Source organism: Flavobacterium sp. (assembly GCF_041392085.1).
GTDB lineage: Bacteria > Bacteroidota > Bacteroidia > Flavobacteriales > Flavobacteriaceae > Flavobacterium.
On record NZ_JAWKMW010000007.1, the window covers coordinates 230,685 to 288,355 of the forward strand.

At 35.3% G+C, this 57,671-nt stretch carries 55 protein-coding genes, 4 tRNA genes and 1 pseudogene (2 of these 60 cut by a window edge); 10 read left to right on the forward strand and 50 right to left on the reverse strand.

What is annotated here, in order from left to right; genetic code table 11:
• The 15 genes from rpoB to rpsU form a co-directional block, all read right to left on the reverse strand.
• Positions 1–2,027 carry the 5' portion of a DNA-directed RNA polymerase subunit beta gene (rpoB, locus tag R2782_RS07365; protein WP_371267522.1) on the reverse strand. 1,786 nt of this gene lie to the left of the window's left edge, so the window shows 2,027 of its 3,813 coding nt (coding positions 1–2,027); its start codon is at positions 2,025–2,027; its stop codon lies beyond the left edge, outside the window.
• Between the two features lie 267 nt (positions 2,028–2,294).
• Positions 2,295–2,675, reverse strand: coding sequence for a 50S ribosomal protein L7/L12 (gene rplL / locus R2782_RS07370; protein WP_371267524.1), 381 nt, complete (start codon positions 2,673–2,675; stop codon positions 2,295–2,297).
• A gap of 62 nt (positions 2,676–2,737) precedes the next feature.
• Entirely contained in the window at positions 2,738–3,253 is a 516-nt protein-coding gene (rplJ, locus tag R2782_RS07375) for a 50S ribosomal protein L10 (RefSeq protein ID WP_371267526.1), read from the reverse strand.
• 22 nt (positions 3,254–3,275) lie between these two features.
• On the reverse strand, positions 3,276–3,965 hold the full coding sequence (rplA, locus tag R2782_RS07380; protein ID WP_371267528.1) for a 50S ribosomal protein L1: 690 nt from the start codon (positions 3,963–3,965) through the stop codon (positions 3,276–3,278).
• A gap of 13 nt (positions 3,966–3,978) precedes the next feature.
• The gene (rplK, locus tag R2782_RS07385) at positions 3,979–4,416 is read right to left on the reverse strand and encodes a 50S ribosomal protein L11 (protein WP_129463946.1); all 438 of its coding nucleotides are present in this window, start codon (positions 4,414–4,416) and stop codon (positions 3,979–3,981) included.
• A 65-nt stretch (positions 4,417–4,481) separates the two neighbouring features.
• Positions 4,482–5,033 carry a transcription termination/antitermination protein NusG gene (gene nusG, locus R2782_RS07390; protein WP_371267530.1) on the reverse strand — a complete coding sequence of 184 codons (552 nt, stop codon included), beginning with the start codon at positions 5,031–5,033 and terminating at the stop codon, positions 4,482–4,484.
• An 8-nt stretch (positions 5,034–5,041) separates the two neighbouring features.
• Positions 5,042–5,239, reverse strand: a complete 198-nt coding sequence (gene secE, locus R2782_RS07395; protein WP_371267532.1) for a preprotein translocase subunit SecE — start codon at positions 5,237–5,239, stop codon at positions 5,042–5,044.
• A 15-nt stretch (positions 5,240–5,254) separates the two neighbouring features.
• Positions 5,255–5,325, reverse strand: a tRNA-Trp gene (locus R2782_RS07400).
• 58 nt (positions 5,326–5,383) lie between these two features.
• Positions 5,384–6,571 (reverse strand): elongation factor Tu, encoded by a 1,188-nt coding sequence (tuf, locus tag R2782_RS07405; RefSeq protein ID WP_371267534.1) that lies wholly within the window; start codon positions 6,569–6,571, stop codon positions 5,384–5,386.
• A 54-nt stretch (positions 6,572–6,625) separates the two neighbouring features.
• Positions 6,626–6,697: transfer RNA gene (locus R2782_RS07410), tRNA-Thr, on the reverse strand.
• A gap of 31 nt (positions 6,698–6,728) precedes the next feature.
• Positions 6,729–6,809: transfer RNA gene (locus R2782_RS07415), tRNA-Tyr, on the reverse strand.
• 82 nt (positions 6,810–6,891) lie between these two features.
• Positions 6,892–6,965, reverse strand: a tRNA-Thr gene (locus R2782_RS07420).
• 91 nt (positions 6,966–7,056) lie between these two features.
• Positions 7,057–7,359, reverse strand: a complete 303-nt coding sequence (gene hpf, locus R2782_RS07425) for a ribosome hibernation-promoting factor, HPF/YfiA family (protein WP_371267536.1) — start codon at positions 7,357–7,359, stop codon at positions 7,057–7,059.
• Positions 7,360–7,393: 34 nt separating this feature from the next.
• The gene (locus tag R2782_RS07430; RefSeq protein WP_371267538.1) at positions 7,394–8,290 is read right to left on the reverse strand and encodes a tyrosine-type recombinase/integrase; all 897 of its coding nucleotides are present in this window, start codon (positions 8,288–8,290) and stop codon (positions 7,394–7,396) included.
• A 68-nt stretch (positions 8,291–8,358) separates the two neighbouring features.
• A complete protein-coding gene (rpsU, locus tag R2782_RS07435; RefSeq protein ID WP_371267539.1) occupies positions 8,359–8,553 on the reverse strand; it encodes a 30S ribosomal protein S21 in 195 nt (64 codons plus the stop codon).
• Positions 8,554–8,702: 149 nt separating this feature from the next.
• Here rpsU and R2782_RS07440 point away from each other — a divergent pair, with 149 nt between their 5' ends.
• Positions 8,703–9,770 carry an endonuclease/exonuclease/phosphatase family protein gene (locus R2782_RS07440; protein ID WP_371267541.1) on the forward strand — a complete coding sequence of 356 codons (1,068 nt, stop codon included), beginning with the start codon at positions 8,703–8,705 and terminating at the stop codon, positions 9,768–9,770.
• Positions 9,771–9,799: 29 nt separating this feature from the next.
• On the opposite strand, the gene R2782_RS07445 is transcribed toward R2782_RS07440, so the two are convergent.
• The 21 genes and pseudogenes from R2782_RS07445 to R2782_RS07545 form a co-directional block, all read right to left on the reverse strand.
• Complete coding sequence (locus tag R2782_RS07445; RefSeq protein WP_371267543.1) at positions 9,800–10,969, reverse strand: acyl-CoA dehydrogenase family protein; 1,170 nt, start codon at positions 10,967–10,969, stop codon at positions 9,800–9,802.
• A gap of 35 nt (positions 10,970–11,004) precedes the next feature.
• Positions 11,005–11,874: a ComEA family DNA-binding protein gene (locus tag R2782_RS07450; RefSeq protein ID WP_371267545.1), complete on the reverse strand. Its 870-nt coding sequence runs from the start codon at positions 11,872–11,874 to the stop codon at positions 11,005–11,007.
• A 13-nt stretch (positions 11,875–11,887) separates the two neighbouring features.
• Positions 11,888–13,384, reverse strand: a complete 1,497-nt coding sequence (locus tag R2782_RS07455; RefSeq protein WP_371267547.1) for an alanine/glycine:cation symporter family protein — start codon at positions 13,382–13,384, stop codon at positions 11,888–11,890.
• A gap of 89 nt (positions 13,385–13,473) precedes the next feature.
• Positions 13,474–13,701 (reverse strand): PspC domain-containing protein, encoded by a 228-nt coding sequence (locus R2782_RS07460; RefSeq protein ID WP_371267549.1) that lies wholly within the window; start codon positions 13,699–13,701, stop codon positions 13,474–13,476.
• Positions 13,702–13,708: 7 nt separating this feature from the next.
• Positions 13,709–14,116 carry a 6-phosphogluconate dehydrogenase gene (locus R2782_RS07465; protein WP_371267551.1) on the reverse strand — a complete coding sequence of 136 codons (408 nt, stop codon included), beginning with the start codon at positions 14,114–14,116 and terminating at the stop codon, positions 13,709–13,711.
• A gap of 11 nt (positions 14,117–14,127) precedes the next feature.
• Complete coding sequence (locus R2782_RS07470; protein ID WP_371267553.1) at positions 14,128–15,402, reverse strand: DUF2851 family protein; 1,275 nt, start codon at positions 15,400–15,402, stop codon at positions 14,128–14,130.
• Positions 15,403–15,499: 97 nt separating this feature from the next.
• Positions 15,500–16,861, reverse strand: coding sequence for a pyridoxal-phosphate dependent enzyme (locus R2782_RS07475; RefSeq protein WP_371267555.1), 1,362 nt, complete (start codon positions 16,859–16,861; stop codon positions 15,500–15,502).
• A 195-nt stretch (positions 16,862–17,056) separates the two neighbouring features.
• Positions 17,057–19,024, reverse strand: coding sequence for a putative porin (locus R2782_RS07480; RefSeq protein WP_371267557.1), 1,968 nt, complete (start codon positions 19,022–19,024; stop codon positions 17,057–17,059).
• Positions 19,025–19,181: 157 nt separating this feature from the next.
• Entirely contained in the window at positions 19,182–19,316 is a 135-nt protein-coding gene (locus R2782_RS07485) for a T9SS type A sorting domain-containing protein (RefSeq protein ID WP_371267652.1), read from the reverse strand.
• A 90-nt stretch (positions 19,317–19,406) separates the two neighbouring features.
• Complete coding sequence (locus tag R2782_RS07490) at positions 19,407–19,562, reverse strand: hypothetical protein (RefSeq protein ID WP_371267559.1); 156 nt, start codon at positions 19,560–19,562, stop codon at positions 19,407–19,409.
• A gap of 304 nt (positions 19,563–19,866) precedes the next feature.
• A complete protein-coding gene (locus tag R2782_RS07495; RefSeq protein WP_371267561.1) occupies positions 19,867–20,130 on the reverse strand; it encodes a S8 family serine peptidase in 264 nt (87 codons plus the stop codon).
• Complete coding sequence (locus R2782_RS07500; protein ID WP_371267563.1) at positions 20,102–20,305, reverse strand: hypothetical protein; 204 nt, start codon at positions 20,303–20,305, stop codon at positions 20,102–20,104. The genes R2782_RS07495 and R2782_RS07500 overlap by 29 nt, the downstream gene beginning before the upstream one ends.
• A gap of 7 nt (positions 20,306–20,312) precedes the next feature.
• The gene (locus tag R2782_RS07505) at positions 20,313–20,582 is read right to left on the reverse strand and encodes a S8 family serine peptidase (RefSeq protein WP_371267565.1); all 270 of its coding nucleotides are present in this window, start codon (positions 20,580–20,582) and stop codon (positions 20,313–20,315) included.
• A gap of 471 nt (positions 20,583–21,053) precedes the next feature.
• Positions 21,054–21,236 (reverse strand): hypothetical protein, encoded by a 183-nt coding sequence (locus R2782_RS07510; RefSeq protein WP_371267567.1) that lies wholly within the window; start codon positions 21,234–21,236, stop codon positions 21,054–21,056.
• 782 nt (positions 21,237–22,018) lie between these two features.
• A complete protein-coding gene (locus R2782_RS07515; protein WP_371267569.1) occupies positions 22,019–22,210 on the reverse strand; it encodes a hypothetical protein in 192 nt (63 codons plus the stop codon).
• On the reverse strand, positions 22,201–22,338 hold the full coding sequence (locus R2782_RS07520; RefSeq protein WP_371267571.1) for a hypothetical protein: 138 nt from the start codon (positions 22,336–22,338) through the stop codon (positions 22,201–22,203). Before R2782_RS07520 ends, R2782_RS07515 begins: the two co-directional genes overlap by 10 nt.
• Positions 22,339–23,640: 1,302 nt before the next feature.
• On the reverse strand, positions 23,641–23,979 hold the full coding sequence (locus tag R2782_RS07525; protein WP_371267573.1) for a hypothetical protein: 339 nt from the start codon (positions 23,977–23,979) through the stop codon (positions 23,641–23,643).
• Between the two features lie 142 nt (positions 23,980–24,121).
• Positions 24,122–24,463, reverse strand: a pseudogene (locus R2782_RS07530) (SusC/RagA family TonB-linked outer membrane protein); the annotation flags it as partial.
• Positions 24,464–24,483: 20 nt separating this feature from the next.
• The gene (locus R2782_RS07535) at positions 24,484–24,702 is read right to left on the reverse strand and encodes a hypothetical protein (protein WP_371267575.1); all 219 of its coding nucleotides are present in this window, start codon (positions 24,700–24,702) and stop codon (positions 24,484–24,486) included.
• Between the two features lie 250 nt (positions 24,703–24,952).
• Complete coding sequence (locus R2782_RS07540) at positions 24,953–25,210, reverse strand: hypothetical protein (protein ID WP_371267577.1); 258 nt, start codon at positions 25,208–25,210, stop codon at positions 24,953–24,955.
• 246 nt (positions 25,211–25,456) lie between these two features.
• Positions 25,457–26,410, reverse strand: a complete 954-nt coding sequence (locus R2782_RS07545; protein WP_371267579.1) for a TonB-dependent receptor plug domain-containing protein — start codon at positions 26,408–26,410, stop codon at positions 25,457–25,459.
• 194 nt (positions 26,411–26,604) lie between these two features.
• On the opposite strand from R2782_RS07545, the gene R2782_RS07550 reads away from it, so the two are divergent.
• A complete protein-coding gene (locus tag R2782_RS07550; protein ID WP_371267654.1) occupies positions 26,605–27,204 on the forward strand; it encodes a ribonuclease HII in 600 nt (199 codons plus the stop codon).
• Here R2782_RS07550 and lipB read toward each other — a convergent pair.
• Positions 27,201–27,935 (reverse strand): lipoyl(octanoyl) transferase LipB, encoded by a 735-nt coding sequence (gene lipB, locus R2782_RS07555; protein WP_371267581.1) that lies wholly within the window; start codon positions 27,933–27,935, stop codon positions 27,201–27,203. The genes R2782_RS07550 and lipB overlap by 4 nt on opposite strands.
• 291 nt (positions 27,936–28,226) lie before the next feature.
• Here lipB and lysS point away from each other — a divergent pair, with 291 nt between their 5' ends.
• Positions 28,227–29,918: a lysine--tRNA ligase gene (gene lysS, locus R2782_RS07560; protein ID WP_371267583.1), complete on the forward strand. Its 1,692-nt coding sequence runs from the start codon at positions 28,227–28,229 to the stop codon at positions 29,916–29,918.
• Positions 29,919–29,976: 58 nt separating this feature from the next.
• On the opposite strand, the gene R2782_RS07565 is transcribed toward lysS, so the two are convergent.
• Positions 29,977–30,237: a hypothetical protein gene (locus tag R2782_RS07565; RefSeq protein WP_371267585.1), complete on the reverse strand. Its 261-nt coding sequence runs from the start codon at positions 30,235–30,237 to the stop codon at positions 29,977–29,979.
• A 138-nt stretch (positions 30,238–30,375) separates the two neighbouring features.
• On the opposite strand from R2782_RS07565, the gene R2782_RS07570 reads away from it, so the two are divergent.
• Positions 30,376–30,843: a hypothetical protein gene (locus R2782_RS07570; RefSeq protein ID WP_371267587.1), complete on the forward strand. Its 468-nt coding sequence runs from the start codon at positions 30,376–30,378 to the stop codon at positions 30,841–30,843.
• Between the two features lie 77 nt (positions 30,844–30,920).
• Positions 30,921–31,292 (forward strand): hypothetical protein, encoded by a 372-nt coding sequence (locus tag R2782_RS07575; protein WP_371267589.1) that lies wholly within the window; start codon positions 30,921–30,923, stop codon positions 31,290–31,292.
• Between the two features lie 31 nt (positions 31,293–31,323).
• Here R2782_RS07575 and hemL read toward each other — a convergent pair whose 3' ends face one another.
• The 4 genes from hemL to R2782_RS07595 form a co-directional block, all read right to left on the reverse strand.
• The gene (gene hemL, locus R2782_RS07580; protein WP_371267591.1) at positions 31,324–32,610 is read right to left on the reverse strand and encodes a glutamate-1-semialdehyde 2,1-aminomutase; all 1,287 of its coding nucleotides are present in this window, start codon (positions 32,608–32,610) and stop codon (positions 31,324–31,326) included.
• 15 nt (positions 32,611–32,625) lie between these two features.
• Positions 32,626–33,474, reverse strand: a complete 849-nt coding sequence (locus R2782_RS07585) for a glucosaminidase domain-containing protein (RefSeq protein ID WP_371267593.1) — start codon at positions 33,472–33,474, stop codon at positions 32,626–32,628.
• 4 nt (positions 33,475–33,478) lie between these two features.
• Complete coding sequence (locus tag R2782_RS07590) at positions 33,479–34,387, reverse strand: 1-aminocyclopropane-1-carboxylate deaminase/D-cysteine desulfhydrase (RefSeq protein ID WP_371267595.1); 909 nt, start codon at positions 34,385–34,387, stop codon at positions 33,479–33,481.
• An 83-nt stretch (positions 34,388–34,470) separates the two neighbouring features.
• Positions 34,471–36,396, reverse strand: coding sequence for a secretion protein (locus R2782_RS07595; protein ID WP_371267597.1), 1,926 nt, complete (start codon positions 36,394–36,396; stop codon positions 34,471–34,473).
• Positions 36,397–36,663: 267 nt separating this feature from the next.
• On the opposite strand from R2782_RS07595, the gene R2782_RS07600 reads away from it, so the two are divergent.
• Positions 36,664–40,803, forward strand: a complete 4,140-nt coding sequence (locus R2782_RS07600; RefSeq protein ID WP_371267599.1) for a hypothetical protein — start codon at positions 36,664–36,666, stop codon at positions 40,801–40,803.
• A gap of 265 nt (positions 40,804–41,068) precedes the next feature.
• Positions 41,069–45,355, forward strand: coding sequence for a hypothetical protein (locus R2782_RS07605; protein ID WP_371267601.1), 4,287 nt, complete (start codon positions 41,069–41,071; stop codon positions 45,353–45,355).
• Here R2782_RS07605 and R2782_RS07610 read toward each other — a convergent pair.
• Positions 45,352–45,678 (reverse strand): hypothetical protein, encoded by a 327-nt coding sequence (locus R2782_RS07610; RefSeq protein ID WP_371267603.1) that lies wholly within the window; start codon positions 45,676–45,678, stop codon positions 45,352–45,354. The two genes, R2782_RS07605 and R2782_RS07610, sit on opposite strands and share 4 nt — an antisense overlap.
• A gap of 28 nt (positions 45,679–45,706) precedes the next feature.
• On the opposite strand from R2782_RS07610, the gene R2782_RS07615 reads away from it, so the two are divergent.
• The 3 genes from R2782_RS07615 (at position 45,707) to R2782_RS07625 (ending at position 48,526) form a co-directional block, all read left to right on the forward strand.
• Positions 45,707–45,889: a DUF5522 domain-containing protein gene (locus R2782_RS07615; protein WP_371267605.1), complete on the forward strand. Its 183-nt coding sequence runs from the start codon at positions 45,707–45,709 to the stop codon at positions 45,887–45,889.
• 2 nt (positions 45,890–45,891) lie between these two features.
• Positions 45,892–47,895 carry a urocanate hydratase gene (locus R2782_RS07620; RefSeq protein WP_371267607.1) on the forward strand — a complete coding sequence of 668 codons (2,004 nt, stop codon included), beginning with the start codon at positions 45,892–45,894 and terminating at the stop codon, positions 47,893–47,895.
• Positions 47,896–47,989: 94 nt separating this feature from the next.
• Positions 47,990–48,526: a DUF4136 domain-containing protein gene (locus R2782_RS07625; RefSeq protein ID WP_371267609.1), complete on the forward strand. Its 537-nt coding sequence runs from the start codon at positions 47,990–47,992 to the stop codon at positions 48,524–48,526.
• Positions 48,527–48,641: 115 nt separating this feature from the next.
• Here R2782_RS07625 and R2782_RS07630 read toward each other — a convergent pair whose 3' ends face one another.
• From R2782_RS07630 to pcaF, 7 genes are all read right to left on the reverse strand, one after another.
• Entirely contained in the window at positions 48,642–50,687 is a 2,046-nt protein-coding gene (locus R2782_RS07630; protein WP_371267611.1) for a thiamine pyrophosphate-dependent enzyme, read from the reverse strand.
• 53 nt (positions 50,688–50,740) lie between these two features.
• Positions 50,741–51,805 (reverse strand): branched-chain amino acid aminotransferase, encoded by a 1,065-nt coding sequence (locus R2782_RS07635; protein WP_371267613.1) that lies wholly within the window; start codon positions 51,803–51,805, stop codon positions 50,741–50,743.
• Positions 51,806–51,848: 43 nt separating this feature from the next.
• On the reverse strand, positions 51,849–53,126 hold the full coding sequence (locus tag R2782_RS07640; protein ID WP_371267615.1) for a dihydrolipoamide acetyltransferase family protein: 1,278 nt from the start codon (positions 53,124–53,126) through the stop codon (positions 51,849–51,851).
• A gap of 66 nt (positions 53,127–53,192) precedes the next feature.
• Positions 53,193–53,789 carry a transferase hexapeptide repeat family protein gene (locus R2782_RS07645; protein ID WP_371267617.1) on the reverse strand — a complete coding sequence of 199 codons (597 nt, stop codon included), beginning with the start codon at positions 53,787–53,789 and terminating at the stop codon, positions 53,193–53,195.
• 65 nt (positions 53,790–53,854) lie between these two features.
• Positions 53,855–54,610 (reverse strand): enoyl-CoA hydratase/isomerase family protein, encoded by a 756-nt coding sequence (locus tag R2782_RS07650; RefSeq protein ID WP_371267619.1) that lies wholly within the window; start codon positions 54,608–54,610, stop codon positions 53,855–53,857.
• A gap of 64 nt (positions 54,611–54,674) precedes the next feature.
• The gene (gene paaZ / locus R2782_RS07655) at positions 54,675–57,170 is read right to left on the reverse strand and encodes a phenylacetic acid degradation bifunctional protein PaaZ (RefSeq protein ID WP_371267621.1); all 2,496 of its coding nucleotides are present in this window, start codon (positions 57,168–57,170) and stop codon (positions 54,675–54,677) included.
• A gap of 60 nt (positions 57,171–57,230) precedes the next feature.
• A protein-coding gene (gene pcaF / locus R2782_RS07660) for a 3-oxoadipyl-CoA thiolase (RefSeq protein WP_371267623.1) crosses the window boundary here: on the reverse strand, positions 57,231–57,671 show its 3' portion. Its footprint extends 762 nt past the window's final position; 441 of the gene's 1,203 nt are visible here — the last part of the coding sequence; its start codon lies off the right edge, out of view; the stop codon is at positions 57,231–57,233.

Sequence of the window (57,671 nt, forward strand, 5' to 3'; positions counted from 1 at the left end):
ACTCTCGAATCAGAAGCTACTTGTCTTTCTAGACCGGTTCCTACAATTGGTGACTCAGGGCGTAATAATGGAACAGCCTGACGCATCATGTTTGAACCCATCAATGCACGGTTCGCATCGTCATGTTCCAAGAAAGGAATTAACGATGCAGAAATCGATGCAATTTGATTTGGAGCAACGTCTGTGTAATGAACAACATTTGGTTCAACAACAGGGAAATCACCTTCTTCACGAGCAATAACTTTGTCGGAAGTAATCTTTCCATTGTTATCCATTTCAATGTTTGCTTGAGCAATCATTTTGCCTTCTTCTTCTTCTGCACTTAAATAAATTGGTTCAGATGCTAAATCAACAACACCATTTGTTACTTTTCGGTAAGGAGTTTCAATGAAACCCATTCCGTTTACTTTCGCATAAACACCGAGCGAAGAAATCAAACCAATGTTTGGTCCTTCAGGTGTTTCAATTGGACAAAGACGGCCATAATGTGTATAGTGGACGTCACGCACCTCGAATCCGGCTCTTTCTCTTGAAAGACCACCAGGTCCTAAGGCAGACAATCTTCTTTTGTGAGTAATCTCAGCCAATGGATTTGTTTGATCCATAAATTGAGATAACTGATTGGTTCCAAAGAAAGAGTTGATTACTGATGATAATGTTTTGGCATTAATCAAATCAATTGGTGTAAACACCTCGTTATCTCTAACGTTCATTCTTTCGCGGATAGTTCTGGCCATACGAGCCAAACCTACACCAAATTGAGCAGAAAGTTGTTCTCCAACAGTTCTAACACGTCGGTTTGATAAGTGATCGATATCATCAATTTCTGCTTTAGAGTTGATTAATTCGATCAAATATTTAACAATAGTAATAATATCCTCTTTGGTCAACACTTGTTTTTCCATTGGGATATCCAAACCTAATTTTTTGTTCATTCTATAACGTCCTACTTCACCTAAGTTGTAACGTTGGTCTGAGAAGAACAATTTATCGATAATGCCACGAGCGGTTTCTTCATCAGGCGGTTCTGCATTACGCAACTGACGATAAATGTGCTCTACGGCTTCTTTTTCTGAGTTGGTTGGATCTTTTTGTAACGTGTTGTGGATAATGGCATAATCTGCCTGATTATTATCCTCTTTATGCAACAAAATAGATTTTACATTAGAATCGATGATTTCTTCCACATTATCTTTATCGATAATGGTATCACGATCTAAGATGATTTCGTTTCTTTCAATAGAAACAACTTCTCCTGTATCTTCATCAACGAAATCTTCGTGCCAAGTGTTTAACACACGGGCAGCCAATTTACGTCCGATATATTTTTTTAATCCTGTTTTAGATACTTTAATTTCCTCTGCAAGGTCAAAAATTTCAAGAATATCTTTATCTCTTTCAAAACCGATTGCACGGAATAAAGTAGTAACAGGTAATTTTTTCTTTCTATCGATATACGCATACATTACGTTATTGATATCGGTAGCAAATTCAATCCATGAACCTTTGAAAGGGATAACACGGGCAGAATATAATTTGGTTCCATTTGCATGGAAAGACTGTCCAAAGAAAACACCAGGAGAACGGTGTAACTGCGATACTACAACTCTTTCAGCACCATTTATAACGAAAGTACCACTAGGTGTCATATAGGGAATAGTACCTAAATAGACATCTTGTACTATTGTTTCAAAATCTTCATGTTCAGGATCTGTACAGTATAGCTTTAGTCTCGCTTTTAATGGCACACTATACGTTAAACCTCTTTCGATACATTCTGAGATAGAATAGCGAGGAGGGTCTACAAAATAGTCTAAAAATTCAAGTACGAAATTGTTTCTTGTATCGGTGATTGGAAAATTTTCCATGAAGGTGTTGTATAGACCTTCGTTGCCTCTTTCGTCAGATTTCGTTTCCAATTGGAAGAAATCTTTAAAAGATTTTACCTGAATATCAAGGAAATCCGGATATTGAGGTATGTTTTTGGTTGAGGCAAAATTCAATCTTTCAGTCTGATTTGTTATCATCAATGGACAAAATTTTGATTAAAAAAAAGTAATTTTTTGTGTAATTACACTGTTTAATTTATACTTTCTTTTTTAAAATCAATACATCTCTAAAGGCAAAACAGTATAATTAATTTCGCTTTTTTTCTTCGTATCGATCAAAAATTTTTTCGTATATTAAACTAATTATTATAATAAAACTTGTTTTTATTTTATTATACGAAAAATGGTTTAGGTCTTTGGAGGTTAATCCAAGACCTAAACCTAGTTCTTAAAACCTAAGTAAGCCTATTTAAGCTCAACTGAAGCTCCAGCTTCTTCTAAAGATTTTTTAAGCCCTTCAGCCTCATCTTTAGAAACACCTTCTTTAACATTTGATGGTGCAGCATCAACTAAATCTTTTGCTTCTTTAAGACCTAAACCTGTTAATTCTTTAACAGCTTTTACTACAGCTAATTTAGAAGCTCCAGCGTCTTTTAATACTACTGTGAATTCTGTTTGCTCTTCAGCCGCTCCAGCATCACCACCACCAGCAACTGGACCAGCAACAGCAACAGCTGCAGCAGCAGGCTCAATACCGTACTCTTCTTTTAAAATTGTTGCTAATTCGTTAACTTCTTTTACTGTTAAGTTAACTAATTGTTCTGCGAATTGTTTCAAATCTGCCATTTTTTCTATCGATTTAAATAGTTTGTAAAATATAATTTATTAAGTGCGTTCTCGCTAGTTTCTTATCTTTCGGATAAGGTTTTAACAATTCCTGCAATTTTACCTCCACCAGATTTAAGAGCGGAAACAACGTTTTTAGCAGGAGATTGAAGAAGTCCAATAATTTCTCCAATAACTTCTTCTTTAGATTTAAGAGCAATCAGAGCGTCTAATTGGTTATCGCCAATAAATACTGCCTGATGGATATAAGCTCCTTTTAAAATAGGTTTATCAGATTTTTTACGGAATTCTTTGATGATTTTAGCAGGAGCGTTTCCGTTCTCTGCTATCATTATTGAAGTATTTCCTTTTAATATTGAAGGTAAATCTCCGTAATCATTATCAGAAGCTTCCATAGCTTTTTCCAACAAAGTGTTTTTAACGACATTCAATTGGATTCCAGCTTTAAAACAAGCTCTTCTAAGATTTGAAGTTGTTTCAGCATTAAGATTAGAAATATCTGCAATGTAGACAACATTACTATCCGCCAACTGTGCAGTTAAATCTTCAATAACTCTTGATTTTTCTTCTCTAGTCATACTATAATTTTTTAACTACCAATTATACTGCTTTAGGATCTAAAGCAATTGCAGGGCTCATAGTACTAGACAAGTGGATAGACTTGATATAAGTACCTTTTGCTGCAGTTGGTTTCATTTTGATTAATGTTTGAATAATTTCGTGTGCATTATCTACAATTTTGTCAGCATCGAAAGAAACTCTTCCGATTCCGGCGTGAACGATTCCGGTTTTATCCACTTTAAAGTCGATTTTACCAGCTTTCACTTCTTGAACAGCTTTAGCAACATCCATTGTTACGGTACCTGTTTTAGGATTAGGCATTAAACCTCTAGGTCCTAAAACACGACCTAATGGACCTAATTTACCCATTACAGCAGGCATAGTGATGATTACATCAACATCTGTCCAACCATCTTTAATTTTTTGTAAATAATCATCTAAACCTACGTGGTCTGCACCAGCAGCTTTAGCTTCCGCTTCTTTATCTGGAGTAACAAGTGCTAAAACTCTAACATCTTTACCAGTTCCATGTGGTAGTGCAACCACACCTCTTACCATTTGATTCGCTTTTCTAGGATCAACTCCTAATTTTACAGCGATATCAACAGACTCATCAAATTTTGCAGAAGCAACTTCCTTTAACAATGCAGAAGCATCTTTTAAAGAATATAGTTTACTTTTTTCAATTTTTGCTGCAGCCTCTTTTTGCTTTTTTGTCAATTTTGCCATGTCTTTCTTTTAATTAAAAAGGAGCAACTCCTGATACTGTTATACCCATAGAACGAGCTGTTCCTGCTATCATACTCATAGCAGACTCGATAGTAAATGCATTTAAATCTACCATTTTGTCTTCAGCAATTGTTCTAATTTGATCCCAAGTAACGCTAGCTACTTTTTTACGATTTGGTTGACCTGAACCTGACTTTAGCTTCGTTGCATCCAATAACTGGATGGCAGCGGGTGGAGTTTTTACAACAAAATCAAACGATTTGTCTTTGTACACTGTAATCTGTACTGGTAAAACTTTGCCGGGTTTATCTTGAGTTCTAGCATTAAATTGCTTACAGAACTCCATGATGTTAACTCCAGCAGCTCCCAAAGCAGGTCCGACCGGTGGCGAAGGATTCGCGGCACCTCCCTTTACTTGTAGTTTAACTACTTTACTAACTTCTTTAGCCATTGTGTTTTAAAAAATTTAGCACATCTCAGTTGGAAGCAAGATGCGGTTTATAATAATGTAACAAATTATACTTTTTCTACTTGCATAAACCCTAATTCTAATGGTGTTTTTCTTCCGAAAATTTTCACCATTACTTCTAGTTTACGCTTATCTTCGTTTATTTTTTCAACTGTTCCGTTAAAACCATTAAATGGTCCATCGATAACTTTAATTGTCTCTCCGATATTAAATGGAATGTTTTGTGTATCAGCTGTTATTGCTAACTCATCTACTTTACCCAACATCCTATTAACTTCAGACAGGCGTAAGGGCACAGGATCACCTCCTTTTACTTCACCCAAAAAACCAATTACACCAGTAATAGATTTTATGATATGTGGAATTTCACCAATTAAGTTAGCTTCAATCATTACGTACCCCGGAAAATAAACTTTGTCTTTAGCTATTTTTTTTCCATCTCGCACTTGAACCACTTTTTCTGTAGGAACTAAAACTTGTGCAATATAATCAGCTAATTGAAGACGGTTAATTTCATTTTCAATATATGTCTTAACCTTATTTTCTTGGCCACTTACAGCTCTAACTACATACCACTTTTTTAAACTACTATCAGCCATAACAGAAACTATCCTTTTATCAAATTAAAAAACCCTGATATTGCTTTTCTAAAAACTTCATCAACACCCCAAGTAGCTAACGAAAATAAAATTGTAAAAACCGCAACAATAATAGTTAAACGCTGTACTTCAGACCAAGGTAACCAAGTTACATTTGTTTTAAGTTCTTGAAAAGCTTCTGTTATGTAGTTAACAACTTTTGTCATTATAATTATTTTTTGCACGGATGGAGAGATTCGAACTCCCATCAACGGTTTTGGAGACCGCTATTCTACCCTTGAACTACACCCGTTAGTTAAAAGCCAGTCATACCCAAAAGAATATGAACTGGCTTTATATAAATTTATGAATTAGTCAACGATTTCAGTAACCTGACCAGCTCCAACAGTTCTACCACCCTCACGGATAGCGAAACGCAATCCAATATTAAGAGCGATTGGGCTTAATAAAGTTACATCGATAGTTAAGTTATCACCTGGCATTACCATTTCAACTCCAGCTGGTAAAGAAATTGTACCAGTAACGTCTGTAGTTCTTACATAGAACTGTGGACGGTAGTTGTTGTGGAAAGGCGTGTGACGACCACCTTCTTCTTTTTTCAAAATATAAACCTCAGCTTTGAATTTAGCGTGTGGTTTTACAGAACCTGGCTTACAAATTACCATACCTCTACGGATATCAGCCTTGTCAATACCTCTCAATAAAAGACCTACGTTATCTCCAGCCTCACCTCTATCAAGGATTTTACGGAACATCTCAACTCCGGTAATTGTTGAAGTCAACTTGTCAGCACCCATACCAATGATTTCAACCGGATCTCCAGTATTAGCAACTCCTGTTTCAATACGACCTGTAGCAACAGTTCCACGACCAGTAATTGTAAATACATCCTCAACAGGCATCAAGAATGGTTTTGCATTATCACGCACCGGCTCTTCAATCCAAGCATCAACTGCTTCCATTAATTCCATGATTTTTTCAACCCATTTAGCATCTCCATTCAATCCTCCTAAAGCAGAACCTTGAATAACCGGACCGTTATCTCCATCATACTCATAGAATGATAACAAATCTCTGATTTCCATTTCAACAAGCTCCAAAAGCTCAGCGTCATCAACCATATCCACTTTGTTCATGAAAACAACAATTCTTGGAATACCTACTTGACGACCTAAAAGGATGTGCTCACGAGTTTGTGGCATTGGACCATCTGTTGCAGCAACAACAAGAATAGCACCATCCATTTGAGCAGCACCTGTAACCATGTTTTTTACGTAATCCGCGTGACCTGGACAGTCAACGTGAGCATAATGACGATTAGCAGTTTCGTACTCTACGTGCGAAGTGTTAATAGTAATACCTCTTTCTTTCTCCTCAGGAGCATTATCAATTTGATCAAACGATTTTGCTTGACAGAAACCTTTTTCAGACAATACTTTAGTAATTGCCGCAGTTAATGTAGTTTTACCGTGATCTACGTGTCCAATTGTACCAATATTTAAATGGGGTTTGGAACGATTAAAACTTTCTTTTGCCATTTTACTTAATTTTTAATCTTAGTTATATAATAGTGTTTAAATCTTACAATTTTGAGCCAATGACGGGATTTGAACCCGTGACCTCTTCCTTACCAAGGAAGCACTCTACCCCTGAGCTACACCGGCAAGAAATCAATCTTTTTTAAGTTGAAAATTGTGGGGAGAGCAGGATTCGAACCTGCGAAGGTTTCCCAACGGATTTACAGTCCGTCCTCGTTGGCCGCTTGAGTATCTCCCCTCAAATCTTTTCAAACTTTAAATGATCATAAATGTTTTGAAATTAAAATCTTACAAAACATTTTATTGCTATCTTTCAATTGAGCCGATAGAGGGACTCGAACCCACGACCTGCTGATTACAAATCAGCTGCTCTAGCCAGCTGAGCTACACCGGCAATACTCAATAAAAAAAGTCCGCTATTTCTAACGGACTGCAAATGTATAGATTTTATTTGTCAATCAAAACATTTTTTTAAAAAATTTCAATTATATATGTGTTCTGATTTTTTCTTTCCTTTTCAAAAGCAAACGTTCCAATGCTTCGGCAACTGAATCAACAGATTCTTCGAATGTTTTACATTGTTTTTTTACTATAAAATCATCACCGGGTACATGAATTTTAATTTCAACAATCTTGTTTTCTTTCTCACTGGTTGATTCAACTTTCAGAAAGACATCGGCCACAATCACTTTGTCATAATACTTTTCCAACTTATTCATTCGTAATTGAATGAAATCCACTAATTTTCGATCAATATTAAAATTTACAGCATTAACATTTACCTTCATAATTTAATTTTTAAGGTTAAACAAACTTAACGAATTATTTTTGGTTTCTTGGATGTGCATTCCCATATACTTTTTTTAACTCTGTAAGACTATTGTGAGTGTACACTTGTGTTGATGCCAAACTTGAATGCCCTAATAATTCTTTAACTGAATTCAAATCTGCTCCGTTATTTAAGAGGTGCGTAGCAAACGTGTGACGCAAAATATGTGGACTTTTTTTTACCTTTTCGGAGACATTACTAAAGTACATATTAATTAATCGATAAACAAGTGTATCATTCAATTTAACACCTTTTTGTGTCAAAAATAAAATATCATGATCTCTTATTTCTTTTAGTTGGTTGCGTTGAACCAAATAACTATTTAATTGATTAATAATAATAGGTAATAAAGGAATTATTCGCTCTTTATTTCTTTTTCCCAAAACTTTTAGGGTAGCATTTGAAAAGTTTACTCCATTTACACTTAAATTAATAAGTTCAGCCCTCCTTATTCCGGTAGTATAAAACAAATCAATCATTAATTTATCTCTAACTCCCTCAAAACCATCCGGATAAACAAGCTGATTCAATACCAAATCTAATTCTCTTTCAGAAAAAGGAATTTGAATTTTTTTCGGAGTTTTGAGAGCTTTGTGTTTTAATAATGGACTTTGCTCAATTTGTTTAATTTTTAATAAAAATCTATAGTAACTTTTTAGAGAAGATATTTTTCTGTTTATTGAAACAGTGGAAAGGTTCGCTTCAACCAACTTCACTATCCAACTTCTAATTTGTGCATAAGCAACATTATCTATTGAATCTTGATTGTAATGAACATTATTAAATCTTTCAAATTCACTTAAATCATTGATGTAAGCCTTTACGGTATGCAAAGAGTAGTGCTTTTGCATATGAAGATAGTCCTGAAATGCTTGTTGATTGGATTGCATAAAAAAACCGTTAGCTCAAAGTTACAAAACTTCTTTAACTAACGGTTAAATTTTATTAAAAATTACAATTACATTTCTACATTGTCTTTCAATGTTTGAATGTATTGAGCTTTTTGAATTTGTGCTCTTCTAACAACAGATGGTTTAATAAAAGCCTGACGTGCTCTCAATTGACGAACCGTTCCTGTTTTATCAAATTTTCTTTTATAGCGTTTTAACGCTCTGTCGATATTCTCTCCGTCTTTAATTGGTATAATTAACATAATCTAGACACCTCCTCTCATTTAGTGGGTGCAAATGTAATAATTATTTTTGAAATTGAAATATAATGCTCATTTATTTTACAGGCAATGATAACTAAGAATTATTTTAAAAGAGTTAATTCATAAATTTTGATTAATTTTATTTAAAAATGCTTTTTTACATTTTCTCAATTTTAATAATCGTATCGAGTTTAATTCCATTGGTTCAAAATTCACATTGGTTTTTTAGAGTATTTGAATTTGGGAAGGTTCAATTGTTTGTACTTTTAGTTTTAACTAGCTTATTAGGATTAATTTTAACAAAAAACAAAGAGACGCTTTTTTTTGTTGTATTAGGATTGAATTTGCTTACAATTATTTTTCATGCGAAAGATTTATTTCCTTATACTAAATTACATGCAAGTCCTAATAAGAAAAAAACCATTTACTGCTCGGAAACTATAAGTATTATTTCTGCAAACATCTATCAAGATAATACTAGTTACAACAAATTTATTAACTTAATTGAAAAACATAATCCCGATATTTTTTTTACCATGGAATCTAATCAAAATTGGGAAAATGCACTTTCACATTTTGACATATCATATCCCTTTCATGTAAAAGTTGCTTTAGAAAACACATATGGTATTCACTTCTATTCAAGATTAAAAATTATTTCACACCAAGTCCATTACTTTGTGGCAGATGACATTCCAAGTATCGATGCAAAAATCGAATCAAAAGATGGATTTATATTTAACTTTTTTGGTGTCCATCCGCCTCCCCCTAGCCCAACAGAAGAAGAAAACGCAAAAGAAAGAGACGGTGAATTATTGAGTGTTGCCAAAGTTGTTAAAACCAAACAAGATCCATGTTTGGTAGTAGGTGATTTTAATAATGTAGCTTGGGCAAAATCGTCATTACTCTTTAGAAAAACCAGTGAATTAATTGACGCCAGAATTGGCAGAGGATTGTTTTCAACTTTTCATGCCAACTATTGGTTTTTTCGATTTCCGATAGACTTGCTTTTTCACTCAACTGATGTTTTCATAGAGGAGCTAAGAACATTATCCTATTTTGGTTCAGATCATTTTCCAATTTACACTTCGTTCCATATCAACAAACAAAACAGTTCGCAAGAAGAATTGATTGACACATTAGAACAACATGAGAAAAAAGAGATTAGTCAAATGATTGAAGAGGGAATAAACGAAGAAAGCGAAAACCGTGAATGATTTCCGCTTATATTAACACAATCAAAAAACTATTTTACAGCCGGTTTGTAGCTTTGATTGTCTATAATCATTTTAGATAAAATTTCTTTTAAGATTTCAGAAGTCCCCCCTCCAATTGGACCTAATCGACTATCTCTTAACAATCTAGCCAATGGATATTCCTCCATATAACCATATCCTCCTAACATTTGTAAACAACTATAGATGGTTTCATCAGCTACTTTTGTTGATTTTAATTTAGCCATTGTCGCTTCTTTCACAACATATTCACCTTTAATTAAACGATTCACCGCGGCATAATTGAAAATCTTACAATGCTCAACTTCAGTAGCATGCTCTACCATAGTGTGGCGAAGTGCCTGAAATTTATTGATGGTACTTCCGAATGCCTCACGTTGAGACATATACTCTACAGTATAATCAATCGCATATTCTGCACGTGCATGAGCATTCACTGCCATCACTAAACGCTCCAAAGCAAAATGTTGCATAATATACGCAAAACCTTTTCCTTCTTCTCCCATTAAGTTATTTGAAGGAATTTGAACGTTATCAAATGAAATCTCAGCAGTATCGGATGCTCTCCAACCTAATTTATCAAGTTTTGTTGCCGTTATTCCTTCTGTAGTGGTATCAACTAAAAATATACTGATACCTTTGTTTCCTAATTCAGGTTGCGTTTTTGCAGCGACAACATAGTAATCTGCATAAACACCATTAGTAATGAATGTTTTAGACCCGTTTATTACGTATTTGTCTCCTTTTTTTACTGCGGTAGTTCGCATGCCGGCTACATCACTTCCGCCAAAAGGTTCAGTAATACATAAAGCTCCTATTTTGTCTCCTGAAATACTAGGTGCCAAATAATTTTGTTTAATTCGTTCGTCACCCTCTGCATTCAAATGAGTCATAGCTAAATAGGAATGAGCCCACATAGCCGCAGCAAATCCCGCAGATTTTATTTTTTGTAGTTCTTCTAAAAATATAACTGTATAGAATAAATCTAAATTCATCCCCCCGTATGCTTCCGGATAAGTTAAACCGAAAAAACCCATGTCGCCAAACTTTTTCCAAATAAATCGTTCAATAGTTCCAGTTTGTTCCCATTTTTCAATGTGAGGAACAACTTCTTTTTGTAAAAAATCCCGTAAAGTTGCTCTGAATAATTGGTGTTCTTCCGTAAAGTATACTGAATTCATAAAATAAAATTAGTTTGCTAAAATGTCTATTTTTTTTAGAATTCCAAATATAAGGCAATAATTTTTAATTTTTCAACAGGAAAACCTTTTATTTTTGTTAAATCCTCAATGCCTTTTATTTCGCCATTCATACTTCGATGCGTTACAATCTCTTTGGCGATTGAGTAATTAAAGTATGGAAATTTAGCTAGTTCTTTAACCGAAGCATTGTTAATATCAACTTTTTTTATTTTTGGTTCAGAAGATATTACAAAATGCTCGTTTAACTTTTCTATAACTTCCGGACTTAAACCCCAAATAAAATTCATTTGTTCCATTGATACAAAGCTTCCAAGACTTTCTTTTTGCTTTAATATTCGTTCAGATAAAGCCTGACCAATTCCGTAAACCTTTATTAAATCTTCTTGTGTTGCCTGATTAATATCAATTTTCTCAATTGTTTTTTTATTCTCAAACTTATTATTTGAATAAGAGACATATTGCTTTTTAGGTTGATTTACCCAATCCGGAAATTTAAAATAAGGGGAAATTACACTTAGCAAACTATCTGAAACTCCGGTAACAGCTTGAAATTCCTCAGCAGAGTTTACAAATTTATTTTGTTTACGAAAGGCAAAAAGTTTATCTAACTCATCAGCAGACAAACCCATTTTGTATCCTTTAAAATCGGTAATAAAATTTGGATTAAACGGATAAATTGTTTGTTTTATATTATTCTCAGAATTCTTCAAACTATCAATAACCAACTGCATAGCTAACCACTCCTTGTTCGCGTTTTCTGCTTTGCCAGTTTGCTTTGTTATCCAAAAAAAATAAACTAATTGAGTAATAATAATTAGTAATAACAACAAAAATATCCCATCTCTTTGTTGTTTAGACAATCGGAAATAGGATTTGAATTGCATACCTAATGTTCAATTAATTGTATTTCTTAATTTCTCCAGATTTTAGTCTCTTGAAATAATCCTTTAAATCATTTCTCACTTCAGCAGACAGAAAATATAATCCAAGGATATTTGGAAATGCCATTCCTAAAATCATCATATCGGAAAAATCGATAACCGCACCTAAACTAGCCGAAGCTCCCAATACAACAAATATTAAAAAAAGAATTTTGTAAAGATTTTCCATTTTCTTTGTATTGCCGAATAAGTATGTCCATGATTTCATTCCATAATATGACCACGAAATCATAGTTGAAAAAGCAAACAGAATGATGGCAACTAACAATACATATTTGAACCATGGCAAAACGCTGCTAAAGGCAGCCGATGTTAACGCAGAACCTGTCAAACCTTGAGTGTCATGGGCATATCCGGAAAAAATAAGTACTAAAGCAGTCATCGTGCACACCACAATTGTGTCTACAAATGGTTCTAATAAAGCAACTATCCCTTCACTTACAGGTTCATCTGTTTTAACAGCTGAGTGAGCAATAGCTGCAGACCCTACACCGGCTTCATTAGAAAAAGCAGCTCGTTGAAAACCAACTACCAAAACACCTATTACACCACCGGTTATTCCATCTGCCGTGAAAGCACCTGCAAATATCTCCCTAAAGGCATCACCAAGATGAGCAATATTAACAAAGATAATTATAAGAGAAGTTAGAACATAAATCCCAACCATAAAGGGTACTATTTTGTCTGTAACACTTGCAATTTTTTTAATTCCTCCAATAATCACAATTCCAACAAAAAAAGCCACGACTAAACCATACAAAAAACCTTTGCCTTCAAAAACAGGAAATACATTAGCTAATTGAGCAAATGATTGATTAGCTTGAAACATATTCCCGCCTCCGAATGAACCTCCTACTGCTAAGACAGCAAAAATAATCGCCAAAATCTTACCCAAACCAACATATCCTTTTCTTCGTAATCCTTCAGAAAGATAGTACATCGGCCCACCTGAAACTTCTCCCAAATCATTCAATCTCCTGTATTTTACCCCAAGAGTACATTCTACAAATTTTGAAGACATTCCTAAAAAACCTGCTAAAATCATCCAAAAAGTAGCTCCTGCTCCACCCAATGAAATGGCTACCGCTACACCTGCTATATTTCCTAAACCAACAGTACCAGAAAGTGCCGTTACCAACGCTTGAAAGTGAGAAACTTCTCCTTCATCTTCCGGTTTATCATAATCACCTCTAATCAGTTGGTAAGCGTGTTTAATTCCTTTGAGGTTAATGAACCCCATATAGATTGTAAAAAAAGTAGCTCCAACTACCAACCATAGTACAACCAAAGGCATATCAAAACCAAAAGCTTCTAGTGGTTTATAAAAAAAAACATTTGACATTGCATCAACAGCCGGCTTGATAATGTCATTTATTTTTTCGTCTAAGCCTTTTTCCTGACTAAATGTTATAATTGGCAGTAATAATGTAAAAATTGAGAGCAACTTTTTCATAAAGTTAATTTTGATTAAAATTTTAGTTAAGCAAGATGCAAAAAAAAAGGTTTTAAAAAAAGAATCCATCTTCTTTTTTTGAAATTTCATTACAAATCAAAAACAGAACTACGTTTAGTGTGAATCATATCTTTTAATTTTAACCAAAAGGCCAACGTAATGTAAACTCCAAACCACAACCCAACGGTTACGAATGAAATATAAATAAAAAACAATCGAACATTTGTAGCACGCATCCCTAATCTATCCGCTAAACGAGATGAAACATGAAATCCGTGTTTTTCAAAAAAAAGTCTAATAGATACTATCCAATGCATCATTAATTTATTTTGGACTCACAAAGGGTGACTCTTCTTCTTCAATAGCATCAATAAAATAAGGTGTATCACCCCACCAAAAAAAAGCTTTATATCTTTCTTCATAGCTTAATTTTACATACCTTCCTTGAAGATTTTCCATTGTTTTTATAATTTCCTTGTTTTTATTTGCTACAGTAAATTTAAAAATTTGTGCCCCGGAAATTCCCTGACTCATTTCACCTTCCCAAGTTTTGAACACAACTCCTTTTTTGCTAAATTTTATTAACTCTCCTGAACGCACTCCCTCTGAATAGGGGACATAATAGATAAATGCAAAATAGCCAAAGAAAAGAACAAAAAGTAAAACAATTAATCTAAAAAAGTACTTTTTTACTTTTTGTCCAATAGAAAGTTTGACATCATTATTTTTCATAATAATAATTTTTAAGAAGTAAAGTTAATCAACTTTTGTCCAATTGCACAATGCAAACATTTATTTATGTTACAATATTCTTTTTTTAATTGAAGCATTGCCTGTGATTGATAACTATTAGTTGAAGCCAAACCAACACTTTTAAACTTATCAATAATTGTATTTTTTTCTGAAACAATTTCAGAAGCTAAGGCAACAATATTCTCTTCTATACTATTTCCGTTGATGTGAGCAAAAGCAAATTTTATGGGTAGAATGCAATTTAAAACGAGTAAATCAATAAAGCTTTTTGTTATTTTTTTATTTCTTCTTGAATGTGGTTTATCAAAAACATAATGTGATTGCCAATATTCAGTAACATTACAATCAAAGTAGTGATAAATTTGATGAATTGAATTAGTATTAATTAAGTTTTGAAAAAGATGATGCTGTTTTGCAATTATCTGAGCCAGTTGAGCCAAACGAATTGTAGGAAAATTATCAGGACGTAGCTTAAAAAATTGCACAGAATCATAATAATTTACATTCAATCTGTACTTATATTTAAGATAATTCCACCTTTTTTTTAAATCATCAAAATAATTATCTTCGTTTTCATCTTCTAAAAGTCCGGTTGCTCCAAAAAAAAGGGCTTCCAAAGATTTGACTTCAAACCCTTCTTTTTTAACAACGGAGTAAGGTATTGACTCAGCCATTTTTAAAAAAGCCTCGCCATTAGTATTAAGTCCAAAGCTTTTAGCTAGTAACTGAAAAAAAGTAGCTTCCCAATCGAATGTGTTTTTTTGAAGAAGCGTTTCAACTTCGTTTGCTTTTTTCTCCAAACGTTCAAAAAACAAACGTTCTATCCAATTGGAAATTGTAAAACTATCTATTGTCGCTAATTGATTTTCACAGTTAATCCATGTTTTTTGAGCAAATAAATTTTTATAGTGTTGCAAAACCTCATGAGAAACGTGTTGTTTTAATTCAAATACAGGAATGACAGTATTATTTTTTCTAAAGACGTCTGTATCGTGTTCCCAAACAACATGCAGAATAACATTATCATAATTTGCATCGGTTTGATGATGATGCACATACCAATCGGAAGATTTTGAGTGAATTTCAATGTTTCCAGCCCATTTTTGATTGTCGATGATAATCTGTGCGTTAAAAAAGTCGGGCCCGGCTTGCTGCACGTAATAACCGGAATGAATTATGGTTAACTCTTGTCCGGAAAAAGTTTTAAGATTTGTTAAGGCAAACTTCTTGTACTGCCAAACGTAATGGAGGAAATCTTCTTTCATGGCGTATATTCTTAATTTAGGCTAAAATAAAACACTAAAGTAATAAAAAAATCCAATCGAAAACCGATTGGATTTAGAAACTTTTGATTTGAGCAGTTTACTTTATCGAGCTAATAATATCGTGCTTCGTAATGATATGGTATTTTCCGTTTTCCAACTGAACTAAAACCGCTTGATTGTCTTTGTTGATAAGTTTGGATACTTCTTCAACCGGGGTATTTTCTTGTACAATTGGATAAGGATTCCCCATGATTTCACGAATAGGTTTTTCTGCAATATTTTTATCTGAAAAATAACTTTTAAACAAGTCTGATTCGTCAATAGAACCTACAAATCCAGAAGTATCAATTACCGGTATTTGCGAAATATTGAATTTTTTTAAACGATCGATAGCATGAGATACTAATTCTTCTGTCCGAACAACTACCAACGATTTATCTCTATGGTTTTTAATCAGATCAGCTGCTGTAGTAATTTCTTCATCCAAGAATCCGCGTTCACGCATCCAATCATCGTTAAACATTTTACCTACATAGCGACTACCCGAATCATGGAACAGAACAACAACTACATCTTCGGGTTTAAAATGCTCCTTTAGTTGTAAAACCCCTTTAATTGCAGAGCCTGCTGAATTACCCACAAAAATTCCTTCTTCCAAGGCTAATCGTCTTGTAAAAACAGCCGCATCTTTATCCGTTACCTTTGTAAATCCGTCGATGAGTGAAAAATCTACGTTTTTAGGCAAAATATCTTCGCCAATCCCTTCAGTGATATAAGAATAAATCTCATTTTCGTCGAAAATACCGGTCTCGTGGTATTTTTTAAACACAGAACCATAGGTGTCTACACCCCAAATTTTTACGTTAGGGTTCTGCTCTTTTAAATATTTAGCTACGCCAGAAATGGTTCCTCCTGTCCCTACTCCCACCACAAAATGGGTAACTTTTCCTTGCGTTTGTTCCCAAATTTCCGGACCTGTTTGTTCGTAATGAGCAATGGCATTAGATGGATTGTCATATTGGTTAACATACCAAGAATTTGGAATCTCCGTGCCCAATCGTTTGGAAACAGAATAATAGGAACGTGAATCATCGGGCTCAACATCGGTTGGGCAAACAATTACTTTGGCTCCTACAGCTCGTAGAATATCCATTTTTTCTTTGGATTGTTTGTCTGTAATTACACAGATTAGCTTATAGCCTTTAACGATTGCTCCCAATGCCAAGCCCATCCCTGTATTTCCGGAAGTCCCTTCTATGATTGTTCCACCCGGTTTAAGCCGACCATCTGCCTCAGCATCTTCGATCATCTTGATAGCCATCCTGTCTTTTACAGAGTTACCGGGATTAAATGTTTCTACTTTGGCAAGCACTAAACAATCTAATTCTTGGGTAATTTTATTGATTTTAACAAGCGGTGTATTTCCGATTGTTTCTAATATATTTTTTGCGAATTTCATTTTGTTTGTTTTTCGGCGGCAAAGATAGGCATTTTTGGATTATTCAATTATTGATTTATTGAACGGTTCTATTTTTAAAATTAGTTTTATTCTTAACTTTTCTAGCCCTAGTAGTAGCGATATCTTTTTGCAAAGTAAAAGACATAGCGAATGACGCGAACAAAATTGCTGAAAAAGCCTAAGTCGTTCTGCTTTTTACAAAAAGAAATTCCATTCTAGTCCGAAACGAACAATAAAATCTCGGTAGGGGTAGTTGGGAGCAGAATAGTAGTTGAATCCGGTCATTGCTGCGTTAAAATGTTCAGCTTTTAAATATATTCTTGCTGTCTTTACTTTGGCATTGATAAAGAAATCAACCATGGGGAAATTGCCAATTTTTTGAGTGTTTTGTACATAAAAATCGGCTATCACCGGATTATAGTCATTGGCATAATACTTACTAAAGTAATTTACCGTTACACCGGTCTGCAAAAAAAGTGCTTTTTTAAAAAAATGACCTGAAAAATATAATGTACTTCGAAGTGTTAGTTCAGGTACGTTTAAAATGTTTTCTTCCTGATCTACTTTTTGGTAAAGAATAGTATTATCGAAGGCTAATTTCCAAAATATTAATTCCTTTCCGGCTTTTATGCTTAAGTAATTTATGGTTTTATCGTATTGCTTTGGTGCAACCAAAAGTTGATTTTCCGGTGCCGTGTTCTGACCAAAATATAGAAAATCGTTGAGTGTTGTGAATTGAAATGCTGCATCTATCCATTTTGTTTTGGCAGTTAATTCGATGTTATTTATTTTTTCATTTTTAAAATCATTTAACCAATTGTAATTGACATAGCTACTTTGGAAAAGCGAAAAAGTATGATTGGGTAATCGATTTAGATTTTGAAAGCGTAAATCAAGGCTGTTTTTAGCATTGTATTGAAAAAGCAACTTCCCGTCAAGACTTGAAAGACTATGGTTTGTAATAGAGGTAGAATAAGCTATTTTTCCATTCCATTTGTTTTTTTGGTAAGTGTATTTACCTCCAATGCATTGAATTTCGTCACTCAGATTACTAGGAATTAATTCATCACCCTGTACAATTGCTCTGTTGTAAAAATAATTGAAACGAAAATCTTCAAGAAAAAACTGAAACTCTCCTAGCAATTTGTTTTCGTACATGGTCCCAATTTTATTATACATTCTATTGTATCGGGTTTCATCATTAATATTACTTAGCACATAAGAATCGCCAAAACGATTCACAACCCTATTCCCCTCATCAGAAATAATTGTAGTAGCAACGGTGGACTGATTATAATTAAAAAACTTATGCTCATAATTAAATTGATGGTGTAGATAAACATTATTTTGGGAATCATTTTTATTGATTCGGAAATAATGATCGTAAAAATAGCGGTTCCCTTTTAACAACGTTTCAGCATCATTTAAATACACTTGCACTCGAGCTCGATTCCTAAAATCTTCCTCACCACCTTCGAAATTCTCTAAATTTATAATTCCACCATTTTCACCATTCAAAATATCTTGGGCTGTAAAATGAGCTTTTAATTGATAGCGGTTGTTTTTTGTTTGATAACTTGTTGTAAAACGGAAATTTCCGGTACTAGAAAGTTGGTTGATATACTTGCCAAGTGAACGAAGTCCTTTATAAGCTATTGAAAAATTAAGCCTTTCGGAAGTGTTTAAAGTAATAAAGGCATCAAGATTTTGACCTTGTTCCATTACGGTTTTAAAATACAATTCTGTTAAAGGTGTTGGCACGTGATAATAATGAATATCGTTTGCTTTGAGAAAATTAAAATGTTTCCCGTTCATTCCTATCTCTGGATACGGATTGAATTGATTCATTCCAAAGTCAAGAGTATTGTATGTTTGCCCTTCATTTGCAAAAGGCAATAAACCAAATATATCTTTACGCAAATAATTGTATTTATATTCTTTCTCAAGAGTTAAAGAGGTGTCATAATGGGTGGTATCTCTCTCGATAGATATGATTTTATAATTATTAATAGATTGTACAAACTCATCTTTTAAACTCTTTGCTTTTGCTCTTCTTATAGTGTCTTTAACAAGTTTTTTGGCTCCATCATTATTTTGCAGATTTCTCACTTGAGAAAAAGGACTGAAGAAAAAACAAAAAAGTATATAAAAAAAATTTCTCATTACATATTGGTTAAGGCAAATGTAATGAGAAATTAAGATAAAAAAATTCTGTTTAAGTAGAAAAAACTACTTTTTAATTACTTTTCAGTTACAGTTCCGTATTCAGAAATTAAATTTAATATGTATATACCTTGATTTAATGAAGCCATATTAATTTTCAAAAATTATTTTGTTCAAGTAAACTATTGTTTTGAACCAACCTCCCTTGCATATCAAACAATTCATATTTTGTAATACTATGCAAACTACTTTTATTTCCTTCTAAAATATCATTAACTGGATTTGGACCAATACGAAATCAAATTTTTTATCGAACTCCTTATTAGAAAGTAAAAGTGAATCAAAACCAGTAACAATTACACTATATCTTGCGAATCATTTATTAAAGTGCATATTTATGTGAAACTTGTATGGTATAAGTACCGGAGGCATTATCAACTTCAACCTTTTCAATATTATCAACAATATTATCACCTTTTATGGCAGCAGCAGGAAACATTTGAAAGTTGCAATTTACAAGGAAAATTAACTTCTTCATTTTTAATAATTCTCAAATCAGATCATTAACTAAAGCTGGAGTTGGCAATTTAATTGGTTGTTTTTGGCAGTTCCCGGCACATCTGTCCCAGAAATTGTAGCTTTAAGTTTTTGAGGTGCTACCACATCAAAAGGTAAACTTGTCTTGGCTTAAAGTTAACTCGTGTTAACAACTGAAATAGGAGTAACTTGACTAGCACCCGTTAGAGTAATTGCAGATTGTTTTGCATCTAACAGTCCCCACCCAAAACGTGGATCCAGGTCAACAGAACCAGCATCAAAGGCATTGTGGCAAACTAAACCTTTTAAAGCATATAAACACCATGCAATTCATTATAATATTCTTGTAGAAGTAATAAACTTCCAGCAACATTTGGGCTAGCCATCGAAGTTCCTGATAAAGTTGCATACTGAGTATCATTTTCATTGTATGTTGAGAACACATTAGTTCCATCACCGGCAATATCAGGCTTAACTCTACCGTCATCACTTGGACCTTGACTACTTGAACTATTAATAACAACATTTATTAAAGCTCCATTAACTGGACTTATAAAAGGGATTTGCATTTGCTACAACAAGATTATTTTGGCATTTTTCCATCGTTAATTTATCAAAGCCATCCATCAATCCTCCTGAATAAGAATCTCCACCTGAATTTCCAGCTGACGTTACCATTAAGTAATAAGGTGCATTATATGCAAGCTGATCCCATTCTACTGCTTCAGAATTATAGCATCCCATTGCAAGTTTACTGCAATGTTAATTCGCCTTCATCGTTCAAAACAGGTACACCATAGGAATGATTTGAAAGTAACAATCCGGTTGAATTAATTTCATTTGTTACTTCAGTAAGGTCGTTATTCCAATTATAAGAAGCTATTGATGATTCAGGAGCCATTCCTTTAGCTGAAGCTGATACACCAGATGCACCAATTGTTCCAACAACATGGGTGGCATGACCGATAGTAGATGGATTTGGCAAAAGTACTGTCTGGAGTTGTAATTCTAGAACTTCCATTCATAAAATTCAACATGTGTTTTTAAAAGCACTGCCACCATCCCAAACTCCAATACGCATATCATTTCCCATTTAAATTGAGTCCTAAATCACCACCTGTCTGAGAATTATCGTCTGGCTTTAGCTGCGTTAAGTTATCAGTTGCTCTATAAATAGGCTTCCCATCAATTATCGAATATATTTAAGTAACTTTTCTACAGAATATCTCTTTCTCCAAAAACATATTACTTTTTAAAATTCTGCTATCCTTACTGAGTCAACCAAATATTTTATTAGAAAATTTATCTTGTAACTGAGCTAATTCAAATAAGTTAGATTCTGACTTTATAGGTTAATACCTTGCTTGTCTTGTCCAAAAAAACTTGAACAAAAAAACAAACAAAGTAAAATATTTAAATTTTTCATATGATTAATTTAGAAGAAAAAGACTAATTATTTCTAACAGTCTTTTTCTTTATATAAGAAAATTTATTAAGGTATAGAAAAAGTATGAGTTTGAATAGTTTCAAAATTTCCAACAACGTCAATCAAAACTGAACCGCAATCTTTACTCAACTTATAAAAACCTGTAACAGATGCTGAAGTTACCATACCATCCCCATAAGAGTCATTAATAGTAAAAGTATAGGTTCCATCAGGTAAATCAAATGTCATTGGAGCCAATGGCTGAAGGACATTGCTTGCAGCATCTGAATAAGGCCGCCAGATTGAACAACTACCCCTGAACTATTTTTATATCCCAAGTAGTTTCAGATCCCCAACGATCCAAAGTCGATTCAAATACAACAATTATTAGAAAGCATAAACAATTAGCAAGTTACCTTGCTTTATTTTTTGTTTGTTTACAAAATAACCATCAGGAGAATCTATTTGGAAAGTTACATATCTAGATACAGTAACGTCTAACTCAGAATCAAAAACTACATCAAAACTTCCATACAACTCCCCAGCAGGAATTGTAACAGATGAAGTCGAAACAGTATAATCACCATCTACAGCAGTTGAATTTGGTTGGCCATTTCATCCCTCCCCTTCTAAAAGTTGTGTAATTGTAATAACTCTATCAACATCAGACTTCTGAGTAGCATAAACTTTTAAAAGTTTTAACATTGAACAATAACTAAAACCAAACTGTTCACTTGATTTTCAAAACCAAGAGAGGCTGGAGCTTCAACCTTACAGGGTCATGTTCATCGCAACCAATTAAGGAAGCAAAAAGTATCATTGTATCAATGAAAATATTTTTTTCATATTGTAAAATTTAAGAATTAAATAGTTAAAACGGATTTTGAGCACCAAGATCAGCATTAGTATTAATTTCACTCAAAAGGAATTTGGAAATTAAATTTGACTGAACCCGAAGGATAATCAAAAAAGCCAAATGCTATATATGATTTGAACCAAGTATAGTTCATTTAATCCAGTATTCCATCTTTTCATATCAAAGAATGCAAAACCTTCTCCCCAAGTTCATTTTCTGTAAGTCTAATCTCTTCAATTAAATTTTGTCCCGAATTCGTAGATAAAGTATATGAAGCATCTCTTGTAGAAATCAATTGAAATAAAGCTTGTCTAGCTCCAGCTTCATTACCCGCCAATGCTTTTGCTTCAGCCTCAATTAAATACATTTCAGCAGCACACGCATAAACACATAATCTCCCTCAAAATCAGTATCATCTACAAACTTAACATTAGCATACTGAGGCAATCCAAAAGGATTTCCTGCCGCAGCAAACCAACCTTTTCTAACAATCATAGTAGCAGATATTCACATCAATATTCTTTTATCTTTCTTTGTATGGGTTGTAACAACCTGCTATAGGTTAAATTACCAATATGAGAAAAATAAGATGCATAATAAGTTGAAGTAACAGTATTAATATCTGCACCCACATCCACTCTTCGTTAGTAATTTTATTAAAACCATCTTGCAATCCAGAAATCCATAAGAGTGATAACCTGACCTTGCAGCTTCAGCATAAGTAGCAGCTTGTGCATAATTACCATATTCTAAATGAAATCTTGCAAGAAAACCTGCTACAACTTTTTTGTCAACACTTGTTTTACTTGAACCACTGTAACCATCAAGCAGTTCTTCGCCTCTTCCATAATCGCTAGAATTAATGCTTCAAATCTTCAACTGGTTGTCACAATATAACATCTTTCTGTTACAAGAGGCACACCTAAACCATCATTATTACCATATACTCCAACTCAGTTAAATAGCTCCAAAACCTCTCATTGCTAACAATCTCCCTCCCTAATAAATTTTAATTCAGGAGCAGCTTCTTCTTTCAAAGCTAAACACGTTCTCTGTTGCTAAACTATTCAATCATCAAATTGCCAAACATGCGTCTGTTCTTAAACCTAGCCTCATTTCAACAGTATGATGGATATCTCAAACCAATGTGAAAACGTTTGAATATCTATTACTCATCGAATCAAACCCTAAATTATACCCCATGTGACCAAACTCATCATGAAAATTACCATGTCAACCGTACTGAAATATTTGAAAAAGCAGTTTCCACCTTCATTACCGGTAGCTAATGTTAACACAGCCTCTGGATTTGAACTAGCCAACTCGGCCAACTGTTGATCTGAATATCATCTCTAATCTTTTTCAAGAAAATCTTCCGAACATGCAGACATTACCACAGCAAATAATGCAAGCAAATAAATTTTTGTTTTTCATAATTTTTTTTAAAATTCTAAATTTATACCAAATGAAATTGTTCTCAATATAGAATAAGAATTACCTGATGCACCAGTTACACCACTTTGACGTGGGTCGTAACCTTGACGCTTAAAGACCATAAATGAACATTATCTGCTAAACCAAATTCTAAGTTTACTAAGACCAAATCTCTCAGAAACACTAGGATTAAACGTATAGCCCGCGCCAACGTTTGAATACTTAAGTAATCCGATTTAATAAGTGACAAAGTACTATTGCTATAATATTGTCTTGGATCATCAATATCAACTCGTGGTAAAGCATTAACATTATCAGGTGTCAAAGTTTTACTAAAATCACTATGTAAACCACCTCCTGGAGCTAACGACATTCCAGACAACCACTCTCCATCAGTTGCATAACCACCCATTTGATAGGCAAAATCAACACTAGCAATAAATCAACTTCATCTACTTCAAATCTCCGTACATCGGGAGGAAACCGTTGCAATTCTATACAAATCAGCTTCAGCGTAGTTTTCCGTAAGTTGTCTACCTGCGGCAGGATCGCTTCATCAATATCCATCCAAAAAAGTGCAGCTCCAGTTGCCGGATTAACTCCTGCAAATTCTCTCATATAGTAGTCATAAGCACCTCCACCTTCTTCTCTGATGAAATTACCTGACACTATAAAATTATTATCTAAACCATTTTCAGGCAACAATGTGATTGTATTTTTATAACTTGTTGCATTAAGGTCATGAGACAGTCAAATTATCAGTCTTAACTACATCAGCATTCAAAGTAGTTCCAAAACCTTACAACTATCGCCAATATTTTCAGGTCTTACGAGAAAAAACAGATTAAAGAAACAGGGATTGGTCTATTAAATAACATATCTGAAATTTCTTTTTGAAATACTCAACTTCTATACTAACTCTATCAAACAATCTTGCATCAAATCCTGCATTTAAATTAGTAGAAGTTTCCCATTTGATATTTCTATTTCTAGGTAACCTCCTGCAGAATAAGAGATGAGCCGAGGTATCTGTAGTTGGATTAATCACCTGAGGTGTTAAGTAAGGTAGGTTATACCCTATCTCATCATTACCTTGCTGACCAAAACTTCCTTTTAATTTAAACTCATTAATCCACGTCACATTTTTCATGAAAGATTCTTCAGAAACTCTCCACGACACACCTGCACCAAAGAAGTTACCCCATCTTACATCAGGAGCAAATCTAGAAGAACCATCTCTTCTAGCACTAGATTAATAAAATATTTATTATTATAATCATAAGCTATTCTTCCCAAAAAGCCTTCCAAAGAATAATCTTCACCACCTCCATAGTTACCTTGAATAACTGAAGCCTGATCAACATAAGGACTATCAAATAGCAACTTAGATCTATCTGCCCCAACATAATCATATCTTCGATCCAAGTTTCATGACCCAATAATACATCTAGCCCATGATTACCAAATCTCTTATACTTTAACAACTGCTGTTGAGTAAAAAGAAAACTGTCTAAAAGACTCGTTATTTACTCTACCTCCAGCACCAATAACATCTCCGTATAATTGTGTATCCATACTCCAATTTTGACCTGCCGTCAACTCCCCTGTTAAAGAATAAGTAAAAACCAAACCATCAACAATTGTATAATCAGCAAGGCTGCAAACAAGTTATCTCTCATTCTTCTTTTACTATAATCATTAATTGCTGTGCATATGGATGCTGCAACGAACCAAAAGGTCTTACAGGAGAAAGTCCTCCAGCACCTGTTCCGTCATCAAACATTTGTTGTCCTAGAGCATTATTAATTGGATTACCATCAAAATCATATGCCAAAACAGGATATATCGGAGCTACAGCTCTTAACCAATAAAAAGGGCTACTGTAAGTAGTACCACCCGTGTATATCAAGATAATCTTGAACAGTATGCCCATAACTAATGTTTGCTCCAACTTTAAAAATAATCATTAATTTTAGAGTCTAGTCTTAATCTTGACGTAATTTTCTCCAAATCCTGAATTCACTACATAACCATCACATTTTTTTCGTAACCCAAAGAAAAATAATGACTAGTGTTTTCACTACCCCCAGAAATACCTAAATTAGTTTGAGTAAAAAACCCATTTCCAAACAAATAATCAGCCCAATCTTCATTGTATTTTAGAGCTCCATTAACAGCTCTACCAGTTGCAGGTCAACAACTTGATTATCTGCAACACCAACGCATACACATTATATTGTAATCCTTGATCTCCAGTAATCAAATTATTAGCAGCATTTTGAGCAGCAGTAACAGGGTCTTGACCTACGTTATAAATATAGGTATTCTTTAAACCTTGAAAGTAAGCCTCATAATATTTGCCTTCATCTTGAATAAAATCATAATCTTTAACAGCACGTGCAGCAAAACCCGAACGAGAATCTATAGTAACTGTACTCTTCTTGTTTTTTCCTTTTTTCGTTGTAATAATTACAACACCACTAGCACCTCTACTTCCATAAAGAGCAGCTGCCGAAGCATCTTTCAAGATAGTCATACTAGCAATATCTTGGTTATTGATGGAATTAATATTTCCATAAAAAGGAACACCATCAACAACATACAATGGAGGAGTTCCAACAGACAAAGATCCTATACCACGAATTCTAATAGTCGCTCCATCTCCAGGCATACCAGTTCCATTTGTAACCTGAACACCGGCAACTTTACCTACAAGACCTTGAGTTACATTACTAGCAGCAATTTTAGCAACCTCTTCTACTTTAATTTCAGCTACTGAACCTGTTAAAGATTCTTTCTTCTGCGTACCATAAGCCACCACTACCACCTCTTCTAAAGTAGTATCACTAACTAAAGCTACATCAATAGTATTAGATGCACCGACTGTCATAGATTGCGTCTTCATACCAACATATGAAAACTCTAAAACTTCACCTACTTTTGACTTGATTGAATACTTACCATCAAAATCCGTTGAAGTACCCCTTGAAGTTCCCTTAACAAGAACTGTAGCTCCAGGAAGAGGCAAACCACTTTCAGTCACTGTACCCGTGATAGTTTTCTCCTGAGCATAAGAAAACTGAATAAAAAACGCCACTAAAAGCGTAAAAATCCATTTAAATTTCGATCTCATATTAAATTTATTTGAGTTAGTTATTCCGCAAACTTCTTAATAATTTCTTAAATAAACAAATATTACTTCGGAATAATATTTTTTATTTTTGTTAAAAATTCAATTAGATTGAAGAAATTGCTCAAAAACTAATAGTTAGATGCATTGTAACAAAAATGGTTGCGTCCATTTTAACATTTTATGTAAATTATTTTATGTTGAATTTAAGTTTCTCAAAACTTTGCTTAGAATCCGGTACAGACGAAGCCGGACGTGGTTGCCTTGCCGGTCCCGTCACCGCTGCTGCAGTTATACTACCTGAAGACTTTTCGCTTCCATTACTCAATGATTCTAAACAACTTTCCGAAAAAGTTAGAGAACAACTTAGGCCTATCATTGAAGAACAGGTCGTTTCTTTCAGCTATACTCACCTTGAACCAACTATCATTGACAAAATAAATATTCTTAATGCATCCATACAAGCCATGCAAGAAAGTATTTTGAAGTTATCGCCTACTCCGGAATATATCATCGTTGACGGAAATCGTTTTAAACCACTCAACAACATTCCATATAGTTGTATTATAAAAGGAGACAGTAAATACATGAGCATTGCAGCCGCATCAATTTTAGCCAAAACCTACCGTGATGATTATATGAATAAAATTCATGAGGAATTCCCCATGTATAATTGGAAGAAAAACAAAGGCTACCCTACTAAAGAACACAGAGAAGCCATCGCAAAATATGGGATAACCAAATACCACCGGTTAAGTTTTCGACTTTTACCTGAGCAATATAAATTAGATTTTTAGCACTGTAGATTGCTTGTTTTATTCAAAACAGTTGCTCTGACTTCACATGCAAACAACTGCTCAAAATGCTTTAATATTTTTGCCTTTACTTCATCTTCTTCAACTTTTTCAACACCTAATTCTACCTGCAAAGAAGTCACAGCTTTACCACGAATTCCGCACGGAATAATATTATCAAAGTAACCTAAATCTGCATTTACATTCAGAGCAAATCCATGCATCGTTACCCATCGCGAAGCACGAACACCCATAGCACATATTTTTCTGGCAAATGGCGTTCCAACATCCAACCAAACTCCGGTTTCGCCTTGACTTCGTTCTGCTTTCAAACCATATTCTGCTAAAGTTAGTATAATCGTTTCTTCTAACAACCGTAAATATTTGTGTATATCCGTAAAAAAATTTTCTAAATCCAAAATTGGATAACCCACAATCTGACCCGGACCATGATACGTAATATCACCGCCGCGATTTATTTTATAAAAAGTCGCCCCCTTTTCTGCGAGTTGTTTTTCGTTCAAAAGTAAATTATTAAAATCCCCACTTTTGCCCAACGTGTAAACATGAGGGTGTTCTACCAATAAAAAATAATTTGGTGTAGACAAGTTAGTCTCTTCTCTTCTGTTCCGGATTTTTAATTCTACAATTTCCTTGAACAAATTCTCCTGTAAATCCCAAGTCAATTTATAATCCATTAAACCCAAATCATCTATCCAAACAACTTTATTCATAATGATTTTATTAGAACACAAAAATACAATTTTATACCTTAATATATATACTTGCTTTTTGAAGCGAATGGATTAGGCTTTTCAGTAAATCATTTTCCCGCCATCCGCTCTATCTTTTGCTTTGCAAAAGGATGCCACTACTGTCGGGGCTAAAAAGTAATCCTTGTAAAAAAACACTTCAAAATAAATTCACACTAAAAACTAACTCATCAATACATTGACACATCGACACATTAAAGCATTGACACATTCCTAAATATTCCTATCTTTGCACGCTTAAAAAACGTCACTATGCAACTTTCGGAACAAGAAATTATCAGAAGAGAAAAACTTAACGGACTGCGTCAATTAGGAATCAACCCCTACCCTGCCGATTTATTTCCTGTAGACCATACTACCAAAAAAGTAAAAGAGAACTTTGAAGAAGGAAAAAAGGTTATCATTTCCGGAAGAATCATGAGTATTCGCGACCAAGGAAAGGCTTGTTTTGCGGAATTGCAGGATAGTACAGGACGTATTCAACTGTATGTGAACCGAGATATGCTTTGCCCCGGCGAAGACAAGACCTTATACAACCAAGTTTTTAAAAAGCTAACCGATTTAGGTGATTTTGTAGGTGTCGAAGGTGAATTGTTTACCACAAAAGTGGGTGCGCAGTGCGTTCGTGTGGATCACTTTACTTTTTTAAGCAAAACATTACGTCCATTACCTTTACCAAAAACAGACGAAAACGGAAAGGTATACGATGCATTTAACGATGCTGAATTACGTTACCGCATGCGATATGTCGATTTAGTTGTAAATCCGCACGTGAAAGAAGTCTTTGTGAAAAGAACAAAACTTTTTAATGCTATGCGAACGTTTTTTAACGATAGAGGTTACTTTGAAGTAGAAACACCCATTTTACAATCTATCCCGGGTGGAGCCGCGGCTCGTCCGTTTATCACTCACCACAATAGTTTAGACATTCCATTATACATGCGAATTGCAAACGAGTTATACCTCAAAAGACTTATCGTTGGTGGATTTGACGGTGTTTATGAATTCTCTAAAAACTTCCGTAACGAAGGAATGGACAGAACGCACAACCCGGAATTCACTGCCATGGAGATTTATGTAGCCTACAAAGACTACAATTGGATGATGGAATTTACCGAAAACCTATTGGAATACTGTGCTTTACAAGTGAACGGAACAACTGATGCAACGTTTGGCGAATATCAAGTTAATTTCAAAGCACCTTATGCTCGTTTAACTATGACCGATGCCATCATTCAATTTACAGGTTTTGATATTTCCGGAAAATCGGAAGATGAGATTAGAAAAGCTGCTTTAGAAATGGGAATCCAAGTGGATGATACAATGGGTAAAGGAAAATTGATTGATGAAATTTTTGGAGCTAAATGCGAAGGAAATTTTATTCAACCCACTTTCATCACCGATTATCCAAAAGAAATGAGTCCGCTCTGCAAAGAACATCGTTCAAATCCTGAACTTACGGAACGATTTGAATTAATGGTTTGTGGAAAAGAAATTGCGAATGCTTATTCAGAATTAAACGATCCAATAGACCAACGCGAACGTTTTGAAGCCCAACTCAAACTTGCAGATCGTGGAGATGATGAAGCTATGTTTATTGATAATGATTTCTTGAGAGCTTTAGAATACGGAATGCCGCCAACATCCGGTTTAGGAATTGGTATGGATCGATTAATCATGTTTTTAACCAATAATCAATCCATTCAAGAAGTTTTATTCTTCCCGCAAATGCGACCTGAGAAAAAGCAAGTTGAATTGACAGAAGATGAAAAAACAATTATCGAAATATTAAAAACTTCAAATAACATTGCCTTAACAGAACTAAAAGAGAAAACTGCTTTAAGCGGTAAAAAATGGGACGCAGCCATGAAAGGTTTGGCTAAACATGCATTAGTCAAAGTAAATGTCGACGGAGAATTAAAAACTGTTGAGTTAAAAAGTTAACTAGAATAGATATACAAAACTTAATCCCAACTCATAAAAAAGTCGGGATTTTTAATTTCTAATAGTTTTGTGAACTTGCTAAAGCAGAGGCAAAAATTGCCCCAAAAAGAATAAAAAACAACAAAACCAATCCGATAACAATAGCCATTACAATTAATTGAGCTTTTGCCCAATTTTTTCTGTTTACGTTTTCACTGTCGCTAAATGCATATACAAAAAGCATAATAAATCCAACTAACGGGATAGCCATGATTAATAAGGTAATTAGCCAATCTTTTACAGACATTGGCTTTTGATTTGAATTTTCTAACTCAGTCATAATTTTTATGTTTTTATGTTTAAGAATTGGCAAGATAGAAAAATAAACTGACTCATATGAAGTGTTAATAAAAACACAAAAATTAAACCTTTTCTTCTTGAACTTGTCTTAGTCGTATAATCATTAAAATCAAAGAAAATGAAAAAATTAGTTATTATCACAGTATCGTTGTTAGTAGGGTTCCTAACTTTTGCTCAAGAAAAAGAAGTCCAAAAAGCTGAGAGAAAAGCCCGTATGGAAAATCGTGAAAGTCTTTCTGCTGAACAACAAGCAGAATTACAAGTAAAAAGAATGACTTTAGATTTGGATCTAAACTCAAAACAACAGGGAGAAATCAAAAAAATTGTGTTAGAACAAGCTAAAAAAAGAGAAGCTAAAAAAGAAGAATGGAAAGCCAATAAAGAAAATCAAAAATCGATAAGCAAAGATGAAAAATTCGCTATGAAAAATCAGGCTTTAGATGAACAAATAGCAATAAAAGCGGAGATGAAAAAAATTCTTACAGCAGAGCAGTTTGTAAAATGGGAAGCTAAACAAGCGGAAAGAAAAGATAAAATGGAGAAAAGAAAAAACGCTAAAGGCAAAAAACAAAGAGAACGTAAATAAATTTAAAGATATTATTTTGTTAATTAGGCTTTTTGATTTATATTCGCCTATTAACTAATCAAATAATTAACTGTATCATGAAAAAAATTGTTTCTATAGTTGTATTAATAATGGCTTTTGGTTTTTCTGCCAACGCTCAATCTACTGTAAAATTAGAAGCTGATTCAAAATCAAAAGAACAAAATGTTAAAGAAATGGCGTATAACCAATTGAGGGAATTATCATCTGTTGTTCAATTATCTCCTGAATTAAAAGATGATTTTCTTAATTTGTTTATGATGAGAAATGAAGCTGTGAACAACACAAAATCCTATGAAGAAAAAGCTGCCATTTATGAACGATTTGGCCAAAAGATGTTAAGTGGTTTGAGTGAAGAGCAGGTAAAAAAATTAGCTGAAAACAAAGAGTTATATAATAAGTTAACGAACTTAAAATACAGCATGAAATAAAAAAAATCCCGGTTTAATACCGGGATTTTTTTTAGATTGTTTTTGAAACTTTTTCAATCTTTTTTATTGTAATATCTAAATCTTCATACGATAAAGCATCGGTAATAAACCAAGTTTCGTAAGCTGAGGGAGCAATGTAAATTCCTTCTTTTAATAATCCATGGAAGAATCTTTTAAATAAGATATTATCCCCACCCTTTGCCGTATCAAAATCAATTACGGAATTTTCATTAAAATGAACAGAAATCATTGAGCCAACACGGTTAATTGTGTGAACAACATTACTTTTAGATAACACTTGTTGTATTCCACTTTCTAAATAGGCTGTCTTTTCATCCAATCGCTGATAAATATTATTATCAGTATTTAATTCTGTCAACATCGCCAAGCCTGCTACCATAGCTAATGGATTTCCGGATAAAGTACCGGCTTGATAAACCGGTCCCAATGGAGACAGAAAGTTCATTATTTCATTTCTTGCGGCAAAAGCTCCAACAGGTAAACCGCCACCAATTACTTTTCCAAAACATACAATGTCTGCATTTATTTTGTATAATTCTTGAGCTCCACCCTTTGCAAGTCTAAACCCTGTCATGACTTCATCAAAAATAAGCAAAGAAGCATTTTCATCACATAGATTTCGCAAACCTTCTAAAAAGCCATCTAAGGGAGGAACACAGCCCATATTACCGGCAACAGGTTCAATAATTATCGCCGCAATTTCATTTTTATTGCTTTCAAATAATTCCCGAACATTGTCTAAATTATTGAATCGAGCCAATAAAGTATCTTTTGCAGTTCCTTGCGTTACACCTGGACTATTTGGAATACCAAAGGTACTGGCTCCACTTCCTGCTTGAATTAAAAACGAATCCGAATGCCCGTGATAGCATCCGGCAAATTTGATAATTTTATCTCTTTTGGTATACCCACGAGCAAGACGAATAGCACTCATACAAGCCTCCGTTCCTGAATTTACAAATCTTATCTTACCGACATTGGGTACCATTGATAGAGCTAGTTCTGCAATTTGTGTTTCCAATTCGGTTGGCATACCAAAAGAAGTTCCGAGTTTGGCCCTTTCTGTTATGGCCCTGATAACGGGTTCATATGCATGTCCTAAAATCATCGGTCCCCAAGAATTAATATAATCGATGAGTTTGTTTCCATCTTCATCATATAAATAAGCTCCCTTGGCTCTTTTAACAAAAATTGGAGTTCCACCAACCCCTTTAAATGCTCTAACAGGAGAATTTACTCCGCCTGGAATTACTTTTTCAGCATTCGCAAACAAGTTGCTGCTTCTTTGGTATTGCATGGTATTTTTTTGGATTTATTTTAGATAAATAACCTGACCAACAGAAAGTGAATCTGTTTTCATGTTATTATTTTGTTTTATTTCATCTATTGAAATATTGAATTTTTTTGATAGTGAATACAAAGTATCTCCTTTAACAACAATATATTCTAGATTGTTTTTATTGTTGGGTAATTCTATTTTTTTTGAAATAGTGGATGAATTTCGCAACACCTCATCGTCATACTGATTCAATTGATAGCGTTCTATCAAACTAATGAGTTTGTCAGGATATTTTGTGTCGGTTGCATATCCTGCTGCTCGAAGTCCTTTTGCCCATGCTTTGTAGTCGTCTTTCGGTAAGGAAAAAAGCGAAGCATAACGACTTCTGGAAGTCAAAAAGAGAGAATGATCGCGGTAGGAATCAGCAGGATCTGAGTATTTTCTGAAGCACTCCTGGGCGGCATCATCATCATGTCTTACGCTAGGTCCGTTCCATTCTTTATGACATTTTATTCCAAAATGATTATTTGCTCGTTTGCTTAATGAACCTTGACCAACACCGGATTCTAAAATCCCTTGAGCTAAGGTTATACTTGCCGGAATTCCGTGTTGACGCATATTTTCTTTCGCTATTTCTTTAAAATCATCAATGTATTTGAGTACTACTTCTGTGGTAACTTTTACACTTGAAGTAGCTTCCAAAACCTCAGTGACAGGTTTAGAAGAATCGCGAGATGATTTTTGATTTGATTTATTAGTTGTTGTTTTAGCAACTGGTTTCTTGGTTGTTCGGGCAGTAGGTGTACTTTTTTTAGTGGTTCTCACAACCGGTTTAGAACTTGAACAAGAGACCATTACCAATAACCCGAAAATGAATAGCATTTTTTTAACCATCGAACTTTATTATTTGTAAATTTTTGTTTTTTAATTTCACATTCATTCCTTTAATCCCTTGTAATCCGCCAGTATGTATGGCTAAAACTTTAGATCCCTTCGGAAAAAAATTTTTATTTATTAAATCTTCAATTCCGAACATCATTTTACCTGTATAAACGGGGTCTAAAGGAATTTTAGTATTGTTATAAAATCTATTTAAGTATTCTATTAATTTATCTGATGTTTTCGCATAGCCCCCAAAGGTATACTCTTTTATTAATTCCCAATTATCTTTCTTTGCTATTCGACTAATATCATTTTCTAAGAAATCGCCAAACAAAGCAGGAAACCCAATAATTTTTTGATGAGTTGCACTAGTATTGATTAATCCTGCAATTGTTCCTCCGGTTCCAACTGAACAGCAAATATAATCAAACATATCGTCTTCTTCAGTCAAAATCTCTTCACATCCTCTTATTGCCAAACTATTTGTACCTCCCTCAGGTATAAGATAAAAATCACCAAACAAATCTTTCAAGTTATTGATGTATAACTTTTCTTCCTTATTTCTATACTCATTTCTAGTTTCAAAATAGAATTCCATTCCGTTATCTTGGGCAAAAGAAAGCGTTGCATTATCATTTATTTTAGAGGAAAGTTCCTCTCCTCGAATAACGCCAATGGTTTTAAAACCGTATTCTTTTCCTGCAAATGCCACAGCAGCTATATGATTTGAAAAAGCTCCACCAAAAGTTAATAAGGCTTTTTGCCCTTCTTCTTGTGCTTGAATGAGGTTATATTTGAGTTTTCGATATTTATTGCCGGATATAAAAGGATGAATCAAATCTTCTCTTTTTATATAAAGCGAAACTTGATTATTAAACTCCTTTATTTCTTGATTAAAAACATCAAAAATCATAGTGGGACAAAGGTATTGAAATGCTATTAAATAAAAAAGACAGCTCGTTTGAACTGTCTTTCTTACTTATTTGATAACCATTGTTATTTCATCTTAAAAACAGAAATCTTTTTATTAATCTCCTGATTGTCTGCTGTTACTAATTTTACAATGTAAATACTTTCACTTAGTCCTATTGTTGGAAACGAATAAACTGCTTCTGCTCCCAACTTTTCTTTAGTGAAAATTAACTTTCCTGTTATGTCAAACAAAGTAGCTGATTTCAGGTCAACCAAATTAGGATTACTAATGGAGAGTAATTCATTTTCATTATTTTGAACAATCATAAATTGTTCGCTTTTAATGGTTTCATTTCCTAATGTTTCATCTAAGAAAGTAACTTCAAATCTATCTAAGGTTGTGCCTCCGGCAGGAAGAGTTATGTCAACAAAACTATTTTTTATATCATGGTAGATATTTGTTTCGCTGTCAAAAAGGAAAATATTTTCTGCATCATCAAAATTAATAATCTCGCCAACATATACTCTAAAAGTCGATTGGTTATTCGCTTTTAATGCAAATGGTATTCTTTTATTAATATCAAAAGGCAATGTAGAAATCGCAAATTGATTATTATCTGTAATTGGGAAATAAACATCCGTGGGTAAATTTAAACCTTGCATTGGTGCATCAAACGCACTATCAAGACCATCCGTTGCATTAGGGTTGAAAGCTAAAACAACTTCTCTTGTGAATTGATTATTTAGAATAGTTTGAATTCTAATTTGCGGCACTTGTAATTTGGAAAATTGAGTATAATCAGTACCCGTTAAATTAGGAATTTCAGGCCAATTAGTATCTAATTCTGAAGTTGTTGTATTGTTCGAAGCATTTCTTTCAAACTGAGAATTCTCAGCAACACCTTCTTTGTTAAAAACACGGTAGATATTTTTCATTTCCACATTACCTGTGGCTACTGAACCTTTTATAATAAAACCTTGGCCTATTGGAGAGAACATTCTTCGGTAATTTGTACCTGCAGACCCCCCTGTTGTGTTTGGTGACCCATCACCATTATAGGTATTCCAAGTTGCACTTGTGTATGTTCCTGGAGAAAAAGCGTTAACATTATTTGGTACATAAACACCATAACCTCCAACATAGTCAGACAATGTATGTGAGGTACCAGGTTTTTGATGCTCCCAAAAATAAGCGTTCCCGTTTATAATTGGTGAACCGGATGAAGTGACAGCTCCGGTTCCATAATCTACAACGTAACCACTATGTTCTAATAAAAATAAATTTAAATTAATCGCGGATGGATATGGGTTTCCTGTCAACGTGCTCTCTGTGTATCCTGTACCACCGTCAACTGAATTACCTACTGGAATGGTGATTGTTCCATCATTAGGCTTACCTCTAAAATCATAACGTTGGTTGTTTCCCGGATTATTTTGAACTCCAAGTACAGTTGTGTTATCAGATCCACTCACACCTTTCATTGTAAATCCTTGTCCGGCTCCAATTGAAGTTGCACCGGCAATGTAATTCCAATTTGAATATTGATTGGTTGTGGTTAGGGTATAAATCCAACGACTTGAAATATTTAAAGCTGTATTGGTAGAAGAACCATTTAAACTTGTTGTAATTGCTTCACCTCCAAAAGTAGTTAAACCGGTTGGTCGTTTAAGTAATGAAATACCAAAATTGGAATTACCAACCGAAGCAGATGGTTCACCTACAGGAGAACACCAATAATTATATCCAAAATTATTTGATGTACCTTCTTGAAATGCAGAAAGCATACCTAATCCCGTATTTGCGGAACTTCCTGTTGTTTTTTGAAGCAATTGACTTTCATTTCGCAAATAAATATTCCCGTTATTGGCCAAATTTACATCTTGTGTTACTGTAACATATTGGTCATTGACATAAACAAAACTACCTGAACTGACAAATAACTGGGCTTGTGATTGAAATCCGGCGAATCCAATTCCAACTACTATAAAAATATTTAATAATCTTCTCATAATTAAAAACTTAAAAGTCAAATTTACTTAAATATTTTATTAAATCACTTTTTGGGTCTTATTTTTTTTTAACGAAATGAAAGTTTAATCAAATAAAATAAATAATTCAATCCAGAAAACAAATAAATATTTAACATTTAGTAAGTCTTTTTCTTACTTTTAAATCCATTTTATGCATTTCATCGATTTTTTTATACACTTTATCGGTTTTATTATACATTTGTTCAGTCAAAAATTAAGAAAGTAAATCCTTTTAAATTAATAGTCATGAAAAATTATTCTACACTTATTAATAAAATAAAAAAAGAAGTTCGTCAAAACATCCTTTTTTTAAAAATAGTATTGGTAATGTTTTTTACTAGCCAATTGTCCTTTGCACAAACCCTGCTAATTAATCCAGCAACCAATGGAGGATTTGAAAGTGGTTCGACATTTGCTGCCAATGGATGGACTGCAACTACGGGCACATCAACTCAAAATCAATGGGTCTGTAGCACAGGAGCGACAGCAGGTTTTTCAGGCTCAAGATGTGCATACATAACCAATAACACATCAAGCACACCACCCCCTCATAATTATACCATAACAGCTAATCGTCGAACACATTTGTATCGTGATATTACTGTTCCTGCCGGTGAGACAAATATTGAGTTAAACTTTGATTGGATTGGTAGAGGTCAAAGTTATGCTGATTGGTTAAGGATTTGGGTAACTCCAACTTCATATACACCAGTCTACAACACAATGATAAGTAATACTGGTTCGGCACCTACTGGCAGAATTTTGATTGGTACATTTTATAATCAAGCAACATGGACAAATTCAACAATAAACTTACCAACGGCCTATGCGGGAGAAACTTTTCGATTAGTTTTTGAATGGGTGAATAACAATAGTTCAGGAACGCAACCCCCCGCTGCAGTTGATAATATTTCATTGACGTCACAAACTTACAATGATGACTGTGCAGATTCATTTAATTTAACTGTCAATCCTTCTACAACTTGTGTTACATCTTCAAGCGGAACAACTGCTGTAGCTACTCAATCACAATCTGGATGTGCCGGAACAGCTGATGATGATGTTTGGTATAGCTTTGTGGCCACGTCAACTGTACACACCGTAACAGTGACACCAAACACTATGTATGATGCTGTTGTTGAAATATTCTCCGGCTCTTGTGGATCTTTGTCAAGTCTTGTGTGTCAAGATGCAACACTAGCATACGCACCTGAAGAGGCTACCGCTGCCGGATTAACAATCGGTCAAACCTATTATGTTAGAACGTATACTTATTATAACAACGATAGCCACCAAGGAAGTTTTGCTATTTGTGTAACAACTCCTCAAGACCCATGTTCATCAATTACCAATATTAGTGGTTGTGGAACTTCTACAAATACAACTATAGCCCCCGGAAATGGTATCTATTCAACTTCATCTTGTGGAAATACAACACCTGGTTTAGAAAAAATATTTTCTTACACCCCTACAATGTCTGGTACTTTTGCAATTCAACAATTGAATTCTTACACAACTATTAATTATCAGTATAAAGCAGCTTCTAGTGGTTGTAATAATACCGGATGGACATGTATTCAGGCTTTAAACGGTGCTCAAACTAGCTATACTTTTTATATGTTAGCAGGAAACACCTATTACATTATGATTGATCCTCAAAATAATTCAGGAGGAAACATAACATTTCAAGTAAACTGTTTAACAGCTCCTTGTACTGCAGGAGAAGGAGTCGGAACTTCAGCCTTAGGTTGTCCTTCGGTTACATCTGGTGGTTTGGGATTGAGTGGTGCTAATCCGGATCCTATACCATGTGATGCCCCTACAACTTGTACAACACTTGAAGCTAGCTACTTAAAATTAGGTCAAACAACAAACTATAATGTAGAATCAATTGCCTATGCCCCTCCATACCAATTTGAATGTCTTGCAAATCCGGTGAGTGTTAACATAGACGACGTTTGGTCTGAGGAAATATATTTACCTTTTTCATTCTGCTTTTTTGGAAACACCTATAATTCTTGTTTAATAGGCTCAAATGGTACATTAACTTTTGATACATCAAATGCTAGTGGTTATGCCGGATGGCAATTTAGTAACAACTTACCAAGTACTGTGGGTGCATTATTCAACAATACCATTTATGGTGTTTATCATGATATTGATCCTAGTAAAGGAGGAACAGTTGGATGGGAATTAATATACTTAGATAGTGGATGTAGAGCATTGGTTGCTTCATGGCATGATATTCCAATGTACTCAAACACATGTAACTCAATCCTTTATACTGGTATGATGGTTCTATACGAAGATTCAAATGTTATTGAAGTATATATTGAAGAGAAAAACGTTTGTTCTACTTGGAATGGAGGAAACGCAGTCGTAGGTATTCAAAATAGCGATGGAAGTGTTGCAATTGTTGCACCAAACAGAAATTCTTTAAGTACAAATTGGACTGTGACTAACGAAGCATGGCGTTTTGTCCCTTCCGGAACACCAATTACATCTTTAGAATGGTTTGAAGGATCAGGAACTTCAGGTCCAATGATTGGCACAACAGATACTATAGAGGTATGTCCTTTAACATCTACAACTTATACTGCGAGAGTAACCTATGAATTATGTAATGGATCAACCATTGTTGAAACAGATGAAACTGAAGTTTTAGTGATTGAAGACAAAATTTGGAATGGCTCTGTTGATTTAGATTGGGACAAAGCAAATAACTGGACTCCTGTTGGTGTCCCTAATAGTTCTGATTGTGTTACTATTCCGGTAACCCCAAACAATCCTGAAGTTATTGGAACAGATTATGAAGGTTTAGCGAAAAATTTAAAAGTTCTAAACGGTGCTACACTTACTATAAAATCTGAAAATGCAATTACCGTAACCGATTGGGTTGAAGTTGAACCAACTGCTCTTTTTGATATTGAAAACGATGCTAGCCTTGTTCAAATAAATAATGTTTCAAATATTGGTAATATTGAATATAAAAGAAATGCATTTATTAGAAAATTAGATTACGTTTATTGGTCTTCTCCTGTATCTCCATTTCACGTAAGTGCAGTGTCTCCAGGAACTTCATCAACATTACGATTTTTCTGGAACTCTACTGTAGCCAACTCAAATGGTGGGCTTGGAACATGGTCAAACGCAAACGAAAATATGATACCCGGCAAAGGATATATTGTTCGTGGACCGAATTCATTTGACACAACTATACAACAATTTACAGCTAATTTTGTTGGTGTACCAAATAATGGAAATATTAGTGTTCCTATTGCTCGTGGAAGCTATACCGGAGCAGACTATTCTGGAACTAACGGTGTGATAATTACAAATATGGATGATAATTTTAACCTTATCGGTAATCCATATCCATCAGCAATCAGATTTACAGACTTTATGGCTGCTAATCCTGATTTAGAAGGCTCTATTAGAGTTTGGACTCATGGTACTTTACCCAATAACTCTACTCCTAATCCTTTCTATGGAAGTTTTACTTACAATTACACCTCAGCAGATTATATCATTCACAATGGTACGGGAACAATAAGCGGTCCTGACACCTATGACGGATTTATTCCTGCAGGTCAAAGTTTCTTTGTAGCAATGTTAGATGGACCAGCTTTGACTACTAATGCTAATTTTACTAATTCAATGCGAGTTAGAAATAATAACACGCAATTTTACAGAAATTCAAATACTGAAATTCAATCAGGACAAGAACAAAGTAGAATTTGGTTAGATATGGTTGCTCAAAATGGAACTGTAAGCAGAACGCTTATTGGATACATAGAAGGTGCCACCTATGCAAAAGATCGTATGTTTGATGCTTATACAAAAACGTCAAACGCAATGATTCTATATTCACTAATTGATTCAGAAAAAGTTTGTATTCAAGGAAGACAATTACCATTTGATTCTAATGACATTGTTCCGCTTGGATTCAAAGTAAGTACTAATGGAATTTATACAATTGCTATTGCCGCTGTTGACGGAATTTTTTCTGACAATCAAACTGTGTATTTAAGAGACAAAGCTCTAAACACAGTACATAACTTATCTGGTAATCCTTATTCATTTACTGCCGATTCAGGCATTTACAACGAACGATTTGAATTAATTTATGAAGATGAAACACTTGGAATTGACCATTTAGAAAATTTCGGAATAAAAATCATTACAAATGATAACATTGTAATTCGTTCTGGCAATGAACAAATAAGTGAAATAGAAGTTTTTGATATGCTTGGAAGAAAAGTAAATCAGTATTTTTCTGTCAATGCAAATGAGTTTTCTCTAGATGAAAAAAGAAAAAATCAAACACTTTTATTAAAAATAAAAACAGTAAACGATAATATCTCCATCAAGAAAGTTCTATTTTAAAAATTAAATTTTAACTAGTTGAACCGCCTAATAAACTTAGGCGGTTTTTATTTTGAATTTGTAAGGAAGATTTGATTTTTTAAAAACATCGACTTGTTCTGTTTTTTGTTAATTATATTACCATTACTTTAAGTAATAACTGATACTTAATTCTCTTTTTAACGATTATTTTAAACATTACAACTATTTATTAACAAATGTTTAGATTTTTGTTACTTTTTGAATTAAAATACTTATTTTAGTGGAAACAAATTTTATCCATACAATGAAAAAAGAAAATTGGGGGATCTTTTTTCCATCGATTCTGTGCCACATTCTATTATTTATTTCTTTATTATTTTATACTAGTAATACCAACGCACAATGTACTAATACAGTCCAATGGGGATCAGCAACAGCTCCAACTAATACGTTACCGGTTACAATAAGTACTTGCAATTATCAAACAGAATACAGTCCAATAACTTCAATAGTTAGTGGTTCAACCTATCAAATAACGAATAATTGTGGAGGCTATATAACCATAAGAAGTAATACTTATAACGGTGCAGTAATCAGTCATGGTAATTCTCCACATACTTTTACAGCTACTTCATCCGGAACCTATTATATCCATTACAACACAAATGCAGGTTGCGGAACGGCGTCAAATTGTTGTACAACAACCATAACTTGCACATCCTGTTCAGCTCCCGTAGCACCTTCAAACGATTTGTGTACCAACGCTACTCCTTTACCCTGTGGCACTACTAATTTGGCCGGCACTACAGTTGGTGCAACAAATATTGCCAATACATCAGGCTGCTCAATGTCAAATTATGGCGTTTGGTACAGTTTTATTGGAGATGGAAATATAACTACTATTACAACAAACCCTTCTTTTGATATTAAACTATCTGTTTCAACAGGAACATGTGCTAGTATGACTAATATTGTTTGTACTGATGCTGCTCCTGAAACAGCAACATTTAGTACAACAAACGGTACAACTTACTATGTTTATATTGCACATTGGTTATCAGGAAGTTCAACAACAGGTACGTTTACAATTTCCAGAAGTTGTACAGTTCCAATCGGCAATGATAACTGTTCAAATGCAGTCAATTTACCGGTTAATCCAACTACAACATGCACTTCAACAACTTCAGGATCAACCTTTGGAGCAAGTCAATCCATGGCGGGTTGTGTTGGAGGTGCAGACGATGATGTTTGGTTTAGCTTTGTAGCTACTTCAACCATTCACAATGTTACAGTAACGCCAGGTACCTTGAGCGATGCCGTGCTACAAGTATTCAGCGGCACTTGTGGTTCTTTAACTAGCTTAGCATGCATTGATAATACAGTAACAGGCAATGAATCTTCAACAGTGACTGGCCTAACCATTGGTAATACATATTTTGTTAGAGTTTACAGTTATTCAAATGGAAGTGGACAAGGGACTTTCACCATGTGTGTTACAACACCCCCAAATCCTTGTACGTCTGTAACAAACATTGCTAGTTGTGGCACAACAATTAATGGTACTGTACCTTCCGGCAACGGAAGCTATCCAAGTTCTCCTTGTGGTTGGACAACACCGGGAACTGAAACAATTTACACCTTCACCCCTACGCAATCAGGACCATACACTATTCAACAAACTAATTCTTTCGCAACGATAGATTATCATTACAAGGCAGTTTCAGATGGTTGTAATAATATTGGCTGGAGCTGTATAGATGACCTAAACGGTGCTGCAACGAGTTCTAATTTTTTCCTTTCAGCAGGTGTTCAGTACTATTTTTTATTAGACCCTGAAAGTACAGCCGGAGGAAATGTTAGCTTTATCATTAACTGCACCACCAATCCTTGTACAAATGGATCTGGAACAGGTACAACATCATTAGCTTGTCCTTCTGTGCTATCAGGTGGATTAGGCTTAAATGGTGCTGACCCGATTCCTTTAGATTGCAATTCTGTAGCAACCTGTGTGGATTTAGAGGCTACTTACTTGCAGTTAGGAGATACTTCTTCATACATCGTGGAATCAATTCCTTATGCACCACCTTATCAATTTTATTGTCTTCAAAATCCGGTAAGTGTAAATATTGATGACATTTGGTCTCCAGTGATTAACATTCCTTTTGATTTTTGTTTTTATGGAAATACATATAATTCATGTATTATGGGTTCAAATGGGATGATTTCCTTTGACACCACAGATGCTAGTAGTGGATCAGGATATGCTTTTAGCAATAATCTCCCCAGCTTGGTGGGAGCATTATTCCCAAATACTATTTATGGAGTTTATCATGATATCGACCCTAGTAAAGGAGGTACTGTTGGGTGGGAATTAATTACTTTAAACACCGGTTGTAGAGCACTTGTAGCTTCTTGGAACGACATTCCTATGTTTTCATCCGCCTGTAATTCCATTCTCTACACCGGAATGATAGTTTTATACGAAGATACTAATATAATTGAAGTTTATATAAAAGAAAAAAATGTTTGTGCTACTTGGAATGGAGGTAATGCCATTGTTGGTATTCAAGATGAAACCGGAACACAAGCAGTTGTTGCACCGGGGAGAAATGGTCTTGATGCAGATTGGACTGTTACCAATGAAGCTTGGCGTTTTGTTCCTGCCGGCCCATCCATTACCTCAATACAATGGTTTGAAGGCTCTGGTACATCAGGTCCTGTTGTTGGGAATACTGATGTAATTAATGTTTGTCCGACCGTAACAACAACTTATACGGCTCAAGTCACCTATGCTCTTTGCAATGGAAATACAATTGTTGAAAATGATGAAACTATTGTTACTGTTATTGGAGACAAAACATGGAATGGATCAATTGATTCTGATTGGAACAAAAACAACAACTGGACACCTGTTGGCATTCCAAACAATACCGATTGTGTTTTAATTCCAGTTACACCTAATGACCCTATAATTTCAGGAACAAATTACAATGGTTTAGCCGGAACTTTACGTATTTTAAACAATGCAACACTTACTGTTAATTCAAATAACAGCATAACCGTAACAGATTGGGTGAATGTACAACCTAATGGAACATTTGACATTGAGGACAATTCCAGCTTAGTTCAAATCAATAATACTGCCAACGTTGGAAATATTATCTACCGAAGAGATACAGATATCCGAAGATTAGACTATGTTTATTGGTCATCGCCAGTGGCTGGTTTTAATGTGAGTAATATTCCTGCTCCAATTTCTCCCGGCCCAATATTTACTTGGAACCCTACTTTTGCTAATCCAAACGGCGGTCAAGGGTATTGGATAGGTGCTGCCGGAAATACCATGCAACCCGCTGTTGGTTATATCATGCGTGGGCCAAATAGTTTTGGAAATACGCCAACAACACTGAATGGTAGTTTTATAGGAGTCCCAAATAATGGTCAAATCACAACTACCATCTCACGTGGAAGCGATACCAATACTGCAACTCATTATGGTTTAAACGGGACAGAAATTACCAACCTGAGTGACAATTACAATTTGATAGGAAATCCTTACCCTTCAGCAATCAGAGCTAGTCAGTTTCTTTTTAATAATAACACCAAAATTGAAGGCAATGTTCGATTATGGACACACGGCACATTACCAGCAGCCATAACAAGTCCGTTTTATGATACCTATGCCTATAATTATACGCCAGGTGATTATTATATTTTTAATTTCACTGGTACTTCTTGTTGTCCTGCAGCAGGTTCAGATTTATTCATTGGAGCAGGTCAAGGTTTCTTTGTTCAAATGATTGATGGACCTCCGGCTTCAGATGTTGTGTCGTTTAATAACGGTTTACGAAATCCTGGCTATGACAATAGTTTGTTCTACAGAAATACAAATCAGATTGAAACACAAACTAATTTAACCGATTTAGAAAGACACAGAATGTGGTTTGATATTATCAATTCTGATGGATTAAACGACCGAACATTAGTTGGCTACATAGAAAATGCAACCATGGGAAGAGATAGTTTCTTTGATGCAAATACAGCAGTAGCCGGAAATATGATAATTTATTCTCTTTTGGACGAAGAAAAACTAACCATTCAAGGAAGAAGCTTACCGTTTGATGTAAATGATATTGTGCCGATGGGCGTTAACATACCAACCAGTGGTCAATACACCATTGCACTTGCTGCTATTGATGGTTTATTTGAGAATCAGAACATTTATATAAATGACAAATTAAATAACACAATTCATGATATCAAGATAAATCCTTATGGTTTTTATTCTGAACAAGGAACATACAACAATCGTTTTGAAGTTATTTATCAAAATGAAACACTCAGCAATCCTGATTTTTCTTTTGAGAATATTGTCCGAGTAACTTCTAATCAAAATGTCACCGTTCATTCAACCATCGAATTAATGGAATCCATTTTGGTTTATAACGTGTTGGGACAAAAATTAGCCGAATACAATAATGTCAATGCAAATCAATTAATATTAAACAGTTTACAAAAAAATAATTTGGCTTTATTTATAAAAATAAAACTAAAAAACGGAACAACTTCTATTGAGAAAGTAATTTATTAAAGATAATTCATAAAACGCCAAAAAGACCTTTGCTTTATATAATGAAGGTCTTTTTCGTTTTGATACGCTTCTCGTTCGAAAGAAATATTTCGGTAAGCCAAATTTCTGTCTCTAAACTGAATTAAGCGAATTAAATACTCCAAACTATACCATACATAAAAAGGCAAAACCAATAGCTCAATTTGTTGTCGAATATGAATTCGTTCATGGTTCAATAATACAACATTTTCTTTGTCCGATTTGTATTTTAAAAACACAAATGGATACAAAGTAAGTCCTCGAAAACCTTTTGGGGTTAAATATTTAAAAACTAATACAAACATTTGTTGCAAAGTTGCTAATTTTGTAGCTATGAATACACCAAATCCTGAAAATAAATTAATCGAAGGAGAAGATTTTTATTATACACCCGAAGGTTATAAATGTTTTACAGAAAAATATCATTTAAAAAGAGGCTATTGCTGTAAAAGCGGATGCCGACATTGTCCGTATGGATTTGATAAAAAAACCGGGCAAATAAAACTAAAAAAATAAACATGGAAGCAATACAAATCAAATCATTCAAAGAACAAATTTCAGAAGGAATTCCAACCGAATTACCTTCTTCAAAACCATATGAAATTGATATAAATCACGCTCCAAAACGGAAAGAAATTCTTTCGGAGGAAGAAAAAAAATTAGCTCTTCGCAATGCATTACGTTACTTTGAACCAAAAGACCATGCTACGCTCCTACCTGAATTCAAAGAAGAATTAGAAAAATTCGGTCGGATTTATATGTATCGTCTTCGTCCGGATTACCGAATGTATGCCCGACCCATTTCAGAATATCCCGGAAAAAGTGAGCAAGCTAAAGCCATTATGCTAATGATTCAAAACAATTTGGATTATGCTGTAGCTCAACATCCGCACGAATTGATTACGTATGGCGGAAACGGTGCCGTTTTTCAAAATTGGGCACAATATCGTCTAACAATGAAATACCTTTCTGAAATGACCGATGAGCAAACGTTAGTAATGTATTCCGGTCATCCGATGGGATTGTTTCCTTCCCACAAAGATGCTCCAAGAGTCGTGGTTACCAACGGAATGGTGATACCTAATTACTCCAAACCAGACGATTGGGAAAAAATGAATGCGTTAGGCGTATCACAATACGGACAAATGACAGCCGGAAGTTATATGTATATCGGTCCGCAAGGGATTGTGCACGGTACTACTATAACCGTTTTAAATGGTTTTAGAAAAATTAAAAAAGACCCCGTTGGTTCGCTATTTGTTACTTCAGGTTTAGGCGGAATGAGTGGAGCTCAACCCAAAGCAGGAAACATTGCCGGTTGTGTGACCGTTTGTGCCGAAGTAAATCCGAAAATCACAAAAATCCGTCATGAACAAGGTTGGATTAATGAAGTAATTGAAAATGTAGATGACTTAGTAATTCGGGTACGAAAAGCTCAAGCTGAAAAAGAAACGGTTTCCATAGCTTATCTTGGGAATATTGTGGATGTCTGGGAGCGATTTGATGCAGAAAACATTCACATTGATTTAGGTTCAGACCAAACTTCGTTGCACAATCCGTGGGCGGGAGGTTATTATCCGGTTGGACTTTCTTTTGAAGAATCGAATGAATTAATGGCCAATAATCCCGAACTTTTTAAAACGAAAGTGAAAGAAACGTTAGTGCGTCATGCAGCGGCTGTAAATAAACATACGGACAAAGGAACCTATTTCTTTGATTACGGAAATGCCTTTTTATTAGAAGCTTCTCGTGCCGGTGCTGATGTAATGGCGATGGATGGCATTCATTTTAAATACCCGAGTTATGTGCAAGACATTATGGGACCAATGTGTTTTGATTATGGATTTGGTCCATTCAGATGGGTTTGTGCCAGCGGAAACCCGGAAGATTTAGCCAAAACCGATCAAATTGCTTGTGAAGTTTTGGAAGAAATGGCAAAAACCGCTCCTATTGAAATCCAACAGCAAATGCAGGATAATATTAAATGGATTAAAGAAGCTCAGAAAAATAAATTAGTTGTGGGTTCGCAAGCCCGAATTTTATATGCCGATGCTGAAGGAAGAATGAAAATTGCTGAAGCATTTAACAAAGCCATTGCTAAAAACGAAATTGGATATATCATTTTAGGTCGTGACCACCACGATGTTTCCGGAACCGATTCTCCTTATCGTGAGACGTCTAACATTTATGATGGTTCGAGTTTTACGGCTGATATGGCGATTCACAATGTGATTGGCGACAGCTTTCGTGGAGCTACTTGGGTATCCATCCATAACGGTGGTGGCGTTGGCTGGGGTGAGGTAATTAATGGCGGATTTGGTATGGTTCTTGATGGTACAGAAGATAGCGACAGACGATTAAAATCAATGTTGTTTTGGGATGTCAACAACGGAATTGCCCGAAGAAATTGGGCTCGCAACGAGGGAGCTATTTTTGCAATTAAAAGAGCGATGGAGACGCAACCTTTGTTGAAAGTTACCATCCCTAATGTAGTAGATGATGAATTGTTTAAAATGGTTTAAGATTGTTTCATTTTGTTTAAGTTTGTTAACCTCTGCACAATCTAAACCCCTTTTAAACCCTTAAACAATTAAATTTTTAAACAAAAAATACACTATGAAAACACTCAAATTTCTACCCGTACTTCTACTCTTCATTCTTGCTTCATGCAGTTCCGTAAGAGTTTATTCTGATTATGATAAAAGTGTTGATTTTACGCAATACAGAACCTATGCCTATCAAAAAAGCGGCATCGATAAAGTCGAAATTTCCGATTTAGACAAAAAAAGAATTCTCCGTGCCATTGACCAACAAATGACGGCCAAAGGCTTTAGCAAAAGTGAAAATCCTGATTTGTTGGTAAACATTTTTACCAAAGAACGGGAACAAGTTAATGTTAACCAATTCAATGCCGGATGGGGCTATGGTTGGGGATGGGGATGGAATCCATGGATGTGGGGTGGCATGAACACCAGTGTTTCCTCTTATGTGGAAGGAACATTATTCATTGATTTAATTGACAATAGAAAAAAGGAACTCATTTGGCAAGGCGAAGGTATTGGTGTTTTAACTCGAAACATCGATAAAAAAGACGAACGCATCAATGAATTTGTAGCAAAGATTTTAGCTCAATATCCACCTGAGAAAAAGTAAACAGTTTGCAGTCGCAGTAAGCAGTTATTCAACTAAAATTAAAAATATAAAGTAAATATTACGAGATCTCTCCTTCATCGAGATGACAGGATTGTGAGTAAACTGTGACTGAAAACTAATAATTAAGCAACTCTTCCATCTTTGCACGAACCTTATCCACATTCGGAATCATCGTAAATTCCAACGTGCTGTTCAACGGAATTGCCGGCATATTTTCGGAACCAATAACCATCACGGGAGCATCGAGGTGTTTGAAACAATTCTCCTGAATAAGTCCGGCTAAGCTGCGTGCAAACGAATTATTGGTGGGTTCTTCGGTAACAACCAAACACTTTTTGGCTTTTTTAACGGATTTGAAAATGGATTCTTCATCCAACGGATACAACGTTCGTAAATCGATGATTTCGACTTGATTTTTGATGTCGGCAGAAGCATTTAACGCCCAATGAACGCCCATTCCGTATGTTATAATCGTTATGGTTTCTACGGTTTCTTGTTCCCAGATTTCTTGGACGATATTGGCTTTTCCGAACGGTAACATATAGTCTTCGCTTGGTTCATTCACCCTTGCAGCATCTGTACCTTTTACTTTGCTCCAATACAACCCTTTATGCTCCAAAATCACCACCGGATTCGGGTCGTAATAAGCAGCTTTCATTAATCCTTTTAAATCGGCTCCGTTACTTGGATACGCAATTTTGATTCCGCGAATGTTAGTCAACACACTTTCTACGGATGATGAATGATACGGACCGCCACTTCCGTAGGCACCAATGGGTACTCGCAAAATCATACTCACCGGCCATTTTCCGTTGGATAAATAACAGGAACGGCTTACTTCGGTAAACAACTGATTCAAGCCGGGCCAAATATAATCGGCAAATTGCACCTCAACAATCGGTTTCAACCCGACGGCTGACATTCCGACTGTTGAACCTACGATAAATGCTTCTTGAATTGGGGTGTTAAAAACGCGTTCGTCACCAAATTTCTGTGCTAAAGTGGCTGCTTCACGGAAAACACCTCCTAAACGTCCGCCCACATCTTGACCGTATAACAAACATTCAGCGTGCTTTTTCATTAATTCTTCTACCGCAAACAAGGCACAATCGACCATCACTACTTTTTCCTCATGGGATGGATTTCGCTCACCTACTTCTTCTGTGATAGGCGTTGGTGCAAAATCATGTGTGAATAAATCTTCCGGTTTTGGATCTTCCGCTAGTTGAGCTTTTTCGAAATCTGCTTTTACATTGGTAACAGCATTCTTTTCTATTTCATCAATTTCAGAAGATAAAAATCCGATATTTTTCAATTGATGAATCAAAACCGGATAAGGATCGCGGGATTTTGCTTCGTCTAAATCATCTCGGTACCACTCCATCCGAACGCCCGAAGTATGGTGATTTAACAACGGAACTTTAGCATGAACCAAAAACGGTCGACGTTCTTCTCGAATAGTTTTAACTACTTTTTCAAGTGCCAAATAACTTTCAGTAAAATTCGCTCCATCGATTGTTATGGCTTCAATTCCGTGAAAACCTTTGGCGTATTCAAAGGCATTTTGAGCACGAGTTTCGGCTGCATTGGCAGAAATATCCCAGCCATTATCTTGGACTAAATATAATATTGGTAATTGTTTTAAAGCGGCCATTTGAAAGGCTTCGGCAATTTCGCCTTCGGTTACGGAAGCGTCGCCGAGAGAACAAACCACAATTGGTTTTAACTCATTGTCCTCTTGAATTCCTGTATTTTCTTTGTACCAAAACCCCATCGCAGCTCCGGTAGCAGGAATCGCTTGCATTCCGGTAGCAGAAGATTGATGCGGAATTTTTGGTTTATCGGCATCTTTTAAACTAGGGTGACAATAATACGTTCGACCTCCTGAAAACGGGTCGTCTTTTTTGGCCATTAATTGCAGCATTAAATCATACGGACGCATTCCGATTCCGAGTAACATGGCATCATCTCGGTAATAAGGAAATGCATAATCTTGTGGCAATAAGTGCATCGCCATCGCAATTTGAATGGCTTCGTGACCGCGTGACGTGGCGTGAACGTATTTGGAAACAATTTTGAAATTATCTTCATATAATTCCGCCATCGTTTTGGCGGTTGCCATGGTGGAAAAGGCTTTTTTCAGGATATTTTTTTCTAACATTTTAATCTATTTTAAACCTGACAGGTTTTTGAAACCTGTTAGGTTTAGGTTTATTACTTCGCTTCCACAATCCAACCAAATGGATCTTTTTCTTTTTGAAGTTTTATAGCGTTTAGTGTATCATTTACCATTATAGAAACCGGATTATTTTCAGGTAATTTAATTGTAAAATCATTGTTTCCAATTTCGTCAATCATGGCAATTCCGACTGCTGTTCCGGTTCCGAAGGCTTCTTCTAAAGTGCCGTTTTTGGATGCTTCAATAATTTCGGAAATTTTGATTGGTTTTTCAATGACTTCAAAACCTTTGGAGCGTAATAAATCAATGACACTCATTCGAGTAATTCCCGATAAAATAGAACCGCTTAAATCTGGGGTGATGAACTTACCGTCAATTTTAAAGAAAATATTCATCGTTCCCACTTCTTGGATGTACTCAAAATCGTGAGCATCCAGCCACAATACTTGATCATATGATTTTGCTTTGGCATATTCGGTTGGGCGAATCGCAGCGGCGTAATTCCCTGCTGCTTTGGCTTCTCCTGTTCCGCCATTCACGGCCCGCACATATTTTTTCTCGGCATACAATTTAATTTTTCTACTGAAAAATGGTCCGGCTGGAGAGGCAATCACCATAAATTTAAAACTGGTTGCGGCACGCATTCCGATAAATGGCTCATCGGCATACATAAACGGACGCAAGTACAACGCACTTCCTTCTTTGGTTGGAATCCATTGTTTTTCTAAAGCAGTGAATTGCTTCAACGCTTCGACAAATAGTTCCTCCGGAAAAGCAGGCATTCCCATTCGGTTCGCACTAAAATTTAATCGTTTTGCATTTTCATAAGGACGGAATAACAAAGGAGTTCCCTCTTTTCCCAACGTAGCTTTCATTCCTTCAAAAATCGCCTGACCATAGTGCAAAGCCATGGCGGCAGGATGTGTCGGAATGAGCTGTAAAGGTTCAATTCGCGGATTTTTCCATTCGTCATCTTGGTAATCGCAAACAAACATGTGATCGGTAAATTTTTTTCCCATCACGATATTGTTTAAATCAACTTCTCCAACGGTGGAATGTGCTGCTTTTGTTACTTTAATTGCTGTCATTACTTCTTGCATTGTGTTTATGTTTGCTCTCAATTCTAATTATGAAAAGAGAAAATTATATTTTTGTATTACTGTCAAACTGCTCTAAATAATCGCCCACTCGTTTTAAGAATGATCCACCTAGAAATCCATCAACTACCCGATGATCAAAGGATAAGGATAAAAACATCATACTTCTGATGGCGATTTCGTCTCCTTTTTCTGTGGTAATAACTTCCGGTCTTTTTTTGATGATTCCTAAAGCCAAAATAGCTACTTCAGGTTGATTGATAATGGGCGTTCCCATTAAACTTCCAAACGTTCCAACGTTGGAAATGGTGAATGTACTTCCCTGAATATCTTCCGGTTTTAGTTTATTATTACGGGCACTTTCGGCTAAATAATTGACTTCTTTAGCAATCGAAATCATGTCTTTTTCATTCGCTTTTTTGACTACTGAAACAATCAAATTTCCGGTTGGTAGTGCGGTTGCCATACCAATATTGATGTCATTGTGTACAATGATTTTATTCTCATCAACGGAAACATTAATCATCGGAAAGTCTTGAATGGCTTTGGCTACAGCATCAATAAAAATGGGTGTAAATGTTAGTTTTTCACCGTATTTCTCTTGAAATTTGTCTTTGTTTTTATTTCGCCAATTCACCAAATTCGTCACATCGACTTCAAGATACGAAGTTACGTGTGGCGAAGTTTGCTTTGAATACACCATGTGATCAGCAATCATCTTTCGCATGCGATCCATCTCCACAATTCGATCTTTTCCTTCTACAAAATTGATTTTTGGTTTAGGGAAAGTTGTCGGTTGTCGGCTGTCGGTTATTGGTTTTGATTGTAAAGGATATTTTCTGTTTTTTAAATAATTGAACACATCACTTTTTTGAATTCTACCATCAATTCCTGAACCAGGAATACTTTGCACTTCTTCTAAAGTAAGATTTTCTTTCTGTGCGATACTGATGATTAAAGGAGAAAGATAAGCATCTGGATTGGTTTTTACTTGTTTAAATTCAATATTAGATGGTTTAATTACTTCTGGCTGAGATTCAACTTTAGCAGTAATAATTTCTTGGCTCTTGCTTCTTGGCTCTTGCTTCCCTTCGGCATCAATTAACGCCAAAATAGTCCCCACTTCCACCACATCGTCTTTTTGAAAACGGATTTCAGTAATGGTACCGGAAACGGGTGAATGTACTTCACTATCGACTTTATCGGTAGCAACTTCCAACAAAGTTTCTTCCGCTTCAATATAATCACCAACGTTTTTTGTCCAACTGATGATGGTGGCTTCTGATATGCTTTCGCCCATTTTGGGCATTTTGAATTCAAACATATTAATTTGTTTCAGGTTTCAAGTTTAAAGTTTCAGGTTGCGATAACTTTAAACTTGAAACAAAATTTATTTCTTCTTAAATTCTTCTAATGTTTTATAAAACGCTTCTTGTGTTGGACGATTTTTCGGTATTTCTCTCAATGGCTCAACCACTCTCAACGATTCATAACATTCTGATGGTAATTGCTGATACAATGCCGTTCCTTTTGTTTTCCAATCAATCATTTCATCGGAAACGTCTTTGATGATGACTGCCGGATTTCCAACGATCATTTTTCGGTTGGGAATTTGCATTCCGGCTTTAACAAATGCTAATGCTCCAATGATGCATTCGTCACCTACATTTACATCATCCATGATGACCGCATTCATACCTACTAAACAATTTCTACCAATATTGGCTCCGTGAATAATGGCTCCATGACCGATATGAGCTCCTTCTTTCAAAATCATTGACTTACCCGGAAACATATGGATGGTGCAATTTTCCTGCACATTGCAGCCGTCTTCAATGATGATTTCGCCCCAATCTCCACGAATGGCAGCTCCGGGACCCACATACACGTTTTTACCGATAATCACATTACCCGTCACTGCTGCTTGCGGATGGATAAAACTACTTTCGTGTATTACTGGGATGAACCCTTTGAATTCGTAGATCATATTTTTTGTTTCAGGTTTCAGGTTTCAAGTTTCAAGTTCTTCAACGTGAAACTTGAAACCTGAAACTAATTTTTAAACTTCTTCAACGTTTCTTTCGTAAAATCAGACAAAACCAATCTTCCGCTGATGGCGGCTCTTTCGGCTAAAAGGTTATCCCAATCTTCTGTTCCTCTCCAAAAAACTTTTTTCATTTCTTGCATTGCTTCCGGATTGTAAGTGCATAAATGTTCTGCGAATTTTTGAGTTTCTGCATCTAATTCTTCAATGGTCTCAAAAACTTTAGTAAACAATCCTTTTTGTTTAGCCCAATCGGCTTCATAAAATGAATTGGCATCAATAGCGATTTGCGACATAGCCGAAACGCCCATTTTTCTTTCGATAGCTGGTGCTACAACGAATGGCCCAATACCAACATTTAATTCACTTAATTTAATGGCTGCAAATTTTGTTGCCATACAATAATCGGTTGCGGAAGCGATTCCTACGCCACCACCAACTGTTTTCCCTTGAATTCTTCCGATGATGAATTTTGGACATTTACGCATGGCGTTGATGACATTGGCAAATCCGGAGAAAAACACTTTTCCGGTCTCGGCATCGTTGATGGCAATTAACTCTTTAAAACTGGCTCCGGCACAAAACGTACGGTCGCCACCACTTTTGAGGATGATGACTTTTACTTGGTCATTATTTCCGGCTTCAGTGATGATGTTGGCTAATTTTTTTAATACATTACTGGGTAACGAATTTTGTTCGGGATGAAAAAACTCGATGGTGGCGATGTTGTTTTGTATGTTGTATTTTACGTAAGGTTCTGTCATTATCTATATTTTTAACCGCAAAGTCCGCGAAGATTTACGCAAAGACCGCAAAGTTCATTCTCAATTATAAAATATTAAATTGTTCAAAATGATGGTTCAAATGTTTTCGTTCAAGCAAATACGATTCATATTTATTCAAATGTCCGAAAACCATGTTCTTTAATTTAGTTTCCGGATTTTCTTTGAAAAAGGTTTTATACGCTTCTCTGGCTTCGAAAAATTTTGTTTTGGCTGTTTCAAAATCGGGGTGGACTAGTTCTTCCAATTCTCCTTTTTTCATCGTTGGAAAAGCGGTTCCTTTTGGGAATTTATCGTAATTATACAATGAATTGTGCACTTTATCCAAAATCTTTTCAGGCGTTGCAATTTCAAAATCTTGAATTTCACCCGACATAATTCTGTAACCTTGTTCTAAATGTTCCAAAAGGTGTTGCGGCGTTAAAATACCCCATTGCGGTTTGGTGTCTTGTTTGAGTTTATTGATGCACTCGGCTACTTTCTCATCGGTCATTTCAACAAAAACTTCTTGTTTTTTCTGAACCATGGTTAAAATAGTGGCGACAGCAACGAGTTCATTTTCGGCATCAAAAACTTCCACAAACCATTTTACGATGCCGCTTGGATGCTCAGCTGATGCGACATCGCGTTCAATTTTTTGTTTGCAGGTTAGACGAACATAAATTGTATCGTTATGATAAATCGGACGCAAAAAACGACATTCTTCTAAACCGTAATTCGCAGCTACCGGACCTTTATTTGGATACACAAATAATCCGGCGGCGGCAGCTAAGATGAAATAGCCGTGAGCGGTACGTTTTTCAAAAATGCTTCCGTCTAACGAAGTGATATCTGTGTGAGCATAAAAATGATCCCACGTTAAATTGGCAAAATTAATAATGTCGGTATCGGTGACGGTACGTTTATGTGTTTTGAGTGACATTCCGGGTTGGATATCTTCCCAATGGTATTTGAATGGATGCTCCGGAGCTTCTTTGTATTTAGCGTTAGCTTGATAAATGCCTGTGATTTCTGTAATGGTAGTTGGTGAACCTTGAATCGCACAACGCTGCATATAATGTTTGATACCGCGAACACCACCCATTTCTTCTCCACCACCTGCACGACCTGGACCACCGTGAATTAATAACGGAAGTGGCGAACCATGACCGGTACTTTGTTTAGCATTTTCACGATTTAGAACCAAAATTCTACCGTGGTGAGAAGCGGCATTAACCACATATTCTTTAGCAATTTCGTCTGAATTGGTTACGATAGATGAAACCAATGAACCTTTACCCATTTGAGCCAATTCCACCGCTTCATCTATATTTTTATAAGGCATGATGGTAGAAACTGGTCCGAATGCTTCTGTTTCATGAACTGATAAGTTTAGAAAAGGTTTGTCTTCTCGCAATATAATCGGACTCACAAAAGCACCTTTTTCATTTGCTCCTACCAAGTTTACTTTATCTAAATTCCCATACACAACCGAAGCTGTTTTGGATAATTCATTTACTCTGTTTTTCAACACATCCGCTTGGGCTTTGCTGACTAAAGCTCCCATGCGAACCTCTTTCAATCGTGGGTCGCCAATGGATACTTTATCTAATGACTTTCCGAGTGCAATTTGAACATCCTCAACTAATTTTTCCGGCACAATCATTCTGCGAATGGCGGTACATTTTTGTCCGCATTTCACGGTGATTTCACTTCGCGCTTGGTTAATAAATAAATCAAATTCGGGTGTTCCGGGAACGGCATCTTCTCCCAAAATGGAAGCATTTAAAGAATCAGCTTCCATGGTAAACGGGACAGATTCTTGAATAATTCTTGGATGAGCTTTTAATAATCTTCCAGTTGCCGCTGAACCGGTGAAGGTGATGACATCCTGACTTTCTACCGTATCAAATATATTTTTAGCTGTTCCGCTGATGAGTTGTATTGCTCCTTCGGGGAGTATGTTGGATGCAATGATTTCTTGAACGACTGCTTCCGTCAAATAAGCGGTTACCGGAGCGGGCAAAACTACTGCGGGCATTCCAGCCATCCAATTGACAGCACATTTCTCTAACATTCCCCAAATTGGGAAATTGAACGCATTGATGTGAATTGCCACTCCTTTTTTGGGTACTAAAATATGATGAGCCATAAATCGACCGCCTTTTGACAAATCGATGGGATCGCCTTCTACGTGATACGATTGATTAGGAAATAATTTTCGTAAGGATGCGTTGGCAAATAAATTCCCGAAACCTCCTTCGATATCAATCCACGAATCTACTCGGGTTGCTCCGGTGCGGTAACTAATTTCGTAGAATTGTTCTTTGCGTTTGGTTAAATACATCGCCAAACTTTTGATCATATTTCCACGTTCTTGAAAAGTCATTTTGCGGAGTTTTTCTCCACCTTTTGTTCTTCCGTAATGCAAAATGGCAGGAATATCCAATCCTTCTACTGTTGTGGAAGCAATAAATTCTCCTGTAACGGCATCGAATGAAGGAACTCCTTCACCGGTTCCGGTAGTCCATTTTCCGAGGATGTAATGTTGTGTTTTGTTCATAATTTATCTTTTTAACCGCAAAGCACGCAAAGGTTTTTCGCTAAGTTCTCTAAGTTTTTCTTAAGCTCTTTCAATAATGGCTGCATAACCTTGACCAACGCCAATACACATTGTGATTAAGGCATATCGTTTTCCGGTTAATTGCAATTCTAAAGCGGCTGAATAAGCAATTCTAGCACCGGTTACGCCAAGCGGATGACCGATAGCAATCGAACCTCCGTTTGGATTTAAACGTGGGTCGTTGTCGGCAATTCCCCAAGCTCTGGTGCAGGCTAAAACTTGTGCGGCAAAGGCTTCGTTTAGTTCGATGATGTCCATATCGGCTAAAGTTAAACCAGCTTTTGCTAATGCTTTGTTAGTCGCTTCAACAGGACCAATTCCCATTATTCTTGGTTCTACTCCAACCACTGCTGAGCTGACAATTCGAGCTAATGGCTTGAGGTTATATTTTTTTACGGCTTCTTCTGATGCGATGATGGTTGCAGCTGCTCCGTCGTTTAA

Excerpts from the sequence above, each read along its gene's own strand:
- rplL (WP_371267524.1), bottom strand. The coding sequence starts at position 2,675 with ATGGCAGATTTGAAACAATTCGCAGAACAATTAGTTAACTTAACAGTA.
- rplJ (WP_371267526.1), bottom strand. The coding sequence starts at position 3,253 with ATGACTAGAGAAGAAAAATCAAGAGTTATTGAAGATTTAACTGCACAG.
- rplA (WP_371267528.1), bottom strand. The coding sequence starts at position 3,965 with ATGGCAAAATTGACAAAAAAGCAAAAAGAGGCTGCAGCAAAAATTGAA.
- rplK (WP_129463946.1), bottom strand. The coding sequence starts at position 4,416 with ATGGCTAAAGAAGTTAGTAAAGTAGTTAAACTACAAGTAAAGGGAGGT.
- nusG (WP_371267530.1), bottom strand. The coding sequence starts at position 5,033 with ATGGCTGATAGTAGTTTAAAAAAGTGGTATGTAGTTAGAGCTGTAAGT.
- secE (WP_371267532.1), bottom strand. The coding sequence starts at position 5,239 with ATGACAAAAGTTGTTAACTACATAACAGAAGCTTTTCAAGAACTTAAA.
- tuf (WP_371267534.1), bottom strand. The coding sequence starts at position 6,571 with ATGGCAAAAGAAAGTTTTAATCGTTCCAAACCCCATTTAAATATTGGT.
- hpf (WP_371267536.1), bottom strand. The coding sequence starts at position 7,359 with ATGAAGGTAAATGTTAATGCTGTAAATTTTAATATTGATCGAAAATTA.
- R2782_RS07430 (WP_371267538.1), bottom strand. The coding sequence starts at position 8,290 with ATGCAATCCAATCAACAAGCATTTCAGGACTATCTTCATATGCAAAAG.
- rpsU (WP_371267539.1), bottom strand. The coding sequence starts at position 8,553 with ATGTTAATTATACCAATTAAAGACGGAGAGAATATCGACAGAGCGTTA.
- R2782_RS07440 (WP_371267541.1), top strand. The coding sequence starts at position 8,703 with ATGCTTTTTTACATTTTCTCAATTTTAATAATCGTATCGAGTTTAATT.
- R2782_RS07445 (WP_371267543.1), bottom strand. The coding sequence starts at position 10,969 with ATGAATTCAGTATACTTTACGGAAGAACACCAATTATTCAGAGCAACT.
- R2782_RS07450 (WP_371267545.1), bottom strand. The coding sequence starts at position 11,874 with ATGCAATTCAAATCCTATTTCCGATTGTCTAAACAACAAAGAGATGGG.
- R2782_RS07455 (WP_371267547.1), bottom strand. The coding sequence starts at position 13,384 with ATGAAAAAGTTGCTCTCAATTTTTACATTATTACTGCCAATTATAACA.
- R2782_RS07460 (WP_371267549.1), bottom strand. The coding sequence starts at position 13,701 with ATGCATTGGATAGTATCTATTAGACTTTTTTTTGAAAAACACGGATTT.
- R2782_RS07465 (WP_371267551.1), bottom strand. The coding sequence starts at position 14,116 with ATGAAAAATAATGATGTCAAACTTTCTATTGGACAAAAAGTAAAAAAG.
- R2782_RS07470 (WP_371267553.1), bottom strand. The coding sequence starts at position 15,402 with ATGAAAGAAGATTTCCTCCATTACGTTTGGCAGTACAAGAAGTTTGCC.
- R2782_RS07475 (WP_371267555.1), bottom strand. The coding sequence starts at position 16,861 with ATGAAATTCGCAAAAAATATATTAGAAACAATCGGAAATACACCGCTT.
- R2782_RS07480 (WP_371267557.1), bottom strand. The coding sequence starts at position 19,024 with ATGAGAAATTTTTTTTATATACTTTTTTGTTTTTTCTTCAGTCCTTTT.
- R2782_RS07490 (WP_371267559.1), bottom strand. The coding sequence starts at position 19,562 with ATGAAGAAGTTAATTTTCCTTGTAAATTGCAACTTTCAAATGTTTCCT.
- R2782_RS07495 (WP_371267561.1), bottom strand. The coding sequence starts at position 20,130 with ATGCAAATCCCTTTTATAAGTCCAGTTAATGGAGCTTTAATAAATGTT.
- R2782_RS07500 (WP_371267563.1), bottom strand. The coding sequence starts at position 20,305 with ATGGGATGCTATAATTCTGAAGCAGTAGAATGGGATCAGCTTGCATAT.
- R2782_RS07505 (WP_371267565.1), bottom strand. The coding sequence starts at position 20,582 with ATGGAAGTTCTAGAATTACAACTCCAGACAGTACTTTTGCCAAATCCA.
- R2782_RS07510 (WP_371267567.1), bottom strand. The coding sequence starts at position 21,236 with ATGACATTTGATTTACCTGATGGAACCTATACTTTTACTATTAATGAC.
- R2782_RS07515 (WP_371267569.1), bottom strand. The coding sequence starts at position 22,210 with ATGTATTTAATTGAGGCTGAAGCAAAAGCATTGGCGGGTAATGAAGCT.
- R2782_RS07520 (WP_371267571.1), bottom strand. The coding sequence starts at position 22,338 with ATGATTGTTAGAAAAGGTTGGTTTGCTGCGGCAGGAAATCCTTTTGGA.
- R2782_RS07540 (WP_371267577.1), bottom strand. The coding sequence starts at position 25,210 with ATGGGCATACTGTTCAAGATTATCTTGATATACACGGGTGGTACTACT.
- R2782_RS07545 (WP_371267579.1), bottom strand. The coding sequence starts at position 26,410 with ATGAGATCGAAATTTAAATGGATTTTTACGCTTTTAGTGGCGTTTTTT.
- R2782_RS07550 (WP_371267654.1), top strand. The coding sequence starts at position 26,605 with ATGTTGAATTTAAGTTTCTCAAAACTTTGCTTAGAATCCGGTACAGAC.
- lipB (WP_371267581.1), bottom strand. The coding sequence starts at position 27,935 with ATGAATAAAGTTGTTTGGATAGATGATTTGGGTTTAATGGATTATAAA.
- lysS (WP_371267583.1), top strand. The coding sequence starts at position 28,227 with ATGCAACTTTCGGAACAAGAAATTATCAGAAGAGAAAAACTTAACGGA.
- R2782_RS07565 (WP_371267585.1), bottom strand. The coding sequence starts at position 30,237 with ATGACTGAGTTAGAAAATTCAAATCAAAAGCCAATGTCTGTAAAAGAT.
- R2782_RS07570 (WP_371267587.1), top strand. The coding sequence starts at position 30,376 with ATGAAAAAATTAGTTATTATCACAGTATCGTTGTTAGTAGGGTTCCTA.
- R2782_RS07575 (WP_371267589.1), top strand. The coding sequence starts at position 30,921 with ATGAAAAAAATTGTTTCTATAGTTGTATTAATAATGGCTTTTGGTTTT.
- hemL (WP_371267591.1), bottom strand. The coding sequence starts at position 32,610 with ATGCAATACCAAAGAAGCAGCAACTTGTTTGCGAATGCTGAAAAAGTA.
- R2782_RS07585 (WP_371267593.1), bottom strand. The coding sequence starts at position 33,474 with ATGCTATTCATTTTCGGGTTATTGGTAATGGTCTCTTGTTCAAGTTCT.
- R2782_RS07590 (WP_371267595.1), bottom strand. The coding sequence starts at position 34,387 with ATGATTTTTGATGTTTTTAATCAAGAAATAAAGGAGTTTAATAATCAA.
- R2782_RS07595 (WP_371267597.1), bottom strand. The coding sequence starts at position 36,396 with ATGAGAAGATTATTAAATATTTTTATAGTAGTTGGAATTGGATTCGCC.
- R2782_RS07600 (WP_371267599.1), top strand. The coding sequence starts at position 36,664 with ATGAAAAATTATTCTACACTTATTAATAAAATAAAAAAAGAAGTTCGT.
- R2782_RS07605 (WP_371267601.1), top strand. The coding sequence starts at position 41,069 with ATGAAAAAAGAAAATTGGGGGATCTTTTTTCCATCGATTCTGTGCCAC.
- R2782_RS07610 (WP_371267603.1), bottom strand. The coding sequence starts at position 45,678 with ATGTTTGTATTAGTTTTTAAATATTTAACCCCAAAAGGTTTTCGAGGA.
- R2782_RS07615 (WP_371267605.1), top strand. The coding sequence starts at position 45,707 with ATGAATACACCAAATCCTGAAAATAAATTAATCGAAGGAGAAGATTTT.
- R2782_RS07620 (WP_371267607.1), top strand. The coding sequence starts at position 45,892 with ATGGAAGCAATACAAATCAAATCATTCAAAGAACAAATTTCAGAAGGA.
- R2782_RS07625 (WP_371267609.1), top strand. The coding sequence starts at position 47,990 with ATGAAAACACTCAAATTTCTACCCGTACTTCTACTCTTCATTCTTGCT.
- R2782_RS07630 (WP_371267611.1), bottom strand. The coding sequence starts at position 50,687 with ATGTTAGAAAAAAATATCCTGAAAAAAGCCTTTTCCACCATGGCAACC.
- R2782_RS07635 (WP_371267613.1), bottom strand. The coding sequence starts at position 51,805 with ATGCAAGAAGTAATGACAGCAATTAAAGTAACAAAAGCAGCACATTCC.
- R2782_RS07640 (WP_371267615.1), bottom strand. The coding sequence starts at position 53,126 with ATGTTTGAATTCAAAATGCCCAAAATGGGCGAAAGCATATCAGAAGCC.
- R2782_RS07645 (WP_371267617.1), bottom strand. The coding sequence starts at position 53,789 with ATGATCTACGAATTCAAAGGGTTCATCCCAGTAATACACGAAAGTAGT.
- R2782_RS07650 (WP_371267619.1), bottom strand. The coding sequence starts at position 54,610 with ATGACAGAACCTTACGTAAAATACAACATACAAAACAACATCGCCACC.
- paaZ (WP_371267621.1), bottom strand. The coding sequence starts at position 57,170 with ATGAACAAAACACAACATTACATCCTCGGAAAATGGACTACCGGAACC.